At 65.2% G+C, this 55365-nt stretch carries 54 protein-coding genes (1 of these 54 only partly in view); 27 read left to right on the forward strand and 27 right to left on the reverse strand.

All coding sequences use genetic code 11. The features are described from left to right. The 3 genes from H146_RS19405 to rpiB form a co-directional block, all read right to left on the reverse strand. A partial coding sequence (locus tag H146_RS19405; RefSeq protein WP_156826823.1) for an ISAs1 family transposase occupies nt 1-326 on the reverse strand: 326 nt, incomplete at its 3' end. Between the two features lie 50 nt (nt 327-376). Then, nucleotides 377-784, reverse strand: coding sequence for a sugar-binding domain-containing protein (locus H146_RS0113510; RefSeq protein ID WP_019952415.1), 408 nt, complete (start codon nt 782-784; stop codon nt 377-379). 142 nt (nt 785-926) lie between these two features. Beyond that, nucleotides 927-1403 carry a ribose 5-phosphate isomerase B gene (gene rpiB / locus H146_RS0113515; protein ID WP_083920884.1) on the reverse strand — a complete coding sequence of 159 codons (477 nt, stop codon included), beginning with the start codon at nt 1401-1403 and terminating at the stop codon, nt 927-929. A gap of 356 nt (nt 1404-1759) precedes the next feature. Here rpiB and H146_RS0113520 point away from each other — a divergent pair, with 356 nt between their 5' ends. The 3 genes from H146_RS0113520 (at nt 1760) to tkt (ending at nt 6478) form a co-directional block, all read left to right on the forward strand. Further along, nucleotides 1760-3475, forward strand: a complete 1716-nt coding sequence (locus tag H146_RS0113520) for a dihydroxyacetone kinase family protein (RefSeq protein ID WP_019952417.1) — start codon at nt 1760-1762, stop codon at nt 3473-3475. A gap of 63 nt (nt 3476-3538) precedes the next feature. After that, nucleotides 3539-4303 (forward strand): triose-phosphate isomerase family protein, encoded by a 765-nt coding sequence (locus H146_RS19410; protein WP_019952418.1) that lies wholly within the window; start codon nt 3539-3541, stop codon nt 4301-4303. A 180-nt stretch (nt 4304-4483) separates the two neighbouring features. Further along, a complete protein-coding gene (tkt, locus tag H146_RS0113530; protein ID WP_019952419.1) occupies nt 4484-6478 on the forward strand; it encodes a transketolase in 1995 nt (664 codons plus the stop codon). A gap of 100 nt (nt 6479-6578) precedes the next feature. On the opposite strand, the gene H146_RS0113535 is transcribed toward tkt, so the two are convergent. Then, nucleotides 6579-7631 carry a class I fructose-bisphosphate aldolase gene (locus tag H146_RS0113535; protein ID WP_019952420.1) on the reverse strand — a complete coding sequence of 351 codons (1053 nt, stop codon included), beginning with the start codon at nt 7629-7631 and terminating at the stop codon, nt 6579-6581. Nucleotides 7632-7848: 217 nt separating this feature from the next. Between H146_RS0113535 and H146_RS0113540 the strand changes: the two genes are divergently transcribed. Both H146_RS0113540 and H146_RS19415 read left to right on the forward strand, forming a co-directional pair. Next, nucleotides 7849-9018, forward strand: a complete 1170-nt coding sequence (locus tag H146_RS0113540) for a phosphoglycerate kinase (protein WP_019952421.1) — start codon at nt 7849-7851, stop codon at nt 9016-9018. 117 nt (nt 9019-9135) lie between these two features. Beyond that, nucleotides 9136-9582, forward strand: a complete 447-nt coding sequence (locus H146_RS19415; RefSeq protein WP_019952422.1) for a hypothetical protein — start codon at nt 9136-9138, stop codon at nt 9580-9582. 60 nt (nt 9583-9642) lie between these two features. Here the strand turns inward: H146_RS19415 and dld are convergent, their stop codons facing one another. Further along, complete coding sequence (dld, locus tag H146_RS0113550; protein WP_026351987.1) at nt 9643-11385, reverse strand: D-lactate dehydrogenase; 1743 nt, start codon at nt 11383-11385, stop codon at nt 9643-9645. 175 nt (nt 11386-11560) lie between these two features. Further along, on the reverse strand, nt 11561-12409 hold the full coding sequence (locus H146_RS0113560; RefSeq protein ID WP_019952425.1) for a TraX family protein: 849 nt from the start codon (nt 12407-12409) through the stop codon (nt 11561-11563). A 103-nt stretch (nt 12410-12512) separates the two neighbouring features. On the opposite strand from H146_RS0113560, the gene H146_RS0113565 reads away from it, so the two are divergent. Next, a complete protein-coding gene (locus tag H146_RS0113565) occupies nt 12513-13562 on the forward strand; it encodes an oxidoreductase (RefSeq protein WP_019952426.1) in 1050 nt (349 codons plus the stop codon). On the opposite strand, the gene H146_RS0113570 is transcribed toward H146_RS0113565, so the two are convergent. From H146_RS0113570 to H146_RS19420, 6 genes are all read right to left on the reverse strand, one after another. Beyond that, nucleotides 13559-15049: a protein adenylyltransferase SelO gene (locus tag H146_RS0113570; protein ID WP_019952427.1), complete on the reverse strand. Its 1491-nt coding sequence runs from the start codon at nt 15047-15049 to the stop codon at nt 13559-13561. The two genes, H146_RS0113565 and H146_RS0113570, sit on opposite strands and share 4 nt — an antisense overlap. A gap of 97 nt (nt 15050-15146) precedes the next feature. Then, nucleotides 15147-16205 carry a metal ABC transporter substrate-binding protein gene (locus tag H146_RS0113575; protein ID WP_019952428.1) on the reverse strand — a complete coding sequence of 353 codons (1059 nt, stop codon included), beginning with the start codon at nt 16203-16205 and terminating at the stop codon, nt 15147-15149. Nucleotides 16206-16245: 40 nt separating this feature from the next. After that, entirely contained in the window at nt 16246-17121 is an 876-nt protein-coding gene (locus H146_RS0113580) for a metal ABC transporter permease (protein ID WP_019952429.1), read from the reverse strand. Beyond that, complete coding sequence (locus tag H146_RS0113585; RefSeq protein WP_026351988.1) at nt 17121-17915, reverse strand: metal ABC transporter ATP-binding protein; 795 nt, start codon at nt 17913-17915, stop codon at nt 17121-17123. The genes H146_RS0113580 and H146_RS0113585 overlap by 1 nt, the downstream gene beginning before the upstream one ends. Beyond that, nucleotides 17912-18079, reverse strand: a complete 168-nt coding sequence (locus H146_RS21470) for a hypothetical protein (RefSeq protein WP_019952431.1) — start codon at nt 18077-18079, stop codon at nt 17912-17914. The genes H146_RS0113585 and H146_RS21470 overlap by 4 nt, the downstream gene beginning before the upstream one ends. Nucleotides 18080-18174: 95 nt before the next feature. Beyond that, nucleotides 18175-18462: a DUF4235 domain-containing protein gene (locus tag H146_RS19420; RefSeq protein WP_019952432.1), complete on the reverse strand. Its 288-nt coding sequence runs from the start codon at nt 18460-18462 to the stop codon at nt 18175-18177. Nucleotides 18463-18541: 79 nt separating this feature from the next. On the opposite strand from H146_RS19420, the gene H146_RS0113600 reads away from it, so the two are divergent. Next, nucleotides 18542-19216 (forward strand): alpha/beta hydrolase, encoded by a 675-nt coding sequence (locus tag H146_RS0113600; protein ID WP_019952433.1) that lies wholly within the window; start codon nt 18542-18544, stop codon nt 19214-19216. A 184-nt stretch (nt 19217-19400) separates the two neighbouring features. Continuing rightward, a complete protein-coding gene (locus H146_RS0113605) occupies nt 19401-20075 on the forward strand; it encodes an alpha/beta hydrolase (RefSeq protein WP_019952434.1) in 675 nt (224 codons plus the stop codon). A 3-nt stretch (nt 20076-20078) separates the two neighbouring features. On the opposite strand, the gene H146_RS0113610 is transcribed toward H146_RS0113605, so the two are convergent. Continuing rightward, a complete protein-coding gene (locus tag H146_RS0113610) occupies nt 20079-21533 on the reverse strand; it encodes a sodium:solute symporter family protein (RefSeq protein ID WP_019952435.1) in 1455 nt (484 codons plus the stop codon). Continuing rightward, complete coding sequence (locus tag H146_RS0113615; RefSeq protein ID WP_019952436.1) at nt 21526-21729, reverse strand: hypothetical protein; 204 nt, start codon at nt 21727-21729, stop codon at nt 21526-21528. The genes H146_RS0113610 and H146_RS0113615 overlap by 8 nt, the downstream gene beginning before the upstream one ends. 327 nt (nt 21730-22056) lie before the next feature. Here H146_RS0113615 and H146_RS20790 point away from each other — a divergent pair, with 327 nt between their 5' ends. From H146_RS20790 to H146_RS0113625, 3 genes are all read left to right on the forward strand, one after another. Further along, complete coding sequence (locus H146_RS20790; protein WP_245558744.1) at nt 22057-22272, forward strand: type II toxin-antitoxin system RelE/ParE family toxin; 216 nt, start codon at nt 22057-22059, stop codon at nt 22270-22272. Between the two features lie 141 nt (nt 22273-22413). Continuing rightward, entirely contained in the window at nt 22414-22695 is a 282-nt protein-coding gene (locus H146_RS0113620) for a HigA family addiction module antitoxin (RefSeq protein ID WP_281169623.1), read from the forward strand. A 474-nt stretch (nt 22696-23169) separates the two neighbouring features. Continuing rightward, a complete protein-coding gene (locus H146_RS0113625; RefSeq protein ID WP_019952438.1) occupies nt 23170-24633 on the forward strand; it encodes an NAD-dependent succinate-semialdehyde dehydrogenase in 1464 nt (487 codons plus the stop codon). Between the two features lie 37 nt (nt 24634-24670). On the opposite strand, the gene H146_RS0113630 is transcribed toward H146_RS0113625, so the two are convergent. Next, nucleotides 24671-24937 (reverse strand): DksA/TraR family C4-type zinc finger protein, encoded by a 267-nt coding sequence (locus H146_RS0113630; RefSeq protein ID WP_019952439.1) that lies wholly within the window; start codon nt 24935-24937, stop codon nt 24671-24673. 68 nt (nt 24938-25005) lie between these two features. Further along, nucleotides 25006-25908 carry a LysR family transcriptional regulator gene (locus H146_RS0113635; protein WP_245558747.1) on the reverse strand — a complete coding sequence of 301 codons (903 nt, stop codon included), beginning with the start codon at nt 25906-25908 and terminating at the stop codon, nt 25006-25008. Nucleotides 25909-26003: 95 nt separating this feature from the next. Between H146_RS0113635 and H146_RS0113640 the strand changes: the two genes are divergently transcribed. The 3 genes from H146_RS0113640 to H146_RS0113650 are packed head-to-tail and all read left to right on the forward strand — an operon-like array spanning nt 26004 to nt 28533. After that, nucleotides 26004-27206 (forward strand): MFS transporter, encoded by a 1203-nt coding sequence (locus tag H146_RS0113640; protein ID WP_019952441.1) that lies wholly within the window; start codon nt 26004-26006, stop codon nt 27204-27206. 41 nt (nt 27207-27247) lie between these two features. Beyond that, on the forward strand, nt 27248-27748 hold the full coding sequence (locus H146_RS0113645) for a MarR family winged helix-turn-helix transcriptional regulator (RefSeq protein WP_019952442.1): 501 nt from the start codon (nt 27248-27250) through the stop codon (nt 27746-27748). Further along, complete coding sequence (locus tag H146_RS0113650) at nt 27745-28533, forward strand: hypothetical protein (RefSeq protein ID WP_019952443.1); 789 nt, start codon at nt 27745-27747, stop codon at nt 28531-28533. Before H146_RS0113645 ends, H146_RS0113650 begins: the two co-directional genes overlap by 4 nt. Before the next feature lie 94 nt (nt 28534-28627). Here the strand turns inward: H146_RS0113650 and H146_RS0113655 are convergent, their stop codons facing one another. Together H146_RS0113655 and H146_RS0113660 are read right to left on the reverse strand one after the other, a co-directional pair. After that, entirely contained in the window at nt 28628-29602 is a 975-nt protein-coding gene (locus tag H146_RS0113655) for a GlxA family transcriptional regulator (RefSeq protein ID WP_019952444.1), read from the reverse strand. Continuing rightward, on the reverse strand, nt 29599-30165 hold the full coding sequence (locus tag H146_RS0113660) for an isochorismatase family protein (RefSeq protein ID WP_033195741.1): 567 nt from the start codon (nt 30163-30165) through the stop codon (nt 29599-29601). The genes H146_RS0113655 and H146_RS0113660 overlap by 4 nt, the downstream gene beginning before the upstream one ends. 115 nt (nt 30166-30280) lie before the next feature. Between H146_RS0113660 and H146_RS22185 the strand changes: the two genes are divergently transcribed. After that, nucleotides 30281-30823, forward strand: a complete 543-nt coding sequence (locus tag H146_RS22185; protein WP_019952446.1) for a hypothetical protein — start codon at nt 30281-30283, stop codon at nt 30821-30823. Between the two features lie 108 nt (nt 30824-30931). Here H146_RS22185 and H146_RS0113670 read toward each other — a convergent pair whose 3' ends face one another. From H146_RS0113670 to ptsJ, 3 genes are all read right to left on the reverse strand, one after another. Further along, nucleotides 30932-31351, reverse strand: a complete 420-nt coding sequence (locus tag H146_RS0113670) for a hypothetical protein (protein ID WP_019952447.1) — start codon at nt 31349-31351, stop codon at nt 30932-30934. Between the two features lie 74 nt (nt 31352-31425). After that, nucleotides 31426-31653 (reverse strand): hypothetical protein, encoded by a 228-nt coding sequence (locus H146_RS0113675; RefSeq protein WP_156826824.1) that lies wholly within the window; start codon nt 31651-31653, stop codon nt 31426-31428. Nucleotides 31654-31812: 159 nt separating this feature from the next. Then, on the reverse strand, nt 31813-33120 hold the full coding sequence (gene ptsJ, locus H146_RS0113680; protein ID WP_019952449.1) for a MocR-like B6 salvage transcription factor PtsJ: 1308 nt from the start codon (nt 33118-33120) through the stop codon (nt 31813-31815). 81 nt (nt 33121-33201) lie between these two features. Between ptsJ and H146_RS0113685 the strand changes: the two genes are divergently transcribed. Both H146_RS0113685 and H146_RS21900 read left to right on the forward strand, forming a co-directional pair. Next, entirely contained in the window at nt 33202-33747 is a 546-nt protein-coding gene (locus tag H146_RS0113685) for a type III PLP-dependent enzyme domain-containing protein (RefSeq protein ID WP_019952450.1), read from the forward strand. After that, a complete protein-coding gene (locus H146_RS21900) occupies nt 33744-34916 on the forward strand; it encodes a glutamine amidotransferase (RefSeq protein ID WP_019952451.1) in 1173 nt (390 codons plus the stop codon). The genes H146_RS0113685 and H146_RS21900 overlap by 4 nt, the downstream gene beginning before the upstream one ends. Before the next feature lie 4 nt (nt 34917-34920). Here the strand turns inward: H146_RS21900 and pdxR are convergent, their stop codons facing one another. The 3 genes from pdxR to H146_RS0113705 are packed head-to-tail and all read right to left on the reverse strand — an operon-like array spanning nt 34921 to nt 36971. Beyond that, nucleotides 34921-36411, reverse strand: a complete 1491-nt coding sequence (pdxR, locus tag H146_RS0113695) for a MocR-like pyridoxine biosynthesis transcription factor PdxR (protein WP_019952452.1) — start codon at nt 36409-36411, stop codon at nt 34921-34923. Nucleotides 36412-36442: 31 nt separating this feature from the next. Continuing rightward, nucleotides 36443-36733: a helix-turn-helix domain-containing protein gene (locus H146_RS0113700; RefSeq protein ID WP_051091024.1), complete on the reverse strand. Its 291-nt coding sequence runs from the start codon at nt 36731-36733 to the stop codon at nt 36443-36445. Next, complete coding sequence (locus tag H146_RS0113705; protein ID WP_019952454.1) at nt 36693-36971, reverse strand: BrnT family toxin; 279 nt, start codon at nt 36969-36971, stop codon at nt 36693-36695. The genes H146_RS0113700 and H146_RS0113705 overlap by 41 nt, the downstream gene beginning before the upstream one ends. Before the next feature lie 153 nt (nt 36972-37124). Between H146_RS0113705 and H146_RS0113710 the strand changes: the two genes are divergently transcribed. Both H146_RS0113710 and H146_RS0113715 read left to right on the forward strand, forming a co-directional pair. Next, the gene (locus H146_RS0113710) at nt 37125-37568 is read left to right on the forward strand and encodes a GNAT family N-acetyltransferase (protein ID WP_019952455.1); all 444 of its coding nucleotides are present in this window, start codon (nt 37125-37127) and stop codon (nt 37566-37568) included. A 3-nt stretch (nt 37569-37571) separates the two neighbouring features. Further along, the gene (locus H146_RS0113715) at nt 37572-38201 is read left to right on the forward strand and encodes an FMN-binding negative transcriptional regulator (protein WP_019952456.1); all 630 of its coding nucleotides are present in this window, start codon (nt 37572-37574) and stop codon (nt 38199-38201) included. Nucleotides 38202-38287: 86 nt separating this feature from the next. Here H146_RS0113715 and H146_RS0113720 read toward each other — a convergent pair whose 3' ends face one another. Next, nucleotides 38288-40435, reverse strand: a complete 2148-nt coding sequence (locus H146_RS0113720) for a methyl-accepting chemotaxis protein (RefSeq protein WP_019952457.1) — start codon at nt 40433-40435, stop codon at nt 38288-38290. 224 nt (nt 40436-40659) lie between these two features. Here H146_RS0113720 and H146_RS0113725 point away from each other — a divergent pair, with 224 nt between their 5' ends. The 6 genes from H146_RS0113725 to H146_RS0113750 all read left to right on the forward strand — a co-directional run bounded on the left by H146_RS0113725 (nt 40660) and on the right by H146_RS0113750 (nt 47587). Next, nucleotides 40660-41619 carry a GlxA family transcriptional regulator gene (locus tag H146_RS0113725; protein ID WP_019952458.1) on the forward strand — a complete coding sequence of 320 codons (960 nt, stop codon included), beginning with the start codon at nt 40660-40662 and terminating at the stop codon, nt 41617-41619. Next, nucleotides 41616-42809, forward strand: a complete 1194-nt coding sequence (locus H146_RS0113730) for an MFS transporter (RefSeq protein WP_019952459.1) — start codon at nt 41616-41618, stop codon at nt 42807-42809. The genes H146_RS0113725 and H146_RS0113730 overlap by 4 nt, the downstream gene beginning before the upstream one ends. A gap of 139 nt (nt 42810-42948) precedes the next feature. Continuing rightward, on the forward strand, nt 42949-45177 hold the full coding sequence (locus H146_RS0113735; protein WP_019952460.1) for a TonB-dependent receptor: 2229 nt from the start codon (nt 42949-42951) through the stop codon (nt 45175-45177). A gap of 207 nt (nt 45178-45384) precedes the next feature. Continuing rightward, nucleotides 45385-46023 (forward strand): LemA family protein, encoded by a 639-nt coding sequence (locus tag H146_RS0113740; RefSeq protein WP_019952461.1) that lies wholly within the window; start codon nt 45385-45387, stop codon nt 46021-46023. 147 nt (nt 46024-46170) lie between these two features. Then, a complete protein-coding gene (locus H146_RS0113745) occupies nt 46171-46926 on the forward strand; it encodes a TPM domain-containing protein (RefSeq protein ID WP_019952462.1) in 756 nt (251 codons plus the stop codon). Nucleotides 46927-46957: 31 nt separating this feature from the next. Beyond that, nucleotides 46958-47587, forward strand: a complete 630-nt coding sequence (locus H146_RS0113750; RefSeq protein ID WP_019952463.1) for a TPM domain-containing protein — start codon at nt 46958-46960, stop codon at nt 47585-47587. Between the two features lie 5 nt (nt 47588-47592). On the opposite strand, the gene H146_RS0113755 is transcribed toward H146_RS0113750, so the two are convergent. Next, on the reverse strand, nt 47593-48213 hold the full coding sequence (locus tag H146_RS0113755) for a YqaA family protein (protein ID WP_019952464.1): 621 nt from the start codon (nt 48211-48213) through the stop codon (nt 47593-47595). A gap of 211 nt (nt 48214-48424) precedes the next feature. Here H146_RS0113755 and H146_RS0113760 point away from each other — a divergent pair, with 211 nt between their 5' ends. Both H146_RS0113760 and H146_RS0113765 read left to right on the forward strand, forming a co-directional pair. Next, entirely contained in the window at nt 48425-50659 is a 2235-nt protein-coding gene (locus tag H146_RS0113760; RefSeq protein ID WP_019952465.1) for an NADP-dependent isocitrate dehydrogenase, read from the forward strand. A 412-nt stretch (nt 50660-51071) separates the two neighbouring features. After that, on the forward strand, nt 51072-53618 hold the full coding sequence (locus H146_RS0113765) for a membrane-bound PQQ-dependent dehydrogenase, glucose/quinate/shikimate family (protein ID WP_019952466.1): 2547 nt from the start codon (nt 51072-51074) through the stop codon (nt 53616-53618). A 64-nt stretch (nt 53619-53682) separates the two neighbouring features. Here the strand turns inward: H146_RS0113765 and ligB are convergent, their stop codons facing one another. After that, a protein-coding gene (ligB, locus tag H146_RS0113770) for an NAD-dependent DNA ligase LigB (protein ID WP_019952467.1) crosses the window boundary here: on the reverse strand, nt 53683-55365 show its 3' portion. Its footprint extends 18 nt past the window's final position; 1683 of the gene's 1701 nt are visible here — the last part of the coding sequence; the start codon falls outside the window, past its right edge; its stop codon occupies nt 53683-53685.

A 55365-nucleotide genomic window follows, 5' to 3' on the forward strand; every position in this document is an offset into this window, starting at 1 on the left:
GCCACCACCTGGGGTGAGACGCCGGGCAGTACACTGTCAACCCAACGGCGAAAGGCGGCTTCGAACTCTCCGGGGTTCATCAGTCCAAAGAGGCGCGCGAAGGTATCGTGCGAGGGAATTCCGTTGGGCAGGGTAAGGTACTGGCGCAACCATGGCAGCTTCTCCCTGGCCCAGAACTCGATCTCCTCGAACGTGTCAGTGCCGACCAGAATGCCGCAGGCCGCCACGGTCAGCACCTCCGGCAAGGAGTGCTGAACCTTGCTGGACTGGCGGGGATCGGTGACGGCGACGAAAACATCCATGATGGGCTTTGGGGACTGGGGCATGAGGGAACTCCGAACAAATGCCTCAGCTATACCGATTCACACGTGATTCTTCAAATGCGATCGATTATCGACGTGCGATCGCCCTGGGTCCCCACATTGCGCCCCATCCCCACCGCCACGATAGTGCCGTCCTCCAGGGTACGTGTCAGATGGTCGGCCACCAGACTCGATACGGCGTGGCGCTGCACCTCGGCGTCAACATGATCGAGAGCGATCAGCGCGCGGCGAATACCGAAGCGCTGTATCAGCGCCTGCTCGATCTCGGCCGAGACCGCAGGGTGCTGGCGCACCCTGACATCGACGATGCCCTCTGCCTGGGCACGTTTGAGCATCCGCCCGACCTTGATGCGCGACATCCCCAGCCGACCGGCGATCGCCTCCTGGGTTTCGCCCTGCACATAGTAGAGAGTGGCGATCTCGGTCATCATCTCGATGTCGGGGTCGATGCGCTCGTTCATTACTGCCACTCCGCTGGCGAAACATCCAGGGGATGATGCCGAATATCTGTTGAACCGGTATAAAAACGGCGCATCACCCGGATGCGCCGCGGCGCCGCATCGCGCCGGCACGGCTCAACGCGACGTTAATGGCACCAAAGCCCTACCGGCCGGTACCCTGCTCCCGCTCGTACGCCTTGATACGGTCGACCTTGGCCTGCGAACCGCCGCCGCTGAAGTCGCTTTCAAGGAATGACTCGGCGATCTTTTTGGCCAGCTCGATGCCGATCACGCGCGCGCCCATTGTCACGATCTGGGCGTCGTTGCTCTTGCGCGCACGCTCGGCAGAATAAGTGTCGTGCGCCTGAGCGGCGCGAATGCCCGGCACCTTGTTGGCCGAGATCGCCACGCCGATACCGGTACCGCAGATCAGGATGCCGCGATCGAAGCGACCATCATTGATGGCTTGCGCCACGGCGAAGGCAATGTCGGGATAGAGCACCGGCTCGGCATCATGGGTACCGAAATCCTCTACCTCGTAGCCCAGCGAGCGCACATGCTCGACCATTACCTGCTTCATCTCATAGGCCGCTTCATCACAGCCCAGCGCCACGCGCAATGTTTTACCCGCTGCTGTCATGTCTATCTCCCGGTGTGAAACACACCCTGTTGAGTGCTCCGCAACAGGTTACGCCAGCCGGATCATATGAACAAAGACAATTCAAATGAAAGTATCATCGCGCTTTGGCCGAACGGGATGACAATGGAATAAAAAATACAAAACAATCAATACATTACAAAAACATCCTGCTTTATCGCACCAGAGACGCCGCTCCTTTAAACCAAAGTCGCATGCGTCTGTCGCCTGCATAGCGCTAATATGGCCCCATTGGATCTAACAAATGAACAAACCGGGATCATATTATCGTTAACGACCGGCGCACAGCGCGCCAACGACGATATTGCGATCCCGTTGCCATCAGGAGTAAGTCTGCCATGACGCGCCTTTATAATGATCCTGCTGCTTTCGTCGATGAGGCGACCGAGGGCTTCGTCGCCGCCTACCCGCTGCGGGTGCGTCAGGTGCCCGGCGGCGTGATCCGCAGTACGCGCAGCGAACCGGACACGGTGGCGGTGGTGATCGGCGGTGGCTCCGGCCACTATCCGGCCTTCGCCGGCCTGGTCGGCCAGGGGCTGGCCCACGGCGCTGCCATGGGCAATCTGTTCGCCTCGCCCTCCGCTCAGCAGATCTACTCGGTGGCGCGTGCCGCCAACAACGGCGCTGGCGTGCTGCTGAGCTACGGCAACTACGCCGGTGACGTGCTGCACTTCGGCCAGGCGCGCGACCGGCTGATCAACGACGGCATTCCCTGCGAGATGGTCAAGGTCATCGACGACGTCTCCAGCGCCGAGATTGACGAAATCGACAAGCGCCGCGGCATCGCCGGCGACCTCACCGTGTTCAAGATCGCCGCCGCCGCCGCCGAGGCGGGCTACTCGCTTGACGAGGTCGTGCGTGTCGCCGAACACGCCAACCTGCGTACCCGCTCCTTCGGTGTCGCCTTCGACGGCTGCACCCTGCCCGGCGCCGATGACGCCCTCTTCCACGTTCCCGAAGGCAAAATGGCGGTGGGGCTGGGCATCCACGGTGAGCCCGGCATCAGCGAGCAGGCGATCCCCAGCGCCGACGAGCTGGCCGAGCTGCTGGTCGAAAAACTGCTTGGCGAGCTGCCGGAGGGCGTCGACAGAGCCGAGGGCGCACGCGCCTCGGTGCTGCTCAACGGTCTGGGCACCATCAAGTATGAAGAGCTTTTCGTGGTCTATCGCCGCGTCAATCAGCTGATCGAGGAGGCCGGCATCACCATCGTCGAGCCCGAAGTGGGCGAGCTGGTGACCAGCCTCGATATGGCCGGCGCCTCCCTGACCCTGTTCTGGCTCGACGACGAGCTGGAAAAATTCTGGGCCGCACCGGCGGATACTCCCGCTTACCGCAAAGGCAGCGTTACCACCAGCGAGCAGCTCGACGCTACCGAGCTGGACATTCCCGACCCGGACGACCTGCCAAAGGCGAGCAGCGAATCGCGTGAGGCCGCAGAAAAAGTGCTGGCGGCACTGGAAGCCACGGCCAGGGTGGTCGAAGAGAACGCCGAGGAGTTCGGCCGTATCGACGCCGTGGCCGGCGACGGCGATCACGGCATCGGCATGCAGCGCGGCAGTCAGGCCGCGCTGGAGAAAGCGCGCGAGCTGAAGGAGCGCGACGCCGGCGCCGGCAGTCTGCTGCGCATCGCCGGCGACGCCTGGGCCGACCGCGCCGGCGGCACCTCCGGCGCCATCTGGGGCGCGCTGCTGCACTCGCTGGCGATGGCCATGGGCGACGACAAAAAGCCTGATGCCGCCACCATCGCACGCGGCGTCGAGGAGGCACTCGACAACATCATGACCTTCGGCAAGGCGAAAGTCGGTGACAAGACGCTGGTCGATGTGCTCTCGCCCTTCAGCGACACCCTGAGTGAGCGGGTCGAGGCCGGCGACGCCCTGGCACAGGCCTGGCAGAAAGCCGCCGAACGCGCCGACGAAGCCGCGCAGGCGACCGCCGACCTCAGGCCGAAGATCGGTCGCGCCCGGCCGCTGGCGGAGAAGAGCCTGGGCACACCGGATGCCGGTGCCGTATCGCTCGCCATGATCGTCAGGGCGGTGCAGGATGTGCTCTAGCAGCCTGTCGGGTGGCATCATATGCCGCCCGGCATGTTCACTGCGGAAAAGGAGCCTCTGCCCATGAGCCACGAACCGATTCTGATCGGCACCAGCCTCAAGATGTATTTCGGCTATCATCGCACCCTGGAGTGGTGTCGCCGGGTGGCGGATGTCGCCGGCCGCCATCGAGCAGTCACCGAAGGGCATGTCGAACTCTTCGTACTGCCCTCCTTTCCGACGCTGGCGCCGGTACTGGAGATCTTCGCCGCAACGCCGGTGGCGGTGGGCGCCCAGCACGTTGCCGCTCAGGCTTCAGGCGCCTATACCGGTGAGGTCAGCGCGCAGATGCTCGCCGAGATGGGCTGTCGCTACGCCGAAGTGGGCCACGCCGAGCGCCGCCGCCTGTTTCACGAGGATGATGCCGACATCGCCGCCCGCACCGGCGCCGCCCTGGCTCAGGGCCTGACCCCGGTGCTGTGCGTCGGCGAGGCCGAGCGCGGCGACCCCGCGGCAGCGGCCAGTGAATGCATTCGCCAGGTCGATGCGGCGCTTTCGGGCTACGGCCAAAAACCCGACTCACTGGTGGTGGCCTACGAGCCGCACTGGGCGATCGGCGCCGCCGAACCCGCCTCCAGTGCCCACATCAGCGCGGTCTGCGCCGAACTACAGCGCCATCTCGATGCGCACTATGGCGGCGCGGTAATCTATGGCGGCAGCGCCGGTCCCGGGCTTCTGACCCAGCTGGCCGGGGCCACTCGCGGCATGTTCCTGGGCCGCTTCGTTCACGACGCCACCGCCTTCGAGACCATTTTCGACGAGGCGTTGAAACTGCGTGGTGTCCTCTGAACCCAACGTTGTCGGCCCGGAAAGCAGCCGGGGGGCGACATCATCGCCGCATGACGCTACTCTTTTCAGGACACGTCTTTCAGACAACGTAGCGCTGAACCACCGGTCGCCGGGCCGATATGGCATGGCCCGACGACCCTTTCTCGACATCCACCACCAGGGCAGGGAGTCCAACGAAATATGAGCTCGCGTCGCCACCTCGCCAATGCCATTCGCGCCCTCTCGATGGACGCCGTACAGAAGGCCAATTCCGGTCACCCCGGGATGCCGATGGGCATGGCCGACATCGCCGAAGTGCTGTGGAACGACCATCTCAAGCACAATCCGGCCAATCCCGACTGGGCAGATCGTGACCGTTTCATTCTCTCCAACGGCCATGGCTCGATGCTGCACTACTCGCTTTTGCATCTGACCGGCTATGACCTGCCGATGGAGGAGCTCAAGAACTTCCGCCAGGTCGGCTCGAAAACGCCGGGCCACCCGGAGCACGGCCACACCGCCGGTATCGAGACCACTACCGGCCCGCTCGGTCAGGGCCTGGCCAACGGTGTCGGCATGGCGGTCGCCGAACGTACCCTCGCCGCTCAGTTCAACCGCGACGGCTTTGATATCGTCAACCATCGCACCTGGGTATTCGCCGGCGATGGCTGCCTGATGGAGGGCATCAGCCATGAAGCCTGCTCGCTGGCCGGCCACCTGGGACTGGGCAACCTGATCGTCTTCTACGACGACAACGGCATCTCCATCGACGGCGAGGTCAAGGGCTGGTTCTCCGACGACAGCGCCGCCCGCTTCGAGGCCTACCACTGGCACGTGCTGCGCGACGTCGACGGCCATGACGCCGAGCAGATCAACGCCGCCATTCGTGAGGCAAAGGAAGTCACCGACAAACCCACCCTGATCATCTGCAAGACGGTGATCGGCTTTGGCTCGCCCAACAAGGCGGGCAAGGAAGAGAGCCACGGCGCCGCGCTGGGCGAAGACGAAGTCGCGGCCTCGCGCAAGGAACTGGGCTGGGACTACCCCGCCTTCGAGATTCCCGACGACGTTTACAAGGCGTGGGACGCCCGCGACGAAGGCAAAAAGCGCGAAGACGCCTACAAGGAGAAGCTCGCCGCCTATGAGAAGGCGCATCCGGAACTCGCCAGGGAGCTCAAGCGCCGCTACAGCGGCGAGCTGCCGGCCGACTTCGACGGCGACGCCCTGATTCAGCGCGCCCAGGAGAAGATGGAGACCACCGCCTCGCGCAAGGCATCGCTGGGCGTGCTCAACGAGCTGGCCCCCGAACTGCCGGAGCTGTTCGGCGGCAGCGCCGACCTCGCGCCCTCCAACCTGACGCTGTGGGAAGGCGCCCAGGCGGTCAGCAAGGAGAACTTCAAGGGCAACTACCTGCACTACGGCGTGCGCGAGTTCGGCATGGGCGGCATCGCCAACGGCATCGCCACCCATGGCGGCTTCATTCCCTTCGATGCCACCTTCCTGGTGTTCATGGAGTACATGCACAACGCCGTACGCATGTCGGCGCTGTCGCACACGCGCCTTATTCACGTCTTCACCCACGACTCCATCGGCCTGGGCGAGGATGGCCCCACCCACCAGCCGATCGAGCAGATGTCGGATCTGCGCAACCTGCCCGGACTGGCCACCTGGCGCCCCTGCGACGCCACCGAAACGGCCGCCAGCTGGGTCGAGGGCATCAAGCGCGAGCACGGCCCCACCGCGCTGATCTTCTCGCGCCAGAACCTGCCGGCGCAGAAGCGTGACCATGAGCAGGTGAAAAATATTCGCCGCGGCGGCTACATCCTGCGCGACTGCGACGGTCAGCCGGAGCTGATTCTGATCGGCACCGGCTCGGAGGTCGACCTCGCCATGCAGGCCGCCGAGCAGCTCGACGGCAAGGGCCACAGGGTGCGCGTCGTCTCCATGCCGTGCACCAGCCAGTTCGACGAGCAGGACCAGGGCTATCGCGATTCGGTGCTGCCACCCTCGGTGCGCAAGCGCCTGGCGATCGAAGCGGCCATTCCCACAAGCTGGTACAAGTACGTGGGCCTGGACGGCGACGTCTTCGGCATGACCACCTACGGTGAGTCCGGCAAGGGCCCGGATCTCTTCAAGCACTTCGGCTTCACCCCCGAAAAGGTGGTCGAGCGCGCCGTGGAGCTTTTGAAAAGCTGATATCGAAGACGAGCCGCTGTACGTCATTGACGTACAGCGGCCGATAAAAAAAGGGCCCGGCGGTATACCGCCGGGCCCTTTCTTTTGATCCAGAATTCCCTCAGGCGACGCTGACGCTGTCGTCCAGATAGACATCCTGGATGGCGTTGATCAGCTCGACGCCCTCTTTCATCGGCTTCTGGAACGCCTTGCGACCGGCAATCAGCCCCATGCCACCGGCACGCTTGTTGATCACCGCGGTACGGACCGCCTCGCCAAGATCGGAGTGGCCCTTGGAACCGCCGCCGGAGTTGATCAGCCCGGCGCGGCCCATGAAGCAGTTGACCACCTGGTAACGGGTCCAGTCGATCGGATTGTCGGTCAGCAGCTCGTCATAGATGCGGTCATGAGTATGACCGAAACCGATCGCCCGGTAGCCGCCGTTGTTCTCCGGCAGCTTCTGCTTGACGATGTCGGCCTTGATGGTGGCCGCCAGATGGATCGCCTGGCTGGTGAGGTCGGAGGAGACGTGATAGTCGGTGCCGTCCTTCTTGAATTCGGGGTTGCGCAGGTAGGACCACAGCACGGTCACCATGCCCAGCTCGTGGGCACGCTCGAACGCCTCGCTGATCTCCTGGATCTGGCGGCGGCAGTCCGGCGAACCGAAGTAGATCGTCGCGCCCACCGCAATGCAGCCCATATCGAAGGCCTGCTCGACCTGGGCGAACAGCGTCTGATCGTAGATCGGCGGATAGGTCAGCGTCTCGTTGTGGTTGAGCTTGACCATCATGGGGATGCGATGCGCATAGCGCCGCGCCACCGAGGAGAGCACCCCGAGGGTGGAAGCGACGCAGTTACAACCCGCCTCGACGGCCAGCTCGACGATATTTTTGGGATCGAAATACTGCGGATTGGGCGCAAAGGAGGCACCGGCGGAGTGCTCGATCCCCTGGTCGACCGGCAGAATGCTCACGTAGCCCGTGCCACCCAGTCGGCCATGATCGAAAAGCGTCTGCATGTTGCGCAGCACGACCGGCGAGCGATCGCTCTCCGTCATCACCCGATCGATAAAGTCGGGGCCCGGCAGATAGAGATCCTGTTTGGGGAAACCGGCACAGGTATGGCCCAGCAGACTATCCGCTTCCTTGCCCAGCAGGCTGGCGATATCAGTCATTTACATCATCCTCTCTTCAAATATCCCGCGAAAACCCCTTCCACTATAAAGCGCCGGGCGCGGCGACGCATCCATCGCCGTGGCGAGGGCGACACCATCGCGCAGACACCACCAGGGGCTGCCCTGCTATGATGAAAGCCGGTTTTGTCGAGCCACGTAGCGTACGACCCACGGCTCGTTTTTCGTCAAAGGGTGTTTTCATCAAAGGAGAGTTCACATGAACGTGCGCAAGATGTCCGAACTGGAGCTCGGCGGTCAGCGTGTGCTGATTCGTCAGGACCTCAACGTGCCGATCAAGCACGGCCGGGTCACCTCGGATGCCCGCATCCGCGCCAGCCTGCCCACCATCCGCACGGCACTGGAGCACAATGCCCGAGTGATGCTGATGAGCCACCTCGGCCGCCCTACCGAAGGCGAGCCCAACGATGAAGAGTCGCTGGCGCCGGTGGCCCACCATCTCGGCGAACTGCTGGGCATGAAGGTGCGGCTGGTGAGCGACTATCTCGAGCAGGACCCGCAGGTGCAGGAAGGTGAGGTCGTGCTGCTGGAGAACGTGCGCTTCAACGTCGGCGAGAAAAAGGATGACGAGGCGCTGGCGAAGAAGTACGCCAGCCTCTGCGATGTCTACGTGATGGACGCCTTCGGCACCGCCCACCGCGCCCAGGCCTCCACTCATGGCGTGGCGCGCTTCGCGCCTGCCGCCTGCGCCGGACCGCTGCTCTCCTCCGAACTGGAGGCACTGGAGAAGGCGCTGTCGACGCCCAAACGTCCCATGGTCGCGGTGGTCGGCGGCTCCAAGGTGTCGAGCAAACTGGAAGTGCTCAACGCCCTCTCCGAGAAGTGCGATCAGCTGATCGTCGGCGGCGGCATCGCCAATACCTTCATCGCCGCCGCCGGGTACAACGTCGGCAAATCGCTTTATGAAGCCGACCTGGTCGATCAGGCGAAGGCGCTGATGGAGAAGGTCAAGGTGCCGCTGCCGATCGACGTCATCGTCGCCAACGAACTCTCCGAGGAGGCCACCCCGGTGACCCGCCACCTCGACGAGGTGAAAGACGACGAGATGATCCTCGACGTCGGCCCGCAGACCGCACAGAGCTACGGCGCCGCCCTGCGCGAGGCCGGTACTATCCTCTGGAACGGCCCGGTGGGCGTATTCGAGATCGACCAGTTCGGCGGCGGCACCCACGCCATGGCACAGGCCATCGCCGACAGCGACGGCTTCTCGATTGCCGGCGGCGGCGATACCCTGGCGGCGATCGACAAGTACGGCGTGACTGACGACATCTCCTATATCTCCACCGGCGGCGGCGCCTTCCTCGAGTATGTCGAGGGCAAGACGCTGCCCGCGGTCAGCGCCCTGCGTGACGCCGCCAAACACGGCTAGTCGCCTTTTGCAGGCCATTGCATCCGCGCCCGTCGCCCGTGGCGGCGGGCGCGGTAATTTTTGGCGCTGCCGGCTCGCGGCGGGTACACTCGCCGAAACTGCTGACAATGGCCAATAATGAGCCAACCTTCCTTTCGCATTGGCGCCCTGCCCAATACCGCTGCCCTCGTAGAGGGCGCGGTATGGGTCGGCTACGCCTGGAGCGCGCAGTGGACCCTGACTCGCGGCGACAGTCTCGTCTTTCTGATCGCCTCCCTGCTGCTGCTGTGCGGCGCCCTGACATCGCTGATGTGGCGGCCCATGCGGCTGACGCTGGCGCGCTACAGGGCACGCAAGCGACGCACTGAAATGTGGATGCATATCCTCTACCCACCGCTATTGCTGGCACCGCCGCTGTGGTGGCTGCTGGAGCGACTGGTCGGCGACCTGCCCGCCGTCCAGCAGTGGACGCTCGCCTGCCTTTTGATGACCACCGGCTGGATGGTGTTTCTGATCTCGGTGGTGATCAAACAGCTGATCGGCTACTACCGTCGCTCGCTGGACAACTACAGCGCCGAGGAGTAGCGCGGCGCCGCCCGCCAACATCGCTCCGCGGGCGATGCGCGCATGGTGACTGCTGCCCCCTTACCCCTGCACCTCGTTGGCCTCGGCCGAGGCCCAGTGGCGGCACTTGCTGGTATGCCCGATGCCCGGGTTGAGCGCGTTGCAGGGATCCAGCTCGCGATAGAAACGCTTCAACTGCGGCTTGGCGTCATAGAGATGGCCGACATTGTGCTCGGCGGGATACTCCGCACCGCGCTCATCAAGCAGCGCCCACATGCGGTGCTCCAGCGCCTCGACGTCGTTGCCCCGCGCCACGATGTAGTCCTGATGCAGGACATGGCAGAGAAAGTGCCCGTAGTAGAGCTTTTTGACCAGCTTGCTGTCGATCTCCTCGGGCAGTGTCTCCATCCACTCCCGCTCGTCGCGCCGCAGCGCGATATCCAGCGCCAGGATATCCTCGACGCTGTCGCGGTGCATGATGCGGTAACGCACCGCCGCCCCCGCCGCTGCGAAGCGGTGCAGGAAGGCTTTCGCACCGTCCTCGGCACTGCACTGGAAATAGTCGCCCTCATGGCTTTCAAAATGCGACGCCAGCAGCGCGCGCGTCGGCTCGGCGATATCCGCCGAGACCTTGAGCAGCAGATGGTGTTCGAAGCGGTCGCGATAGCCTCTCAGACTGGCCGGCAGATGCGAAGGGAAGAGCTGACTCAGGCGCTGCAGCAGACGGTCGGAGAAGTGATCGGGCAGCAAGCCGACGCGCTCGCAGAGCGCGTCCAGACGGCTCTTGAGGGCGAAAAAGCGCGGCAGACGCGCCGTCCCCAGAAGCCGTACGGCCAGAAAGGTATCCTTGCCGTAGACCTCGGCCACATCGAAGGCCTCGCGGTGCATGTATTCACCGGATATCGGCAGCGTGTCGAGCTCGACCAGCAGGCGTCGCCGCAGCTCGGTCAGCGCCTGAGTGTCGTTGGTACCGATATAAAAGACCTGCGGGTCCCTTTCGCGTTCGAAGGTATCCAGCCGCAGGGCAAAGACCATCAGCCGCCCCGCCGAACCGGACGCCTCATAAAGCCGCCGTTCGTCGGCGTTGAAGCGGGCCGGCGTAGGGGCATCGACGTCACGCACGTGGTGGTCATAGTCGGGGTCGGAGGCGGCGGCCCCGCAGTGCTGGATATCCGCGTCGGTAAAATCACCGCGCTCCAGTCGCCCAAGGATCTCCTCGGGCGAATCGCCCAGCGCGATGCCCAGATGATTGACCAGCCGCAGCTGGCCGTCGGCCTCCAGCCGGGCGTGCACCGAAAGCTCGGTATAGGCCGGACCTCGCTTGACCAGCGCGCCACCGGAATTATTGCACACGCCGCCGAACACCGAGGCGCCGAGACAGGAAGAGCCGATGACCGAGTGCGGTTCACGCCCCAGCGGCGCCAGCGCCTTCTCCAGCTGATCGAGAGTGGCTCCCGGCAGGCAGAGCGCCTGGCGCCCCTCCTCGATCAGCCGGATATGGGCAAGGCGCAGCGTATTGACGATCACGATGTCGCGGTCATAGTCGTCACCATCCGGCGTCGAACCACCGGTCAAGCCGGTATTGGCGGCCTGAGTGATGACGATGCAATCGCCCTCGATACAGGCCTTGAGCACCTGCCACTGCTCAATGAGCGAACCCGGCCGTACCACCGCCAGCACGCTGCCACCGCCAAAGCGGTAGCCGTTTTGAAAGCGCCGCGTACGCGACGCCCCGGTGAGAACGTGATGACTGCCGACGATATGCCCCAGCGTTTCGAGAAGACGCTGCCTGTCAGCAGTTTCCGTGTGTCGAAGATGGTTCATGATGGTGATCCCGCTATAGACCGATATCACAATCCCGAGCGGTACGCTTTCACCGCTCACTCCACCCCATACTGCGCCATCACCAGCTGCGGGTCGATGCGCGTATCGAACCCGTTAGCAGCCCTTGTCACCGGCAGCAGACGCAGAAGGGATACGGGCATGACGGGTTCCTTGTTCATCCGTTGGCCAGCCAGAAGGGCAGATAGACGATCAGCGCGATAATCGCGAGGTGGCCGGGATACCAGCCCAGCCACAGCCAGCGCGGCATTTTCAGCGCCCGCGGCAGGCGTGGCGTCACGCTCGCCAGCCCCGCTGCCAGCAGCAGCACCGCCAGACTGGTGGCGAAAGCGATGCTCTTGCTGACGCTATAGTAGTTGAGCTGGGCGGTAATCCACAGCACCGGCAACCCGGCAAGCCAGGCCCAGATACGCACCACGCCGCTGTCGAAATGGCGATAGCAGGCCATCGCCAGCATGAAGGTGGGCACCATCAGCACACCGAAGAAGCCGTACTCGAGGCGCATGTTGTAGCGCTCCAGCAGCGGCACCAGCAGATAGAGCGCCAGCAGCAGGGCAGACGCACCGGCGGTATGAACAAGGCGACGGCGCAGCTCACCGGCCGGCAGACGGTAGACATGGCAGAACCAGCTTCCCAGCAGCAGACCGAGGGTGAGGGTAAAGCAGACGTTGATCATGATGACGCTGGTAAAGCGCGGCATCATCACATAGGGCAGCTGGGCGATCACGCCGATCACCAGAATACGGCGGGCATAGCGCAGCGGGTTGCGGGTGTCGAACAGGCCGTGCCATGCCACCATGGCAGCAAACAGCGGAAACGCCACCCGGCCGATGGTGCTGCTGGCCCAGCTCAGCTGCCACGACAGCTCGTTGGAGAGCGCATAGCGCACCACATGGTCGGTGGTCATCGAGATCAGCGCCAGCCACTTGCCCCAGTCGGTCCAGTGCGAAGGTGCCCTTGCCATCCTGTTATGGTGCGATGACGTGGCGGTGGCAGTATCGGTCATGGGCTCTCCACTTCGATTGGATCCGGCTGACGTCGGCACTTTACACCATAGGGCGGCGCGACCCGCATCGAAAGCTGCCCGGCCTGAAGAAGAGAGGAAAATCATGGCCTTCCCATCTCCGGTTGATACCATCAATGTCCTGCTGGTCGGCTACGGCATGATCGGCCGGCTGATGCATGCCCCGCTGATCGACAGCGTCGCCGGCCTTGAACTCCACGCCGTGGTATCGAGCCGGCCACAGGCGGTACACGCCGACCACCCGCAGTTGCGAGTATTCCAGACCCTCGACGAGGCGCTGCGTGACGCCGATATCGCGCTGGTGGTGATCGCCACCCCCAACGACAGCCACGCGCCGCTGGCGCACAGGGCGCTGGCCGCGGGGTGTCATGTCATCGTCGACAAGCCCGCCACTCTGGATGCCGATGAGGCACGGGCGCTGGCCACGGCCGCCGCATCACGCGGGCTGATGTTCAGCGTCTTCCACAACCGCCGCTGGGACGCCGACTTTCTTACCCTCAAGCGGCTGATCGCCGACGATGCGCTGGGCGAGATCGGCCGCTGCCATATGCACTACGACCGCTTCCGACCCGAAGTGCAGGACCGCTGGCGCGAACGTCCCGGTCCGGGCAGCGGCAGCTGGTACGACCTCGGCTCACACCTGGTGGATCAGACGCTGGTCCTGTTCGGCCGGCCGCAGGCGGTGTGGGCCGAGCTGGCGGCGCTGCGCCCGGGCGGCGACACGGTAGACTTCTTTCACGTCGTGCTGCACTACCCGCGCCACCGGGTAGTGCTCGAAAGCCATGCGATGAGCGCCAGTAATGCCCTGCGCTACGCCGTCGACGGCCGCCGTGCCAGCTACCGCAAAAGCGGACTCGACAGCCAGGAGCAGAGCATGCGCGACGGCGGCTACCCCGGTCAGCCGCAGTGGGGCCTGGACCGCGAGCGCGGCACGCTGACCCACGGCGACGGCACTATCGAGTCGGTGGAAAACGCAACCGGCGACTACCGCTGCTTCTACGCCAACGTCGCCGCTCACCTGCGTCACGGCGAGGCGCTGGCGGTTACGCCGGCCCAGGTGATCGACGTCATGCGCGTCATCGACGCCGCCATCGAGAGCAGCCGCAAGCGGCGCGAGGTGGTGCTGAGCGGTTAGGTCCCACAGAAGGTCCGAAACACCCTCTCATCCGGCGCTGCCGGAAGCGTCCAGGCCTCGCGCCCGGGCTGCGCCTCGAAGGGCCGGGCAAGCACTTCGCGCAGCGTCTCGAAGGGGCCGAAGTCACCGTCGACGGCCGCCGACAGCGCCCGCTCGACCTGATGATTGCGCGCAATATAGAGCGGATTGACGGCCTGCATGCCCGCCGCGATCGTTTCACTGTCGCCCGCTTCACGCGCCAGCCGCGCCCGCCAGTCGTCAAGCCACGCCTCGATACCGCTGCCGGCATCGAACAGCGAGAGCAGCTCGCGCTCCGCCGCGCGGTCGCGGGCCACCTCACCGAGCTGGCGAAAGGTGAGCGTAAAGTCGGCGCGGCCGGCCTTCATCGCCGCCAGCAGGGCGTCGACGAGATCATGATCGCCCTCTTCTTCAGGGCCCGTCAGCCCCAGTTTGGCGCGCATCAACACCAGCCACTCGTCGGCGTAGATCGCGCTGAAGTCCTGTACCACCTCGGTGGCCCGTTCGATGGCGCGCTCTTCGGAGTCATCGATCAGCGGCAGCAGCGTCTCCGCCAGCCGCGCCATGTTCCACTGAATGAGAGTCGGCTGATTGCCATAGGCATAGCGGCCGCGCTCGTCGATGGAGCTGAACACCGTGGCCGGGTCGTAGCGCTCCATGAAGGCACAGGGGCCGTAGTCGATGGTCTCGCCGGAAAGCGTGGTGTTGTCGGTATTCATCACCCCATGAATGAAGCCCAGACTCATCCAGCGCGCCACCAGCGCCGCCTGACGCCGCTGTATCGCTTCGAGCAGCGCAAGATAGCGCTCGCCCTCGGGCCGTTCGGCGGCTTCCGGCAGCAGTTCGGGATAGTGACGCTCGATAACGTGATCGGCCAGCAGCCGGATCGCCTCGGCGTCGTGGCGAGCGCCGAAGTATTGAAAGGTGCCCACGCGAATGTGGCTGGCCGCCACCCGGGTCAGCACTGCCCCCGGCTCCAGCGTGCGGCGCATCATCCGCTCGCCGCTGGTCACCGCCGCCAGCGAGCGGGTAGTGGGCACGCCAAGGGCGTGCATCGCCTCGCTGACGAGGTATTCACGCAGCACCGGCCCCAGCGGGGCGCGACCGTCGCCACCGCGCGAGAAGGGAGTCCGCCCGGCGCCCTTGAGCTGAATGTCACGCAGCCGCCCGTGGCGGTCGGTGACCTCGCCCAGCAGCACCGCGCGGCCATCGCCAAGACGCGGCACAAAATTGCCGAACTGGTGGCCGGCGTAGGCCTGCGCAATCGGCTCGGCTCCCTCGGGCAGCTCATTGCCGGCCAGCAGTGCAGCCAGCCGCTCATCATCCAGACCGCTGCGGTCGATGCCCAGCTCCTCGGCCAGCGCGTCGTTGAAGGCGATCAGCCCGGGAGCCGCCACCGGGTCGGGGCGGAAGGGTTCGAAAAAGCGCGCCGGCAGGCGAGCGTAATGAAGGGTGAAATCGGCAAACATGGTGAGCACTCCGCGGGCTGCTGCCCCTGTACGAAACATCTACCCGCAGAGTAGTTCAGACCCCGCCCGGCGGACCAGGCGGGGCACGCGACGATCTTCAGTCGTCGCCTTTCATGCCACTGACCAGCTGCTCGATGTTGTAGTGAAACATCTGCAGATAGGTCGGCGCCGGGCCATCCGGCTCGGAGAGCGCGCCGGCATAGAGCGTACCGCCGGGACGCACACCGGTGGCACTGGCGATCTGCTCGACCAGCCGCGGGCTGGTGGCATTTTCGAAAAAGTAGCTGTGTACGTTATCGGTGCGAATCTGCTCGATGATACGCGCAACATCCTGCGCCGAGGCCTCGCTGGCAGTGGTAATGCCCTGCGGCGCGAGAAACTCGATGCCGTAGCGCGCGCCGAGATAGCCAAAGGCGTCATGGGAGGTGAGCACCTTGCGCTGGTCCGCCGGCACGCTGTCGACCTGTCCGCGCGCCCACTGATCGGCCTGTTCAAGCTCTTCACGATAGGCCTCGCCGTTGGCGCGATAGGTGTCAGCGCCGGCAGGGTCGACCTGCGACAGCGCCGCCACGATATTGTCGACCCACACCTCGACGTTGACCGGATCGTTCCAGACATGAGGATCGGCACCATCATGGTGATGGTGGCCCTCATCGCCGCCGTGGTCGTGACCCTCGTGCGCATGGCCTTCATCGCCATGGCCGTGATCGTGACCCTCGCCGCCGTGGTCGTGGCCCTCGTGCGCCTGACCTTCATCGCCGTGATCATGGCCTTGAGCTTCACTGCCATGGTCGTGGTCATGGCCACCCGCCATCTCGCGGGGCTCGATGCCCTCGGAGACTACTACCGGCTCGCCGTCGTAGCCAGAGGCCGCGATCATGCGATCCATCCAGCCCTCCAGCCCCAGGCCGCTCATGAACACGATATCCGCGCTGCGCAGCGCCTGCACATCCTGCGGCGTGGGTTCGAAAACATGGGGGTCGCCGTTGGGACCCACCAGGCTGGTCACCTCGACACGCTCACCGCCGACCTCCTTCACCACATCGGCCAGCACCGTAAAGGTGGCCACCGCCTTCACCTCGGCGGCCTGCGCCACCGCCGCCGCCAGCGGCGTCATCGCCAGTACCGCGCCCAGGCTCCATGCTTTGATGTTCATCGCCACTCTCCTTATTCAAGGTTGAAAGAAACCGCACCGCTCAGCCGGCCAGATGAGGGCGCAGACGCCGCTGGCGCAGCACCCCCAAACGACCGAACAGAAACGACAGCAGATAGATACCGCTGGCCGACAGCACGATCGCCGGCCCCGAGGCCACCCCCAGGTGGAAGGAGACGATCAGACCGATCAGACCGGCGACGAAGGCGACCAGCATGGCGGTCAGCATCATGCCCGGCAGGCTGACCGCCCAGAAGCGCGCGGCGATCGCCGGCAGCATCATCAGCCCCACCGCCATCAGGGTGCCCAGCGACTGAAAACCGGCCACCAGATTGAGCACCACCAGCAGCAGAAACAGCACATGGTAGAGATAACCGCGACCGCCCACCGCGCGCAGATAGCCGGGGTCGAAGCACTCCATCACCAGCGGCCGGTAGATCAGCGCCAGCAGCACCAGGGTGAGCGAAGCGATGCCGGCGATCAGATAAAGCGCACTCGGATCGATCGCCAGAATGGTGCCGAACAGCACGTGCAGCAGATCGACACTGGAACCCCTGAGCGACACCAGCAGCACGCCGGCCGCCAGCGAAGTGAGATAGAAACCGGCGAAGCTGGCGTCCTCGCGCACCAGGGTGGTACGGCTGACCAACCCCGACAGCAGCGCCACCGCCAGCCCTACCACCAGTCCGCCCAGCCCCATCGCCGGCAGCGACAGGCCGGCGACCAGAAAGCCGACCGCCGCGCCCGGCAGCACCGCGTGGCTCATGGCGTCGCCCACCAGACTCATGCGCCGCAGCATCAGCAGCACGCCCACCGGCCCGGCGCCCAGACCCAGCGCCAGACAGGCCACCAGCGCGCGGCGCATGAAGCCGAAGTCGACAAAGGGTGCCAGCAGCCAGGTGTAAAGCGTCTCCAGCATCAAATCGGCTCCTGTGCAGCCAGGGCGGCACAGGAGGGGGCGTTCTCCTGCCAGTGCTCGGTCATCATATTGGCGCGCGACAGCGCGTCATCGTCGATCACCCACGCGGTCTCTCCCCAGGCGATCGGCTCGCGCGCCAGCAGCAGCGTCTGCGGAAAGTGGCGGCGCACCTGGCGCAGATCGTGGAGCACCGCAATCAGGGTGCGCCCCTGGCCATGCCAGCGCTGAATCAGTTGCAGCAGGTCCTGGGTGGTACGTTCGTCGATGGCGTTGAAGGGTTCATCGAGCAGGATCACCGGCGCGTCCTGCAGCATCAGGCGGGCAAACAGCACGCGCTGGAACTGGCCGGCGGAGAGTTCACTGATACGCCGCTGCTCGAAGCCGGCCAATCCCACGTCATCCAGCGCCGCCAGTACACGCGCCACGTCGCCTTTTTTCATGCCGCCGAACAGACCCAGCCGGTGCCAGTCGCCCATCGCCACGGTGTCGAACACGCTGAGCGGAAAGCTGCGGTCCACCTCGGCAGCCTGCGGCAGATAGCCGTAGTGGCGCGGTGACAGACCGCCACGATCGATATGGCCCTCGCCGACCACCATGCTGCCGGCCAGCGCCTTGATCAGGGTCGACTTGCCGGCACCGTTGGGGCCAATGACGGCCGTCAGGCTGCCCGGCTCGAAGCAGCCGGAGAGATGATGCACCGCCGGGTGGCGCTGATAGGTGAGGGTGACGTTATCCAGCCGGATGGGCGCCGGAGCGCTGTTGCCCCGCACGGACCGGGTAGGGTGATGGCTCATGGGGTTGCCACCGCCCAGCCCACCGCCAGCCACAGCAGGGCGATACCCGCCAGCGCCAGCAGCAGACGCCACCACACCGGCGCTGTCAGCAGCGAACGGCGGCAGCGCTTCAGGCGCAGATCGGAAGAGGCGGGAGGCGGGTTATCGCGGGAAGAAACAGGCATGGCAGAGGCGTCATCGATAAAGTGTTATACAATATCATTTCACGAACGCCGTGAGTTGTAAATTGCCCGTATGGCCTCTCCCCGCGACGCCGCGATCAATCCTCGATGCGCGCCAGCAGCCGCTGCCCGCGTCGCGTACGACGCACGCGGCGCATACCGCTGGAGGCCGCCTTCCAGCCCAGAATACGCGCCATGCCCACCGTCACCCCCGAGGCAGCGCCCCACAGCAGTGCATCGCGCCAGCGCACACCGGGCTCGTCGGGATTGACCGGCGGGGCGAGCAGGTGGCGGCGCGAGGTGCGCTTGAGCAGCTGACGGGTCGCCACGCCGGTGACGATCGCCGTAGAGGTGCCGACCAGCGTCCAGAGCGTTTCGGGTTTCATCTTTGCACTCCTCGGGGTTATGTTCTCCCCAGCATGGTCGAAGGCGGGCCATACCACCAGTTATTGCCAGGGGCGCCCCATGACCGATCAGCCACCCATTGTCATCGAACCCGCCGGCACGCCCAGCGCCGTGGTCATCATGCTGCACGGCCTGGGCGCCGGCGGCAGCGACTTCGAACCGCTGGTGCCGGCGCTCGACCTGCCCGATGCATCGGGGGTGCGCTTTATTCTCCCCCACGCGCCGGTACTGCCGGTAACCCTCAACGGCGGCATGACCATGCCGGCCTGGTACGATATCAGGCGTGCCGACCTGGACCGCGAGATCGACGAGGCGCAACTGAGGGACTCGGCGCGCTACGTGCAGCGCCTGATCGACGAGCAGATCGCCGCCGGCATCGACAGCGAGCAGATCGTCGTCGCCGGTTTCTCGCAGGGCGGCGCGGTCGCCTACGAGGCGGCGCTCTCCTGTCCCGAACCGCTGGCCGGAGTACTGGCACTGTCGACCTACTTCGCCACCGCCGACTCGATTACCCTCAGCGACGCCAACCGCGGCCTGCCGATCGCTATTCACCACGGCAGCCAGGACCCCATCGTCGATGAGCGCCTCGGCCAGCGCGCCGCCGAGCGGCTGGAGGCACTGGGCTACAGCGTCGAGTACCACAGCTGGCCAATGGCGCACACCCTGATCCCCGACCAGCTCCCGGTACTGCGCGAATGGCTGCTGAAACGGCTGGGCGACGGGCGGGCGCGGTAGTGCCACCGGCGAGGGACCACAGTATGAGACGTGCCAGGCCGGCAGAGGGATAACCGGGCGAACACGAACGTCGCCAGCAGCTTAAAACGCTAGACCAAAGAGCGCATTTTCACTATTGCGTACTGGAAAGTCCTGGGCGCTGCGTCATGCTGAGGGTATTCGTCCATCTCATGAGGCGACTGCCATGTCTCTTGCCCGCTCCTCGGTCATTGAACCTGCCGGTGCCGCCGACGCCTGCGTTATCTTCCTGCACGGCCAGGGCAGCAGCGGCTACGGCTTCGAGCCGCTGATCCACGCGCTGGCCCTGCCACCGGGTAGTCAGGTGCGCTTCGTACTGCCCGGCGCGCCGATTCGACCGCTCGACTGCCGCGGCGGCGAAGCCGCTGCCGCCTGGTACGACGCCAGTGTCGGCGAGACTGTCGGCAGCATCGCCGCGGCGCAGATCGATGCCGCCGTTGCCGAGGTCCAGGCACTGATCGGTGAGGCGCTCGAAGCCGGCATCGATGCCGGGCGCATTATCGTCGGCGGCTTCGGTCAGGGGGCGGATATCGCCGCCCGCGCGGCACTGGCCTACCGCAAGGGGCTGGGCGGACTGATGCTGCTGTCGCCGGAGCTCTCCTGCCCGCTCGGTGAATGTCACAGCGCCAACCGCTATCTGCAGATCACCCTGCACCATGGCCGGCGCGACCGCCTGATGGCAGAGGCCAGCGTGCGTCGCTACGCCGACCGGCTCGGCCGGCTTGGCTACAACGTCGACTACACCGCTCACGACATGGGCAATCAGTTCTGCGCCGAAGAGCTTAAGCACCTGCGCGCCTGGCTGATCGCAAGACTGGTGCGCACCCGGCTGGTGGCCTGATCCCTATCGCCCGGGGCGACGGCCGGCGATGCGAATGAAGGTTTCGGCCTCGGCGGGCGCGCGCCCCGCCAGGCTGACCGCCACGAACAGTAACACCGCCAGCGGCAGCCCCCAGATGCCCGCCGGCAGCCCCAGCGGCCGGTAACCGCTGACAAAGCTCAACACCACCAGCGCCCCGGCGCCGATCACGCTGACCAGCACGCCGGCCGCCGTGCCACGGCGCCAGAAGAAAGCGCCGACGATTGCCGGCACGATCACCACCAGCCCGGCTGACGAGGCCACCGACAGCACCGCGATCAGATCGAGGCGCAGCTCGGCAAAGGCCAGCGCCAGCAGTGCAATCAGCGGCATCACCCACTTGCCGGCGGCCAGTTGGCGCTGTTCGCTGCGCTCACCGCCACCCTGCACGTCGCGCGCCACCATTGAGGCGAGCGTCAGCATGATGGAGTCGATGGTCGACACCGCCGCCGCCAGAATGCCCACCATTACGATCACCCCCAGCAGCGGCGGTACATAGTCAGAGGCCAAAAGCGTCGGCGTGGCGCGATCAGCGGCGGTCAGGTCAGGAAAGGCGACCAGCGCCGAGAAGCCCCACAGCACCGACACCAGGGTGTAGATAAAGCCGAATATCAGAAAGCCCAGCAGCATGCGGCGCATGGCACCGAGGCTTTTGGGCATGAACAGACGCTGGCTCACCTGAGGGTTGGAGAGGCTGAAAAAGAACCAGGGAATGGTCAGCGACAGAAAGGTCACCAGACTGAAGGTGTCACTGCCGGGCACCGCAAGCGACTGCGGATGCTCGGCGGCCAGCCGCGCGAAGAGCCCACCGAAACCGCCCAGTTCAATCACCACCAGCAGCGCCACCAGCGTCGAGGCAACGATCATGAAAAGCGCCTGCAGGGCGTCGGTCCACATCACCGAGCGAATACCGGCGATCCCGACGAACACCAGCGCCAGCACGGTCGCCACCAGTACCCCGGTGGTGAAGGAGATGGCGCCACCGCTCATACCGGAGAGCAGATAGCCCACCCCGGCCAGCTGTACCGAGGCGTAGGGGATCAGAAACAGGCAGCTGGCGAGCGTTACCGCGACGGCCACCGGCCGACTCGCGTAGCGCCTGCCCAGCATCTCGCCGGGCGAGACAAAGCCGTAGTGGCGCCCCACCGCCCAGAAGCGCGGGCCGAACACCGCTACCAGCGACACCCCGGCGAAGTAGATGATCTCGAAGCCCAGCGCGCCCACCCCGCCGGCGTAGGTCAACCCCGCCAACCCGACCATCATGAAGGCGCTGTAGGTGGTCGCGCTGTAGCTCAGCGCCGACACCACGCCTCCCACCCGCCGACCGCCGAGAAAGAACTCCGTCATGCTGGTGGCGCGCCCGGCGCGGGAAGCCCAGGCAACCGCCAGTGCCGCGACCAGATAGAGCGCCACCGCACTCCAGATCAGCGTCTCACTCATGATCGCTCTCCCGCTCGTCGGCATCGACGAAGCGCCGAGTGATCAGCACATTGGCGACGATGACCAGCACGCCCATCAGCGTCCACAGCAGAAAGCTGCCATACCAGGCCTGCACGCCGGAGAGCGGCCCGAAGGGCAGCACCACCCCCAGCAGCACCAGCACCCATACCGACCAGATCCAGCGACTCGTTGTCATCCGTTGCGTGCCTCGGAGCGTCTATTGAAAAGAGGCACAGCATAGCGCGATGGGGTTATGTTCGAAACAAGCAAAAGAAGGTGAGCACCATTCGCCTCGGCCGGCGGCGCGTGTCGCTCCTGCTTTTGATAGAGAGGCTGCCCCGCGCCCGCGGGGATCGACTGCGGCGGTTTTTTTGTGCCTCGCCATCCCTGGCGAGCACCCTTCGGGCCGCCTGCGGCGTCAACAATCACTCCCGGCGGTTTTTTGCGCCCAACCCTTATTTTGACACCTGTAACTTTACACTATACAATAAAGGAAAAATAACAACGCAAGAGGTAGAAATGGATGATCGTTAATTTCAAACACAAGGGGTTGAAAGATTTATACAAAAAGGGGACGACAAAGGGAGTACAGCAAAGCCACATAAAGAAGCTTCGGCGCATATTGGCAAATCTGGATGAGGCAAAAGCACCGCCCGACATGGATTTTCCGAGCTACAAACTCCATGAACTGGAAGGAAAAAGAAAAGGAATCTGGTCAGTTTGGGTCAATGGAAATTAGCGAGTGACGTGGAAGTTTTCAGGCAGCGACGTGGATATTGTCAATTATGAGGACTACCACGGGAAGAAAAAGTAAAGGTAGTCCCGAAAGGGGCCGATCTGGCCGACATCATGAATTGTGAGAGGTAATTTAGTCATGGCCATGTTTAATCCGCCGCATCCTGGTGAGATATTGCGCGAAGATGTACTCGAAGCGCTGGATCTGAGTGTCAGCGAAGCCGCCAGGCATCTCGGTATGACTCGCGTCCAGCTCTCCCGGGTCGTCAATGAACACGCCGGCATCAGCCCCGATCTGGCAGTGCGTCTTGAACGTGCAGGTATCAGTACCGCAAGGCAGTGGATGGCGCTGCAGTCGGCCTACGAGCTGTGGCAGGCCGATCACCGCGAACAGCCTGAAATAGGGAAGCTCGCCGCTACGGCTTGATCAACAGTCATTCCTCGCCGTATCTACTCCACCGCCAACGGCGGTGGGCTTTTTTGTGCCCTGCCATCCCTGGCGGGCACCCTTCGGGCCGCCTGCGGCGTCAAAAACCGCTCCCGGCGGTTTTTTGTGCCCTGCCATCCCTGGCGGGCACCCTTCGGGCCGCCTGCGGCGTCAAAAATCACTCCCGGTGATTTTTTGTGCCCTGCCATCCCTGGCGGGCACCCTTCGGGCCGCCTGCGGCGTCAAAAACCGCTCCCGGCGGTTTTTTGTGCCCTGCCATCCCTGGCGGGCACCCTTCGGGCCGCCTGCGGCGTCAAAAACCGCTCCCGGCGGTTTTTTTGTGTTTCCGCGTCAATCGAGCGCCATTAACCAATGACCGACCATGATAAGCACGATAGTCACGACAACAGGCGCAGGCGCAGGCGCAGGCGCAGGAGGTTATAATAGCAGCAGTTCATCCACAGGAAGCTTCCTATGTCCCGCGAAACAGTGTCCCGCGAAATGGCCTCCTATGCCGACGTCAGGCTTTTCATCGACGGTGAGTGGCGCGATGGCCGCGACGGTCACCATATCAAGGTAATCGAGCCGGCGACCGGCAACATCCTCGGCCGAGTGGCGCACGCCACGTGCGCCGATCTCGACGATGCGCTGGCAGCTACCGAGCGCGGCTTTAATATCTGGCGCACAACCCCGGCGTTCGAACGCTATAAAATCATGCGCCGGGCGGCGGAACTGCTGCGCGAGCGTGCCGACAACATCGCCCGTCTGATGACTCTGGAACAGGGCAAGCCGCTGGCCGAAGCGCGCGGCGAAACCCTGGCGGCCGCCGATACCATCGACTGGCTGGCCGAAGAGGGTCGGCGTACCTATGGACGCATCGTGCCGTCCCGCGCCGCCGGCGTCGAGCAGCGCGTGGTGCGTCAACCGGTGGGCCCGGTGGCCGCCTTCACACCGTGGAACTTCCCGATCAACCAGGTCGTGCGCAAGCTCTCCTCGGCGCTGGCCACCGGCTGTTCGATTATCGTCAAGGCGCCGGAAGAGACTCCCGCCTCCCCCGCCGAGTTGATTCGCGCTTTCGCCGATGCCGGCGTGCCAGCCGGTGTCATCGGTCTGGTCTACGGCATTCCGGCGGAGATCTCCGCATATCTGATTCCTCATCCCACCATCCGCAAGGTGACCTTCACCGGCTCTACCGCCGTCGGTAAACAGTTGGCGGCGCTGGCCGGGGAGCACATGAAACTCGCCACCATGGAGCTCGGCGGACATGCACCGGCACTGGTCTTCGACGATGCCGATGTCGAGCAGGCCGCTCGTCTGCTCGCCGGATCGAAATTTCGTAACGCCGGTCAGGTCTGTGTGTCACCAACCCGCTTTCTCATTCAACGCAGCGTGTTCGACACCTTCCGCCAGCACTTCGTCGCTCAGGCCCGCGAGATCAGAGTCGGCAACGGGCTCGATCCCGCAACCACCATGGGGCCACTGGCCAACGAACGTCGCCGCCCGGCGCTGGAGGCACTGATCGAAGATGCCTGCCGTCAGGGCGCGACCCTCGAGCTCGGCGGCAAGGGCATCGAGGGGCCGGGTTACTTCTTCGAGCCAACCGTACTGAGTGGATTGACGCCGGCGATGAAAGTCATGAACGAGGAACCCTTCGGGCCGCTGGCGCTGCTGATTCCCTTCGATGAACTCGATGACGCTCTGAACGAGGCCAACCGCCTGCCCTACGGGTTGGCCGCCTACGCCTTCACCGCCTCCTCGAAGACCGCTCAGGCGCTCAGCGACCGACTGCAGGCCGGCATGCTGACCATCAATCACCTGGGCATCGCGTTGCCCGAACTGCCGTTCGGCGGCATCAAGGATTCCGGTTACGGCTCCGAAGGGGGCAGCGAAGCGCTGGAAGCCTATCTCACCACCAAACTGGTGACTCATCTGGGATAAGCCGAGTCCGCGAGGAAAGCGCTCGCCACTCAACGCCTCAACGCAGTTGACTGTCCTTGCTGGCGCGGCGATTGACGCCCGAGCCTTTCGCCGCACGCCGGTCCTCCTCTTGCTGACACTGCACGCACAGCCGTACGCCGGGCAGCGCCTCGCGGCGGCGCTCGGGAATCGGCGCCTCGCACTCCTCGCAGAACTCGAGGCTCTCGCCGCTGACGAGCCGGCTGCGCGCCCGCGCCACGCCCTCCTCCACGGTGTCGTCGATCTGCTCCTGTACCGCGCCGTCTCTTGCCCAACCGTTGGCCATGAGAAACCTCCAGAAGTCTCGGATATGACATAGCATGGCACCGTATCAGTCGTTTGCGAAGCCGATGATCATGCGCCCTGCTCACCGTCGGGCTGCCCCCTGGACGCTGCCTGCAACAGCGCCACAAAGGCGCTGGCGGCGGGCGACGCCAGCTTCGGCCAGACCGCATGAAGCACCCGCACCGGGGCATCCTCTATGCCGATCGCCACGACCCCCGGCTGCGCATCCGCCATGGATTCAGGCACCAGGCCGACCGCCATCCCGGATGCGACGAACTGCACGATCAACGCCAGGTGATTGACCTCGAAGCGAATTCGGTAGTCGATATCGGCGGCGGCAAAGGCCTTGTCGGTCTGCAGGCGTGCGCTGCTGCCACGCGGGTAGCCCACCAGCGGCAGCGCGGCCAGTTGCGCCAATGTCAGCCGCCGGCAGCCCGCCAACGGATGCCCTACCGGCAGCAGTGCCACCAGCCGCTCACGCGCTATCGGCAGGTGCGGCAGGGTCTCGATGCGCGCTCCCGGCCACAGCCCCACCAGCGCAACGTCCAGCCGGTCCTGATGCAGCCATGCCAGCAGTTCGTCGCTGCCACTCTGGTGCAGATGCACCTCGACCTGCGGATGGCGCTCATGAAAGGCCGCGATCAGTGCCACGATATCGACACTGCCGGGGGCACTGATGGCACCGATCGACAGCTGGCCGCGCACCTCCCCGATCGCCGCGGCCACCGCCTGCGGAATGCGGCGCACCGCTTCCAGCGCCGTATAGGCCTGACGTACGAAGGCCTCACCCGCCGATGTCAGGCACACGCGCCGCGAGGTGCGCGCGAACAGAGGCGTACCCAGTTCCTCTTCCAGCCGCGCCACCTGATGGCTCAGCGCCGACTGCACCGTATGGCAACGGCGCGCGGCGCCTGTAAAGCTGCGCTCCTCGGCCACCGCCAGCGCGAACTCGATCTGTTTGAGGTTCATCATGTATCTCGTTTCGAGATGAATCGAATGACAACAATACATTGGCGATATGAATAGACAAGCATGACACTTGGGCCACATCCACGGAGCCTTGCACCATGACAACCGTCTCCTCGACAGACGCGACCTACCGCCTCTCCACACCGCTGCTGGGGCTAATGGCCACCGCCACCGGCCTTGCCGTCGCCAGCAATTACTATGCGCAGCCACTACTGGCCACCATTGCCACACAGCTCGATATCTCCTCGGCGGCGGCGGCGAGTCTCATCACCGTGGCCCAGCTCAGCTACGGCGCGGGGCTGCTGTTGCTGGTGCCCGTCGCCGATCTGTGCGAGCGCAAGCGGCTGATCATTATCCTCATGCTGCTGGCCAGCGCGGGTCTGGCGCTCAGCGCGGCAGCCCCCGGACTCCCCCTGCTGCTGGTCGGCACCGCCCTCACCGGCGTGTGCTCGGCGGTGGCCCAGGTGCTGGTCCCGTTCGCCGCGACCCTGGCAGCGCCGCAACATCGCGGCCGCGCGGTGGGTGCCGTCATGAGCGGACTGCTGCTGGGGATCCTGCTGGCGCGCAGCGTCGCAGGTGGGCTCTCGTCGCTGCTGACGTGGCGGGCGATCTATGCGCTGGCGGCCATCGCCATGGTGCTCTGCACGCTGGCGCTAGCACGCGCCCTGCCCCGTTATCGGGAGGATGTCGGCATGCGCTATACGGCGCTGCTGACCTCGGTAGTACGGCTATTTGTCGATGAGCCGGTGCTGCGCGTGCGCGCCCTGCTGGGCATGATCTCGTTTGCCCTGTTCAGCCTGTTCTGGACACCGCTGGCCTTTCTGCTCTCGGCACCGCCCTACGGCTACGCGGATGCGCAAATCGGCCTGTTCGGGCTGGCCGGTGCCGCCGGCGCGCTGGCGGCCAACGGCGCGGGGCGGCTGGCCGACCGTGGCAAGGGGATCGCCGCGACACGACTGGGGCTTGCGGTGCTACTGCTGTGCTGGCTGCCTCTGGGCTTCGCCCCGACCTCTCTGGTGGCACTGCTGGCCGGCGTGCTGCTGCTCGATCTGGCCGTACAGCTGGTACACGTCAGCAACCAGAACGCTATCTATGCGCTGCGCCCGCAGGCGCGCAACCGCCTCAATGCCGGCTACATGACCTGCTACTTTCTGGGTGGTGCGCTGGGGTCGTGGCTGGCTGCCTGGCTCTACCCATTCGCGGGGTGGTCAGGCATCGTCGCGATGGCAGTCGCCCTCGCCGGGCTGGGCCTCGTCGTCGGCGCGGTGGGCCTGAAAAACCACAGTTGCACCATATCGTAAGCCGCCATACTATATGGCGACATCACGACAAGGCGGCGACGATGCAACTCGAACAGAAATATCTGGCGCTGATTCAGGAGGCGCAGCAGCGGGGCATGACGGAGGCTGAGGTGGAGAACATCCGCCTGTGTTTTCAGACGCTCTCGCTGGCGGCCGCGATCGACCGCGATTGCGCTGCCCTGCTGGCCCCTCATGGTCTCTCCGAAGGGCGCTTCGTCATGCTGTTTCTGCTCGACGCCACCGCTGACGGGCTGGCCCCCAACGAACTCGCCGAGCGCGCCGGCGTCACTCGCGCCACGGTGACGGGGCTGCTCGATGGGCTGGAGCGCGCGAGGCTGATCGAGCGTCATGCTGCGGCCGGCGACCGCCGCGCCCAGCGCATCCGGTTGACGCCAGAGGGCAGCGAGGTGGCGAAACGGGTCTTCGAGGCGCATGGCCGCTGGATCGCAGGCCTGTTCGGCACGCTCGCGCCGGAGGAACAACGCCAGTTCGCGGCCTTGTTGCGCAAGGTGGCACGCAATACCGGCGGGCGCCCATCATGACCGCCGCAACCTCTCACCAACCGCCACGCAAGGGCGCGTCCCGCGCCGCCGACATTCCCGCCGAAGTGTTGCAGGCCCTGTCCCGCGGCGAGCTGGAGAGCGCCACCCTGACGGAGGGCCTGGCACTCGACCAGGCACTGCTGCTGCGCGCCACCTTCCCCGAACTGTCGCCGGCGGCGCTGAAGGCCGCCGAGAGCGCCTGCCAGCTCGGTATCCTCAAGCGCATGAGCGCCATCGGCGCGCTTATGCTCGACGAAAGAGGTACCGCCGCTATCGAACAGTGCCGCAGCCACGGCGCGGACACGGTACGCGGCTGGGCCTGCTTCATGATCGGCGCGCAGACTGAGTTGACCCTGGCGGCACGGCTGGCGGCGATCCGGCCGCTGGCCGCAGATCCCCACTTCGCCGTGCGCGAATGGGCCTGGCTGGCGGTGCGTCCCCAGTTGGTGCAGGAGCTGGAGGCAGCCATCAACCAGTTGGCCGTCTGGACGACGGCGCCCTGCGAATCGCTGCGCCGCTTCGCCAGCGAGGCGCTACGCCCCCGCGGCGTCTGGTGTCGCCATATCGACGCACTCAAGCGCCACCCGGAGCGGGGGTTGCCCCTCCTCTCTCCACTGCGCGCCGACCCTTCCCGATACGTGCAGGACTCGGTGGCCAACTGGCTCAACGATGCTGCCAAAGATCATCCCGACTGGGTGAATGAGCTCTGCATCCAATGGTTACAACACGACCCCTGCCCCGCCACCCGGCGCATCTGTCAACGCGCACGGCGCAATCTCAAATAATGGAGGTACTTGATGGCACACTATCTCGTCGAACTCTATACGCCCAACATCGCCTGGCGAGCGCTGCTCGTCGAGCGTCGCCGCAGCAGTGTGCTCACCGGCACTCCCGCGAACGCCGCCAGGCAGCTGGCGTGCCGCGCTCGAAACGTTGCCACACCCGCCTGAGCTGGCGGTCGTCGCCAAGGCCGCAGTGCTCGGCGATGCGCGCCAGCGGCCAGTCGCTTTCGCGCATCAGCTGGCGCGCCAGCTGAAGCCTGAGGCGGGCCAGGTAGTCGGGCAGCGATAGCCCGGTTAGGGCGGTGAAGCGTCGCCGCAGCTGACGCTCGCTCATTGCTGCCCGGCGTGCCATGTTGGCCAGCGTCCAGGGATGGGATGGGTCGGCGGCAAGCGCATCCTGCAGGCGGTGAATGCGCTCGTCGACGTGATTACGACCCTCCAGCCAGATGCCCAACTGTGGCTCCAGACCGCTGCGCCGCCAGTAGAGCACCAACTCCCGCGCGACCTGCTGGGCCAAGCGCTGTCCCTGGGTCCGCGCCAGCCAGTGCAGCATGGTATCGATACCGGTGGAGATGCCGGCGCTGGTGAGATAGTGGCCATCCTCGACGAAGATACAGTCGCCGCGCACCCGGGCGTTCGGTGCAAGGGCGCATAGTTCATCGAGCAGAGCGTGGTGGGTGGTGCAGCGTCGTCCGTCAAGCAGACCCGCCTGGCCCAGCAACAGCGCTCCGGAGCAGACCGCCATCAGGGTGTGGCTGGCCGGCGCCTGGCGCTGTAGCCAGGCGATAGCCTGCTGCTGAGCGTCGAGGTTGGTTCGAGCGCGATACTGCCCCGGCACCAGCAGCAGTTCGAGCGGCAGCGGTGCTGCGGGCAGCGGCTCGATGCCGGAGAGGCTCAGGGGCCCCAGCCAGGCAAGCGTTGTCTGCGGGCCGAAAAAGCGCAGTTCGAGCGGCGCGCCCAGTTGCACGGCGCTGGTCAACACCTGCAGCGGTCCGGCCAGGTCCAGCGGCACCTGACCGGGCAGCATCAGCACGCCGATCCGCTGTGGCGCCCGTGTCGAACTCTCGATCAAGCCGCCTCACTCCCCGCGTGCCACTCTCGCGCCAGGGTATCGATGGTGACGATGCGCGCGAAGCGGTCTTCCAGCACCAGCTCGGTACGAGCGCGGATCTCCTCGGCGCTCCAGGTGCGCCCGGCGCGGGTCATGGCAAAGGTCAACGTCGCCTCGCTGACGAAGTCGATGGCGAAGCCCAGATCCGAGCCGACCCGCGCGGTAGTTTCACAGCACTGTTCGGTACGGATGCCGCTGATCGCCAGCCGTTCGATGTGGTTGAGCCGCAGCCAGCGCTCCAGCCCGGTATCGCTGAAAGCGTTATGGGCAGTCTTGTGAAAGGTGACGGCGGCGTCATCCTCGAAACCCACCAGCGGACGAATCAGGCCGTTGGCGGGGTCGAAGGGAGTATGGCTGCCCGGCGCCTCGTGCAGGATACGCACCACCGGCACATCGGTATCGCGGGCCAGATCGAGCAGGCGGCGCTGACGGGGGCGCCATGAACTCGCCAGGTTTTCATCCCAGTAGTCGCGGGCCGGAAAAGAGGCCTGAACGTCGATCAGCAGCAGGGCGGTAGCGGACATGGTGAACATCTCGAGTGGCAGGAGAGGTTTCAGCGTATACTCCCCCCGAGCGTCTCACGAGGGCGGGGGGGGGCAAAAAGCGGACGATTTCGGCCATCATTTCCTGAGGAAGAAAATGTCACCACTCGATGACTATCTGCCGGTCTATCAGTTCAGTGAACGACACTCCTGCCGCGTGGCGGCGGATGCGGCGACCATTCTCGACGCCGTGATGGTCTGGCGCATGGAGAGCGATGCCCTTGTGCGTGCGATGATCGCACTACGCGAAGGGCCGATGCGTCTGTGGCAGCGTCACGAGCCGGCGCCCGCGCCATTTGGGCTACACCGTTTTACGCTGCTCGAGCGTACCGATCATGCCGTGATCTATGCGCTGGCCGGTCGATTCTGGCAGATGGATTACGGGCTGCAACCGCTGCCCGATGCACAGGCATTCAGAGCGCTGCCGTCAGAGGGCATCGCCAGGCTGGTACTCGGTTTTCAGGTGGCGGGGACGGAAAACGGAGCCCGTCGGTTGACGACCGAGACGCGGGTTTTCTGCCCGGATCGCGCCTCGCGGCGGCAGTTCACGCCTTACTGGTGGTTGATTCGCCCCGTCAGCGGCCTGCTGCGTCGGCGCATGCTGTCATCGATAAAAGCGCACAGCGAAGGGCGCGAATGAGATGTTCCCACCATCAGGAGAGCTGGCACATTAATTGCCAGGAACGGTGTAAAGCCATCCGCGGGCGGCCTGTTCGATCAGGCCAGTTTCACATGAAGTGCGAAGGACCTATAAAAACTGCCCCGCTGCAATCACCAGCCCACCGACGGTAGTAATAAAACCGATCAGCCACAGAAAATGGCGGTCGTGGCGACGCGTCATTTCATCGAAACGCCTGTCGACCTGTTCGAAGCGGGCCAGCATGTCCTGGCGCTGCTCTTCGAAGCGTTTGTCGACCTGCTCGAAGCGTTTGTCGACCTGCTCGGAGCGCGCCAGCATGTCCTGGCGCTGCTCTTCGAAGCGCCGGTCCATCTGCGCAAAGCCTTCACGCATCAGTTCGCGCTGGTGCCTGAGTTCCTCCTCGACACGTACCATGCGCTCGCGCAGCTCAATCTCGTAGACAGCCGGCGGCTTGCCCAGACTCTGCTCGGCCAGCCACTCGCCAAGATGGGCCTTGAGGTAGGCGATGTCCTCTTCGGTCAGGGTCATGGGCAAATTCCTGATCAGCGGGTCGAGAGCAGTCTAACACAGCGGACGAGTTCGGCCCCGGATGGCGCTACCCGTCAGCGGCGTAAATCGAGCACCCTCGCTTCGCGCCACATCCACTCGAAGTCGTAGCCGGCCATGGGGTCGTCATGGCGCAAACGCCCGGCGCTCTCATTGTCGAGATACCTGAACCGCTCGGCTACCTTTTCTCGCGTCCGCCGGACGATGCGGTAGCGCAGGCAGATCGGACACCCGTCGCGGGAGATGAATTTCATCAGCCCCTTGAGTTCATGGGCATTGGCCATGGACACTCCCTGGCCGGTAAAAAAATGGGCAGCCGCAATCATGGCAGTGAAATCATGACATGGGGCTGTCGCCACGTAGTTCAGGCGAAATATCGACTGGCATGTTCCCATTTTTGGTGCCCTGCGCTGCCATGGCCAGCAGATGCACGCCAACCTGCCTCATGCCCGCTGCAGGCAGCCGCGCAACTGCGCTGCGAAGCGCACCGCATCCGCCGGTTCGAGCGTCGACGCCGTGATCCGCAGGGCGGACCGGGTCGACGCAATCGCAAAGGGCTCGCCGCTGCGTACGCTCCAGCCCAGTTGTGCCAGGGCATGCACGATGCCAGTCGCGTCGCTGCCCGGCGGTAGCGGTACCCAGACATTGAAGCCATCGCAGGGCTGCTGCGCCTCGATGCCTTCGCCATGCAGCGCCCACAGTAGCGCCCCGCGCCGCGCCGCGTAGGCATCACCGGCAGCACGCAGGTGCGCCATGACGCTCTGCGCGCCGAGCAATTCGCGCACTGCGGCCTGCAACAGGTGGCTGACCCAGCAGGTGCCCGGCGCCAGCCGCATGGCAAGCCGCCTGGCAGTGCCCGCATCGCAGGCGATAAAGGCCAGCCGCAGGTCCGGGCCGAGACCCTTGGAAACCGAGCGGACCAGCGCCCGCCGCGTGGTGGTGACCGCCGCGATGGAGAAATAGGGCGTTCGGGCCAGCAGCGCAAAGTGGTCATCCTCGATCAACAGCACATGCGGATAACGGGCCAGCACGCCGCGCAGTTCGGTCGCACGCCGTTCATCGAAGCCACAACCGGTCGGGTTGTGCGCCCGCGGCGTACACAGCAGCGCCTGAGCACCCTCGGCCAGCACTGTCTCCAGCGCCTCCGGGCGCATGCCTTGCGCATCCATCGCCACCGGCGCCGGCGTCAACCCGGCGCTGCGCAGGGTATTGAGGCTACCGAGAAAACAGGGGTCCTCCACCGCCACTTTGTCGCCGGCCACCAGATAGGCGACAAGCAGGCGTTCGATGGCATCCACCGCGCCGTGAGCCAGCACCAGACCGTCGTTCTCGCGGCAATCCGACCCGAACCAGCGACGCGCCAGCGCCTCCAACACCGGGTCGAACACCGGCTCCCCATAGAGTGTCGGCTGATAGCCACTACGGGACAGCACCGCCAGTGGGTCGGGCAGCCAGCAGGGGTCCGGGTTGCCGCCAGCCAGATCCGCCAGCACCGCGTCGGGTGACTGTCCCTCCTGCTCCCCCGCGCATGCCGGCTCGCGCATCACCGTGCCGTTGCGGCCCCGCGTCTCGGCAATACCGGCCGCGACCAGCTTCCTGTAGGCGGCAGCGACAGTGTTGCGATTGACATTGAGCTGTCCGGCCAGTTCACGCACCGGAGGGAGCGCCTGACCGGCAACCAGCCGCCCCGACTGCGCCTCGCGACGAATGCTCTCGAAGATTCCCGCCGCGGTGTTGGCACTGATTTCCATGTTTAATACTTTCCATTTTGTCATAGGACAATATATATTCTGTCCTGTGACTAAATATAGCTGCTCGGAGAGAAGCCGTCGATGTCCCTGCCCACACCTTGCTGGCCGACTGCCTATAGCGTCGAGAATTTCCGCCACAACCTGGCGGCGGTACACGCGCGCATCGCCGCTGCCTGCGCTCGCGCGGGGCGCGATCCAGCCGAAGTGCGCCTGCTGCCGGTGAGCAAGACCGTCCCCGAGGCGCACATTCGCCTGGCCTATGCCGCCGGCTGTAGAGAACTGGGCGAGAATCGATTGCAGGAAGCACAGCGCAAGGCCGCAGCGATGGCGGACCTCGACGATCTGCGTTGGTCGGTGATCGGCCACCTGCAGACCAACAAGGCGCGGGCCGTGGCGCGGTTCGCCAGCGAGTTCCAGGCGCTGGACAGCCTGCGCCAACAGGCGCCGGCCGGCATCACCCTGCAAGCACTGTCGATGGGCATGTCCGGCGATTTCGAGCTGGCCATCGAGGAGGGCGCCACCATCGTGCGCGTCGGCCAGGCGATTTTCGGCGCCCGCGCCACCCCCAACAGCGTTTACTGGCCCGACGGCGACCCAACTGACAATCCATCGGAGCATACCGCATGAAGACTGCGCTGGCCCTGCGCCACGTTCACTTCGAAGACCTCGGCACGCTGGAGCCGCTGCTGCACCAGCGCGGCTTCGAGGTGCGCTATCTCGACCCCGCCGTGGAAGAGCTGTCGGAAATAGAGGCGACCGCCTGCGATCTGCTCATCGTACTGGGCGGGCCGATCGGTGCCCTTGATGAGGCGATCTATCCCTTTTTGAGCGATGAACTTCGCCTGCTCGAACGGCGCCTGGCCAGCGGTCGCCCGCTGCTCGGCATCTGCCTGGGGGCGCAGTTGATCGCCCGCCTGCTGGGCGCGGCGGTAGTGCCCATGGGGTTCAAGGAGATCGGCTTCAGCGCACTGATACTGACCGACGAGGGCGACCACTCAGTACTGGCCCCGCTGGCCGGCGTGCCGGTGCTACACTGGCATGGCGACCGTTTCGAGCAGCCTGCGGGCAGCCGCCTGCTGGCCGGCACGGATCGCTGTGCGCAGCAGGCCTTCGCCGCCGGCGATGCCGTATCGGGATTGCAGTTCCACCTGGAAGCCGACGCCGATCGCATTGAACGCTGGCTGGTCGGCCACTGCTGCGAACTGGCCCGGGCCGGCATCGATCCGCGCACGCTGCGCGCCGATGCGCAACGCCATGGCGCCGCTCTGAGGGAGGCGGCGCACCAGGTCATCGGGGCGTGGCTGGACCAGCAGCCATCATCGAGCGAGGAACAGATGGAAACACGAGCAGCCTCGATAGACGACGCCGAAGCAATGAGCCTGGTGCTCCGGGAGATCATTGCGCACACCAAGCGGCAACGCGCCAGCGATGTGGCTTTTGTCATTGACCGCTATATCGCCGATCCGGCGGGCATCGCCTGCACCCTTGCCGTCGATGCCACAGGGAGGGTCGTTGGCTTCCAGTCGCTGAAAAGAGCCGTCGCCGACAATCCGTACAATGCCCCTCAAGGCTGGGGCATTATCGGCACGCATATCAGCCCGCGCGCCCAGCGGCAGGGCGTCGGCAAACGGCTGTTTGCCTGCAGTACCGCAGCCGCGCGACAAGCCGGGCTGGAAAAAATTGACGCCTGCATTGGCGCGGACAACCCCTCCGGCCTGCAATATTATGAGGCGATGGGCTTTCGCACCTATCGAACGCTGAATGACACCGTTCAAAAGGTATATGACCTGTCATAACGGCTCATCCTGACCGCAACCACGCCTTCGCCAGCCACTCACCGGCGCGTGCGATCTCCGCCTCGGGGCTGCCGGCATAGCCCAGTACCAGCCCGGGCTCGGCCGCGCCGCCGAGAAAATAGTGCGACAGCGGCGACAGTTCGATACCCGCCTCCCGCGCCGATTCGACCAGCGCGCGCTCCTGTTCGATACCTGCCAGTCCGGCCAGCAGATGCATGCCGGCGTGCCCCTCGGAGAGCGCAAGCCCTTTGGCGGTGGCCGGTGCCAGCGCCTCGCGCAGCGCCGTCTGTCGCGCGCGGTAGGCGCGGCGCATGCGCGCCACGTGACGGGAGAAGTGGCCGGCGTCGATAAACTCGGCCAGTGCCGACTGCACCACGTACTGCCCCTCGCGATGCAGCCGCGCGTTGGCGCGCCGAAAGGGATCGACCAGCCCCTCGGGCAGCACCAGATAGCCCAGCCGCAACCCCGGATAGAGCACCTTGCTGAAGGTGCCCACGTAAATCACCCGCGCCTCCTCGCTCAGCCCCTGCAGCGCGGCCAGCGGCGGCGAGGCGTAGCGAAATTCGCTGTCGTAGTCGTCTTCGATGATCCAGCCGCCGCTGCGCTCAACGGTCTCGATCAGCGCCAGTCGCCGCGTCATGGAGAGCGTCACCCCGCACGGATACTGGTGCGACGGAGTGACATAGACCAGCTGCGGCGACGCGCCCGACGGCGCCCGCTGCGGGTCGATGCCCTCGCCATCGACCGGTACCGGCGCCAGTGTCAGGCCGGCGGCCGCCAGTGCTGCCCGGGCACCGCCATAGCCGGGCTCCTCGATCCAGGCACAGTCGCCGGGATCGGCCAACAGACGGGCGATCAGCTCGAAGCCCTGCTGCGCCCCCTGGGTGATCAGAATCTGCGCCGGCGTGCAGCGCACCGAACGCGACAGGCGCAGATAGTCGCAAAGCGCCGCCTTCAGAGCCGCCACACCGCCCTCGCTGCGATAGGCCAGCCACTGCTCGGGGGCGCGCTGACGATGCCGGCGCAGCAACCGCTGCCACTGCTCGCGGGGAAAGAGATCGAGCGCCGGCACGCCGGGTGCGAAGGCGCGATGGGTGATATTCAGGGTAGTGCAGTCATCGAGCAGCGCCGAACCGCGCTGCGACAGCGCCGTCGCCCCGCGCTCGGCCGAGAGCGGGGTATCAGCTGCCGGCATCGACAGCTCGACAACGAACAGCCCCGCGCCCGATCTGGCATGCACAAAGCCCTCGGCGACCAACCGGTCGAGCGCCGCCAGGGCGGTATTGCGCCCCACCCGCAGCGCCCGCGCCAGCCGCCGCGACGAAGGCAGCGCACTGCCGGGGGCCAGCTCGCCGCTCTGAATCAGCTCGCGCAGGGCACCGTAAAGTGTCCTGCTCAGCGTTGACCCCTTGCGTTGTGCCAGGCGCATCGCCAGCGCCTCGATAATCCAGTCGCTGCGTTTATGCCGGTTCACCGGCCGCTGCGACTTTGCCATCGCCGATGCCGATAAGCAGCACTCGTTTCGATCAGCTGGCGTCATGCAGAGCGTCGATCACTGCATCGGGAGCGCGGGCGATAACACGCATATAACTTAGCACCGCAGCTTCGGGGGTACGGCGCCCCTGCTCCCAGTCACGCAGTGAGCCGAGGGGGATACCGAACCGCTCGGCAAAGACGCGCTGCGACAATCCGGTGGCGGCTCGGGCGCGACGCGCCAGGAGGGCGCTACGCCCCCGTTCGAACTCCTCATCGGTGAGCGGTGTATCAACATCCGCTTCAGCGCCGGGCGTTATGATAGCGCCGTGTTTCACGTTCATTGGCTTTCCTCACGCTGATGATGCGATGAATCTGCTCTCGCATGGTAAATACGCAGACCCATACCCGTTCACCGACTTTCCCATAGGCAATCAAGCGCTCCTCGATATGGGTAAAACGGATATCGAGCATCTCCAGCCGTTCCGGATCGGCAAGCACCGCAGCGCCTTTGGTGAGAGAGACGCCATGCTTGTCACGATTGTTACCGTCCTTGACCGGATCAAAGTCAATCTTCATCATCCTAAAGTACGGCAATCCCGCACTCTCAGCAAGATTTACCCTGACCGCTACTGCTGATTCACCGGCTCCCCCGTTTTGATTGAAACCGGCCCTTACAGGCGAACCGGCGCCTGGCCATGATAGTGACACATGAGCCACTCGCGGGAGCCCCTGATGACCGATATTCGCACTGCCACCCTTGATGATCTGGACGCCCTGGTACCGCTGCTCGACGGCTATCGGGTCTTCTACGGTCAGAACAGCCATCAGGCCGCCGCACGTGAGTTCCTGCATCAGCGGCTGACACAAGGCGATTCACATCTTTTGGTACACGACAGCGGTGCCGGGCCGGATGGCTTCGTGCAGCTCTACCCGCTGCTCTCCACCGTCAGTCTTGCCCCGCGCTGGCTGCTCAACGATCTGTTTGTCGACCCCGAAGCGCGCGGGCGAGGCACCGGCCGCGCGCTGATGAACGCCGCCGCCGAACTGGCCAACGCGCACGGCGTACCGGGACTGATGCTGCGCACCCAGACCCACAACCACACCGCGAAGGCGCTCTACGCCTCGCTGGGCTGGCAGTGCGACAGGGCATTCGAAAACTGGACGCTAAAGGTCTGAGTCATGTATCTACCCCGTCACTTCCGGCTCGACGAGCCCGAAGCGCAGCGCTCGCTGATGCGGCGCTACCCTTTCGCCACTCTAGTGACCGTCACCGGCGAGGGCCGCCCGGAGGCCAACCCGTTGCCGCTGCTGCTGCATGCCGAAGAGGGTGCAAAGGGCGTGCTGCGCGGCCATATTGCCCGCGCCAATCCGCTCTGCCGGCAGTCACCGGCGCACGCCATGGCGCTCTTCCACGGACCCAACGCCTACATCACACCGAGCTGGTATCCGGCCAGGGGCGAGCACGGCAAAGTGGTGCCCACCTGGCACTATCTGGCGCTCGAGGCCCACGGCCGGCTGCGCCTGATAGATGACGCCCACTGGCTGCGGGCGCACGTCGCGGCGCTGACGACACGCTTCGAACACGACCGCGCAGCGCCCTGGTCGATCGACGACGCCCCGGCGGATTACATCGACGGCATGTGCCGCGCCATCGTCGGTATCGAACTGACCATCGAACGGCTGGTGGGCAAGCAGAAGGCGGCGCAGCACAAGGACAGCGCCACCCAGCGCAGCGTCAGGGACGGACTGATGGCAGAGGGCATGGCGCAACAGAGCGCCGGCTGGCTGAGCGGCGCCATTTTTGAATAATCCCGACCAAACGGCGCCGCCGGCGCATTATCCGCATAGCGCAGCGCGAGCGGGTTATCCTTCAAAAGGCCCGCGCAACGACCTCATCACGCCCGGGTCAGCTGACGACGCGTATCGAGCGCCTGCAATCTCACTGGCTGGCGGCTGGCCTGTTCATCAGACGGCGTCTCGCCATCCTGCGACGTCAACGCCCGGTACCCGCCGGCCTTTTCCGCGCTACTACCGGGCAGGCGGAACACGGCGATCGACTGAGTCAGATGTTCGACGCTGGCGCGCAGGTCGCCAGCGGAGTCGGCGGTTGTCTGCACCTGTTCGGCGTTGTGGCGGGTCACTTCATCGATCTGTGCCACCGCCTGGCTGATCTGCTCGATACCGCTGGTCTGCTCGCCGGAAGCGGCAGATATCTCCCTGATGATGTCGTTGACCCGGGTGACCGCATCGACCACCTCGCCGATCGAAACCTCGGCGCGGTGCACCAGCTCGGCACCCTGTGATACCTGCTGACCGGAGCCATCGATCAGCTCGCGAATTTCCCGCGCGGCCTCCGCACTGCGGCCGGCCAGGTTGCGCACCTCACCGGCCACCACGGCAAAACCACGCCCCTGCTCGCCGGCGCGTGCCGCCTCGACCGAGGCGTTGAGCGCCAGCAGGTTGGTCTGGAAAGCGATCGAGTCGATCACCCCGACGATATCTGCCATGCGCTTCGAGCCCTCGGTGATGTTGTGCATGGTATCGACCACCTGGTTCATCACCTCGCCGCTGCGACGCACCGACGCGGTCGCGCCGTCGGCGAGTTCGCTGGCCTGCCGGGCGTTGTCGGCGTTCTGCTTCACCGTTGCGGTCATCTCCTCCATGCTGCTCGCCGTCTGCGCCAGCGAATTCGACTGCTGCTCGGTGCGTCGCGAGATATCGCCATTGCCGCTGGCGATGTCATGGGTCGCCGGCCTGACGACCGCAACGTTGCCGTTCACGTCTTCGACGATAGTCACCAGGCTGCGCTTCATGCGATCGAGAGCGCCGATGAGGCGGCCCACATCATCGTTACGGCGCTGCTGTAGATTGGCAGCGAGGTTGCCGCTGGCGATCTGCAGCGTGAAGTCGAGCGCTTCGCGCAGGGGTTTCAGCACCGCGCGTATCGTCATCAGGCCCAGTAAAAGCAGTACGGCCAGTCCGGCAGTGAAAAGTCCCGCCAGGAGAACGAACGCCGTCTGCTGGCGCTGTGACGCCTGCGTCGCCAGCTCGATGGCACTGTCACGCTGCTGCTGTACGAGCGCGTTGAGATGCTGGCTGATCTCATCCCGGTGGCCGACCAGCACATCGTTATAGGTCATCAGCGCGTCGTAGTAGTCATCATTGCCAAGTGCGGTCACCACCGCTTCAATTCCGTTATCGAGATAATTGGCGATGTCGGCGTTGAGAATCCCGGCGGCCGGCGTGCGGTTGGCCTGGCGATCATGGTAGCCCTGCCAGGCAGTGCGTATCTCATTGGCCAACTGCTCGGCCTGCGCCTCGATCGGTGCCATCTCGGTGCCCACCGGGTTATTCACCGGGTCACCGAGCAGGTTGACGCCACGCCCCATCAACTGATCGATCTGCTGCAGGCGCGCTATATCCTCGACGCCATTTTGGCTCAGCTGCTGCAGGCTCTGCTGGCTGCCCTGCTGCATGGACAGAGAGAGGCCGCCGCCCAGCGCCACTACCGCCAGCGCTACCGCCACCAGGGTGATCAGCCTTCCCTTGAGCGAGCGCAGCGAAAGCCGCTGCAGCCAGCCGATGGTGCCGCGCCGGCGCAGCTCGCCGTGATCCAGCCGGTAACGGCTTTTCTGGCCGGCCCGCATCTGCGGATAGACGCGCTCGGCCAGTCGTCGCGCCTGATCCGATGGCCTGACCCGCACCGAGGTGTAGCCGACCACTCGGCCCGCTTCAAAAATCGGCGTCACGGTGGACTGCACCCAGTAAAAGCCGCCATCCTTGCGACGATTCTTGATGATGCCGCTCCAGGCCTCGCCCTTTTTGAGCGTTTTCCAGAGGTTCTCGAAGGCTGCCGCCGGCATGTCGGGATGACGCACCAGATTATGAGGTGCTCCGATCAACTCTTCGCGAGGAAAACCGCTGGCTTTCACAAAAGCCGGGTTGGCGTAGGCAATCTGTCCACTGGCGTCGGTTCTCGAGATCAGATAGTCGTCGTCAGTAAGAACAAACTCCTGATTATAAACGGGCTGGTTATTTCGCATGATGTTATCCCGGTGCCGCTGTTAAACCAGTGGTGGCTTTTTGTGCAACAAAAGCTGACGAATATCTTCAGTACCATTTAATCGGCGGCAATGGATCACAGCTTGAGTTGACGCAATGTCGCACCGCACCAGGAAATGTCCGAATCGGTGGGGCACAGGTCGTTGTCGACGCATCGAAAGTCGCCGCAGACTGCGTCTATCACCTTCTGCGGAGTCAGCCGCCCATGCACCGCCTCGACCTGCTGATCTACCCCGACTGTCAGATGCTCGATGTCAGCGGCCCCTGGCAGGTATTTGCCACCGCCAATGTCCTCAACGAAACGCCGCTCTACAGCCTTCGGCTACTGGCCCCGAGGGCCGGTACAGTAGCGACCAACGGCGGCCTGGTGCTGCACGCCCCCCATGCACTGGCGGACACGCCGCCCGGCGACACCCTGCTGATCGCGGGGGGCTCGGGGGTTCACGGCCTGGACGACGCTCTGATCGCCGCCATCGCTCGTCGCGCCGCAAGGACGCCGCGCGTCGGTTCGGTCTGTACCGGCGCCTTTGCACTGGCTCGCGCCGGGCTGCTCGACGGCCGCCACGCCACCACCCACTGGCGCCACGCCGAAGCGCTGGCGCGGGCTTTCCCGGCAGTGCATGTGGACGCCGATGCCCTCTACTGCGAAAGCGGCGGCATCCATACCAGTGCCGGCATTACCGCCGGTATCGACCTGGCCCTGTCGCTGCTGGCCAGCGATCACGGATCGGCGCTGGCCGGCCGGGTAGCGCGCGAACTGGTGATGTTTCTGCACCGCCCCGGTAACCAGGCGCAGTTCAGCGAAGCGCTGCGCTGCCAGCTCGGCAGCCGCGGCCGGCTGCGCCAGTTGGTCGATCGCGTTACCGCCGACCCGCTCGGCGACTGGACGCTGGAGACCATGGCAGCGTCGATGGCGGTCTCGCCCCGCCATCTGACCCGGCTGTTTCAACGTGAACTGCAGCTCTCGCCGGCGGCGCTGGTCAGCCGCCTGCGGCTGGAGCACGCCCGCCGTCTGCTGCTGGAGAGCGATGTACCGCTGAGCCGGATCGCCACCCACTGCCGGCTCGGCGGCGCCGAACAGCTGCGGCGCCTTTTTCAGCGCCGCTTCGGCCTGCCGCCGTCACTCTATCGTCAACGCTTTGGTCCATCGGGAGCCACCCCATGAACACGCCCTCCACAACCGCCAGTCAGCGACTGCCCGCTACCGTATGGGGGCTGGCACTGTGCCAGGCACTGCTGGTCAGCGGCAACATTTTACTGATCACCATCAACCCGCTGATCGGTGCCCGGCTGGCGCCGGGCGCGGCGCTGAGCACGCTGCCGGTGGCCGCCCAGATGCTGGGCGTCACGCTCGCCACCCTGCCCGCCGGCGGGTTGACGGCACGACTGGGGCGGCGACGCACCTTCATCGTCGCCAATCTGGTGGGGCTTGCGGGCATTGCCGTGGCGCTGGCGGCGCTGCTGGCGGAGAGCTTCATCGGCTTCAACCTGGGCACCCTGGCCATTGGGGCCAGCGTCGGCGCCGGCATGCTCTACCGTTTTGCCGCCGTCGATGCCGCCCCGGACAAGCGCGATCGAGCACTGTCGCTGGTGATGGCCGGCGGCGTACTGGCCGCGCTGTTCGGCCCCTGGCTGGCAACCGCGACCCGGGATCTGCTGGCAGTGCCCTTCGCCGGCAGCCTGCTGGGTTTGGGAGTGCTCTATCTTGTCGCGCTGGCGCTGGTCAGCCGGCTGGCGCTGCGCAACCCGGTCACACCGGGGCAGGCGCGGCGCACGCCCACCATGGCACTGCTGCGGCGGCCGGTGCTGATCGCGGCAGTCGCCGCGGCGGCGCTCGGCTATACGGTGATGAACCTGGCGATGACCGCCACGCCGCTGGCCATGGCACATCAGGGACACAGCTTCGAGGCCACTTCGGGAGTCATCAGCGCCCATGTGCTGGCGATGTTCGCACCCTCCTTTATTACCGGCCACCTGACCCGACGCTTCGGCCATGTGGCGATGATTGTCACGGGAGCCGCCCTGCTGGCGCTGAGCGCGCTGTGCGCGCTGCTGACGCCTTCCCTCTACGCCTTCGGCGTCGGTCTGGTACTGCTGGGGCTGGGCTGGAACTTCACCTTCCTGCCCGCCAGCGGCTGGCTGACCACCGCCCATCGGCCCGAGGAAGCGCCCGGCGTTCAGGCACTCAACGACTGCCTGGTGTTCGGCCTGGTGACCCTCTCGGCACTGCTGGCGGGGCCGCTCAACGCCTGGCTGGGGTGGTCACGGCTCAATCTGTGGCTGCTGCTGCCGGTGGTCGTGCTGACCGCGCTGGTGCTGCGCGGCGCGGCACAGAGCACCAGGCGTTGTGGCTGACGCCATCCTTGCGGTACTCCTTCGCCGCTGGCGTTGCGTCTTGTTCATCGTGACGCGGGCAGGTACTGTGCCGGAATGACAAAAAGAAACATTCTCATTTCGGCCATCTCCCGCGAAGGGATCCCAGGGAACAGACATCATGAGCCCATACAACTTCTCACGCGGCTTCGGGCTGACGCTGGGCGCCGGCGTGCTGCTGAGCGCCGCACCGCTGCAGGCCGCCGAAGAGCGTCCGTCCGACGCATCGCTCGCAGCCACTGCACCACCCGCAGCAACCTCGACGACGACCACGGCCGCCAATACCGCCGCGGCGCAGGAAGACATGGTGGTCGTCGGCTCACGCACCCCGGCCTCGCCGGACCGCATTCCCGGCGCGGTATGGATCGTCGATGCCGAGCAGATCGAGAGCCGCACCCAGGCTGGCGAGGATCTCAAGACAGCGCTGGGCAAGCTGATTCCGGGAATGGACTTCGCCCCCGAGGGGCGCACCGAATACGGTCAGAACCTGCGCGGTCGCAGTCCGCAGATCCTGATCGACGGCGTACCGATGACCAGTTCGCGTGGCCTGTCGCGCCAGTTCGACTCGATCGACCCGTTCAATGTCGAGCGTGTCGAGGTGCTCTCCGGTGCCAACAGCCTCTACGGCGGCAACGCTACCGGCGGCACCATCAACATCGTCACCAAAGCGCCGCAGGCGGGTGGCCCCCACTTCGAGACGCAGGTGAGCACCACCTCGGGTTTTGATAACCATCGCGACTTCGACCGCCGGGTGGCGCAGTCGGTCAGCGGCGGCAACGAACGCCTGCGCGGTCGGCTGGGGGTGGCCTACGCCGAGAACGGGCGCTTCTACGATGGCCATAACGAGGAGATCTTCCCCGACCTGGCGCAGACCGACCTGCAGGACAACCGCTCGGTGGATCTGCTCAGCACGATGGAGATCGATCTCGCCGAGCAGCAGCGTCTCGAACTGCTGGCGCAGTATTACGACTCCGGCTTCGAGGGCGAGCGCGGCGTCTATTTCCCCGAGCTCGAGCAGGGCAGTCTGGGCAACGCCGGGATTCGCGGCGGCTATGCCTCGGACCGCGACCCCGGCACCGAACGCCAGCTCTATAATGCCAACTATCACCACGCCGATCTGCTGGGGCAGGATTTCTACCTGCAGGGCTACTATCGCGAAGAGACCAGCACCTTCTCGCCCTTCCCCTACTACGTGGACGACCGCGCTGCCGTCGAGTTTCGCGCCTCCGAGCAGCGCACCGATCTGGGCGGCGCCCGGGCGCTGTTCGTGGCGCCGCTGCGCGACGACCTGGAACTAACCTATGGCGTGGATTACTACCACGAGCGCTTCGGCTCCGATCAGGCCTACTTCGACCGCGCCACCTCCGATGCCAGCGGCGGCCTCGAGCTGGATATCGACCGCATCGGGCCGCGCTATCCCGGCTACTCGGTGGACGGCTTCGCCGGCTACGCCCAGTTGGAGTGGCAGGCCACCGAGCGGCTGAGCGTGCAGGGCGGGGTGCGTCAGGAGCACGCCGATGTCGATGTCGACGCCTTCAGCGTAGGCAGCGCCACCAATCCCGGCGGCCGCAACGACTACGACACCACGCTGTTCAACCTCGGCGTGGTGCAGGAGTACGACAGCGGCCACCGCTTCTGGTCGAGCTACAGCCAGGGCTTCGAGCTGCCCAACGTCGCCAGCGTCTACAGCGGCGCGCAGTTCGATATCGGCCGCAACCCGGTCGACGGCATCCAGACCGACCAGGTCGAACTGGGCTGGGGATATCGCAGCCAGGCCTGGGACAGCCAGCTGGCGCTCTATTATTCATGGTCCGACCGGGCGCTGGAAAACGACCGCCAGCTGGGCACCGAAATCGTCGATGACAAGCGCCGCGACTACGGCATCGAGGCCGCCACCTCGCGCTATATCGGCCGCCACTGGGAAGTGGGCGGCACCGCCCATCTGACCCGCTCCGAACAGCTGGCCGACGACGGCGAATGGTACCGCCGCGATGCCCGTTACGCCTCGCTCTCCAGCGCCACCGCCTTCGTCGAATGGGACGATAACCAGCGCTCGCTGCGCCTGCAGGGCAACCACGCCTTCGACCTGTCCGACGACGCCAGTGAGCTGGGTTCGGCCAGCGACAACGAAATCGACGGCTTCACCACCTTCGATCTGATCGGCCGCCAGCGCACCGCGGATTACGGCACCTTCACACTGGGTATCGAAAACCTGCTGGATAAACGCTACGCCACCGTCTGGGGACAGCGCGCAGCAGTGTTCTATGCACCGACCTACGGCCCCGAGGCGCTCTACCGCTTCCAAGGGCGCGGACGCACCTTCTCGCTGGGCTGGAACATGAACTGGTAGTCGCGAGCATTATAAAAGCCGGGAGGCAGCGCGGCGGCTCGTCGTGGGCCGCCACGCTGCCTGCGTGCATCGAAAACGCGCTGCCTGCGTGCATCGAAAAATAGTGCCGGGCGTTTCACACAGGGCATTAAAATGGTAGTGGTAATAGCCACATTGCCACTGAACCGAAGACTGAATTCTCAAGTCTGCCGTGCGAGACACGCTGTGATGCCGACACACCTCGATCAAGATTTTTGCTCCCGCCGCACCACTTTACGGCAGCGCTACTGGCAGTGGCTGGTACTGCTGTGTCTCTGCGTCCTGCTTTCCGGCTGCGGTATCAACAACATCCCGACGCTGGATGAAAGAGTGAAATCGGCCTGGGCGCAGGTTCAGAATCAATACCAGCGCCGCGCCGACCTGATCCCCAACCTGGTCGAGACCGTGAAGGGCTTCGCCACCCAGGAGCGCGAGACGCTAACGGCGGTGGTCGAGGCGCGCGCCCGGGCGAGTTCGATTCAGGTCGATGCGCAGACGCTCAACAACCCCGAGCGACTACAGCAGTTCCAGCAGGCGCAGAGCCAGCTGGGCAGCGCCCTGAGCCGCCTGATGGCGGTCTCCGAACGCTACCCCGAGCTGCGCTCCAATCAGAACTTTCTGGCCCTGCAGTCCCAGCTCGAGGGCACGGAGAACCGTATTGCCGTCGCTCGACGCGACTTCATCCAGGCGGTCGAGGCCTACAACACCGAAATCCGCACCTTCCCGGGCACGATCTGGCACAGCCTGCTGTACAGCGATATGCCGCTGCGCGAGAACTTCGAGGCGACGGCGTCGAATGCCGACCAGCCGCCGCAGGTGAATTTCTGATCTCCCTGGACCTTTGCGACCACAGGTGAACTCGTCATGCGCTTGAGAGGGTGTTTATAAAACAGGCGAGCGAAGGCAAGACAGGGCAAAATTGACCGAAAACGCGGAGTTTACATGGGGATAAATGAGCATTTGAGGTCAATTTTAATGCCGTATTGTCGAGCGCAGCCCTTTTGTCAACACCCTCTGAGCCGCTCGCTCATTATCGGCCTCTGGCTTTTGCTGTGCGCCACCGCCGTCCAGGCCGCAGCCGATTTTCCCGAGCTGACCGGGCGTGTGGTGGACAACGCCAACCTGCTCGACAGCACCGCCGAAAGGCAGCTCACCGAGAGCCTGGCCGCGCACGAACAGGCGACCGGTGAGCAGATCGTGGTGGTCACGCTACCCGACCTGCAGGGCGACACCATCGAGCAGTATGGCTATCAACTCGGTCGCCACTGGGGCATCGGCCAGGCCGAGGAGAACAACGGCGCCCTGCTGATCGTTGCCCGCGACGAGCGCCGGGTACGCATCGAGGTGGGCTATGGGCTGGAGGGGCGCCTGACCGATGCCCAATCCTCGATCATCATCAACCAGCGCATCCTCCCCGCCTTTCGCGAAGGCGACTTCTCCCGCGGCATCGTCGCCGGCAGCGAAGCGATGATCGAAGTACTCGGCGGCGACCCGCTGGCACAGCCCGAGCAGCGCAATCAGCGCGACGCCGCCCCTGTCGGCCGTGCCGGCATCTGGTTTTTCATTCTCCTCGCCATCGTCATGATCATCGTCCGCAGCGGGGGCGGCGGCGGCGGCGGCGGCTTCGGCGGCGGTTTCATGGGCGGCAGCAGCGGGGGTGGCTTCGGTGGCGGCGGTTTTGGCGGTGGCGGCGGCGGTTTTGGCGGCGGCGGTGCCTCAGGCGGCTGGTAATCAGGCAGGCGATGAACAAGGATCGAACGTCATGTCCCTATTGAGCGAAAGCGAACAGCGCGAGGTCGGCGAGGCCATTGCGCGTATCGAGCGGGAGACCGATGCAGAGATCGTTACGGTGCTGGCGGCACAGGCGGACGACTATGCCTACATTCCGCTGCTCTGGGCGGGGCTCCTGGCGCTGATCGCGCCCGGCGCGCTGGCGGTTATCGCCAGCTGGATCGGTCTTGTCGTGGGCCCCTGGAGCGTGCTGCTGGTGCAGTGGGTCTGCTTTGTGGTACTGGCCCTGCTGTTTCGCACCCCGCGAGTGACCACGCGCCTGATCCCGCGCCATGTGCGCTTCTGGCGCGCCTCCAACCTCGCTCGACGGCAGTTTCTGGAGCAGAACCTGCACCACACCGAAGCCGGTACCGGGGTGCTGATCTTCGTCTCGCAGGCGGAGCGCTACGTCGAGATCCTGGTCGACCGGGGCATCTCCGCACGGCTGGATGACGCGGCGTGGGCCTCCATCGTTGCCGATTTCACCCACAAGGTAGGCGCAGGGCACACTCGGCAGGGCTTTCTCGACTGCATCGAGGCCTGCGGCGAGCTCCTGAAAACGCACTTCCCCGCCACGCACGAGCGTAACGAGCTGCCCGATCGGCTGGTGGTGCTCGACTAGCTGGCTCACGCCGAGCCGCCGCCCAGCCAGCCGATGGCCTTGTAGATCAGATAGCCGGCCACCGCCACGATCAGCAGCTTCGTCATGGCGCGCTCGTTGCGCTTCCAAAGCCTGAGCGCCCGGTCGCCGACAAAGTGCACCAGCAGCGCCAACCCGAAGTAGCGCGCGCCGCGTGCCAGCACCGCGGCCAGCATAAAGAGCGGGAAGGGATAGCCGGTGCTGCCCGCCACCAGCATGGCGATCTGAAAGGGAATGGGAATAACGCCGATCGACAGTACTGCCACAAAACCGTTGTCGGCAAAGCGCTGATCGAAGGCGTCGAAGGCCTGCTGGCCGCCGAACAGCGCGATCAGCTGGTCACCGAAGTGGCCCATTGCCCAGACTCCCAGCCCGTAACCAATGGCCGCCGCCAGCAGGTTGCCGGCCAGCGCTACCGTGGCCAGCCACCAGCGCTTTTGCGGGCGCAGCACCATCCAGGGAATCAGAATCGTCTCGATGGGGATGGGCACGATCAGGGTTTCCAGCATCGAGGCGAAAAACAGCAGCCACACCGCGCGACGGTGATCCATCAGCTCGGAGAGCCTCGCACCGATGCGCTGCCTGTAGTGCGCCGGATACCACGCCATATCGCCTCCCCAGTGTTCCGCGCCCGATTGCCGGGCAGGCCTTGAACAGCCGCATAGCCTAGCAGGCTCCCCGTCGCGCTGCGTTACCGGCGCCTTAATCAGCACGCCCTCTGCCGTCGGGCCGGCGGCTCATGCGCACCCCGGGGCGCGCTGTTATACTCGCGGGTCACCACGTTCGGATCAGAACCGCTGCCAGGAGGTCTCACACCGCATGTCCAATACGCCGAAGATCATCTACACCCTCACTGACGAAGCCCCTGCGCTGGCCACCCACTCGCTGCTGCCCATCATCGACGCCTTTACCGACTCCGCCGGCATTACCGTCGAGACCCGAGACATCTCGCTGGCCGGTCGTATCCTTGCGCAGTTTGCCGACCGCCTGAGCAGTGATCAGCAGATTGGTGACCATCTCGCCGAACTGGGCGAGCTGGCCGCAACGCCCGAGGCCAACATCATCAAGCTGCCCAACATCAGCGCCTCGGTGCCGCAGCTCAAGGCGGCGATCCGCGAACTGCAGAAGCAGGGCTTTGACCTCCCCGACTATCCGGAAGAACCCGCCAGCGACGCCGAGAAGGACGCCCGCGCCCGCTATGATCGGGTCAAGGGCAGCGCGGTCAATCCGGTGCTGCGCGAGGGCAACTCCGACCGGCGCGCGCCGCAGTCGGTCAAGAACTACGCGAAGAAGTACCCGCACCGCATGGGCCAGTGGTCGAGCGACTCGAAATCCCACGTGGCGCACATGAGCGAGGGCGACTTCTATGGCACCGAAAAATCCGCGGTAATCGACAGGGCCGGCAAGGTGAAGATCGAGCTGTTGCAGAAGGACGGTAGCCAGACCCTGCTCAAGGAGGTCGCGGTCACCGAGGGCGAGGTGATCGACGGCGCCTGCATGAGCAGCCGCCACCTGCGCCGCTTCATCGACGCAGAGATCAAGGACGCCCAAAAACAGGGCGTGCTCTTCTCGCTGCACCTCAAGGCGACCATGATGAAGGTCTCCGACCCGATCATCTTCGGCATGGTGGTCAGTGAGTTCTACAGGGAGGTGCTGGACAAGCACGCCGAGGTGCTGAAAAGCGCCGGCTTCAGCCCCAACAGCGGTATCGGCGATCTCTACGCCTCGATCGCCTCGCTGCCCACCGACAAGCAGGACGAAATCAAGGCCGATATCGACGCCCTCTACAAGGCACGCCCGTCGCTGGCGATGGTCGACTCGCACAAGGGCATCACCAACCTGCACGTGCCCAGCGATGTGATCATCGACGCCTCGATGCCGGCGATGATTCGCGACTCCGGCAAGATGTGGGGGGCCGATGACGACCGCCACGACGCCAAGGCGGTAATCCCCGACCGCTGCTACGCCGGTATCTATCAGGCCACCATCGAGGAGTGCCGCCAAAACGGCGCCTTCGACCCGACCACCATGGGCAGCGTGCCCAACGTCGGCTTGATGGCGCAGAAGGCGGAAGAGTACGGCTCTCACGACAAGACCTTCCAGATTCCCGCCGACGGCAGCGTGCGGGTCAGCGATGACAGCGGCCATGTGCTGTTCGAGCACGAGGTAGAGCGCGAGGACATCTGGCGCATGTGCCAGACAAAGGACGCACCGATCCGCGACTGGGTCAAGCTGGCGGTCAACCGTGCCCGCGACAGCCACACGCCGGCGATTTTCTGGCTGGACGCCGAGCGCGCCCACGATGCGACGCTGATCCAAAAGGTCGAAGCCTATCTCAAGGAGCACGACACCGACGGGCTGGATATCTCGATCATGGCACCGGTGGCGGCGATGGAGAAAACGCTGGCGCGTACCCGCCGCGGCGAGGACACCATCTCGGTTACCGGCAACGTGCTGCGTGACTACCTCACCGACCTGTTCCCGATCATGGAGCTGGGCACCAGCGCCAAGATGCTCTCCATCGTGCCGCTGATGAACGGCGGTGGCCTGTTCGAGACCGGCGCCGGCGGCTCGGCGCCCAAACATGTGCAGCAGCTTGTGGAGGAGAACCACCTGCGCTGGGATTCGCTGGGCGAATTCCTCGCCCTGGCGGCGTCACTCGAACACCTCGGCAAGACGTTCGACAACCAGCGCGCCCTCGTGCTGGCCAGCGCGCTGGATCGCGCCAACGGCGAGTTCCTCGACAGCGACAAGTCGCCCAAACGCAAGACCGGCGAGCTGGATAACCGCGGCAGCCACTTCTACCTGGCGCTCTACTGGGCGAAGGCGCTGGCCGAGCAGGACGACGACGCCGAGCTGAAAAAGCTGTTCGGCGAGCTGTACAAGACCCTCGCCGAGCGCGAACAGGAGATCGTTGGCGAGCTCAACGGCGTGCAGGGCAAGCCGGTCGAACTGGGCGGTTACTACCACCCCGATCACGACAAAGCGAGCCAGGCGATGCGCCCCAGCACCCTCCTCAACGAGGCGCTGGCAACGCTGTCCCGAAAGAGCTGATTCCGCAACACACGACACGTTGCGGTAACAGCGAAACCGGCGCCACAGGGGCGCCGGTTTTTTTGCCCTGCCTTCTCTGGTGGGCACCCTGCGAGCCGCCTGCGGCATCAAAAAATCGCTCCCGGCGATTTTTTATGTCTCAACGACGCTTTAAGGCGGCCCTATAGCGACGAGGAAAATAGCGTCACCGCCAGCGCGCGGGCTGCGAGCCAGATCAGCGCAAGATTAAACCGGATCATGAAAAAATAGTCTTGCAGAACTTGATTTTTGCGCCGAGCCCTTCGATAACTTTAAACGTAACTTAAAAAAATCCGGGCAGTCTCCTGCAAGGAGACCCCCTTTTGCGCAACACGCCACCTGAAGACGCATGTGCTCAAAGCCTGCAGGGTTGCGCTCGCCAACGGAGAGCTTAATGAGCGTATCGAACAAACGAAGCACTGGCACCCTCCTTGCCCTGATCGTCGGTATTCTTGTCGCCCTGAGCGGCATCGCCATTGCCGGCGGTGGACTCTATCTGGTGATCCTCGGCGGCTCCTGGTACTACCTGATCGCCGGTGTCGCCATGCTGATCGCCGCTATCCAGCTGATGCGCGGCCGCATGTCGGGGGCCTGGATCTTTGCACTGGTGCTGATCGGCACCTTTTTGTGGACCGCCTGGGAGTCCGGGCTCAACTACTGGCGCTGGATTCCAAGGTTGGACCTGGTGCTGATTCTCGCCATTTTGGTGGCGCTGGTAACACCGGCGCTGCGTGACGGCCCCTCGCAGCGCGCCGGTTTCAGCGCTGCGGGTGTCCTGTTTCTGGGCCTTGTGGTCGCCGGCGCGCTGGCCTTCGTGCCGGGTCGCGGCTACGACAAGCCCGGCAACCTGCCCGCCGTGGCCGATAACAGCTACGCCACCGACGTAGGCAGCGCGCAACCCGCCGATGTGCCAGAGCGCGGCGACTGGAGCGCCTACGGTCAGGACTCGGCCGCCACACGCTACTCATCGCTGGATCAGATCACGGCGCAGAACGTGGGCAATCTGCAGGTCGCCTGGCAGTATCAGACCGGCGATGTCGTCCAGAAGGGCTGGGGTACCGAAAACACCCCGCTCAAGGTCGGCGATGACGTTTTTGTCTGCACCGGGCACGATATTCTGATCTCGCTCGATGCCGCCAGCGGTAAGGAGAACTGGCGCTACGACCCGGGCGTCAGCGACAAGTCGATTCCCTATACCGCCGCCTGCCGCGGCCTCGTCTACTACCGGGTGCCCGACGACAACGCGAATAACGCAGCCTCGCAGAGCGCATCAGGTGACGGCGCGTCAAACGCTGCGGCGGACCAGAGCGGCGGCAATACCTCCTCTTCAAACGCCGCTGGCGCGCAGACTGTCGCCGACGACAACAGCATGTGTCGCGACCGCATCATCGTCGGCACCCTGGATGCGCGCCTGATCGAGGTCGACGCCCACAGTGGTGAGCCCTGCAGCGGCTTCGGCAACAATGGCCAGGTGAGCATCACCGATCACATGGGCGAGGTGCCACAGGGCTACGTGTCCATCTCCGGTGTGCCGGTGGTGGTGCGTAACGTGCTGATCACCGGCCATGAGGTCATTGACGGCCAGAGCAACCATGAGCCTTCGGGGGTGATCAAGGGCTTCGATGTGGTCACCGGCAAGGAACTGTGGGCCTGGGATGCCGCCAACCCCGACCACAGCGAGCCATTGACCGGCGACGCCACCTACCCCCGCGCCTCGCCCAATATGTGGACCACCGCAGTGGGCGACAGCAAACTGGGCATGGTCTATCTGCCTATGGGTAACGCCCTGCCCGACTACTGGAGCAGCAGCCGTACCGAGGCCGAAAAGACCTACTCCAGCGGACTGGTGGCGCTTAACGTGGAAACCGGCCTGCCTGCCTGGCACTTCCAGACGGCGCATAACGACGTATGGGATTACGACGAGGGTGCGCAGCCAACCCTGATCAACTTCCCCACCGGCAACGGTGAGCGGGTTCCCGCCTTGATTCTGCCCACCAAACAGGCGGAAATCTATGTCCTCGATCGGCGCACCGGCAAGCCTCTGGGCGGCGGCGCCGAAGAGCGCAAGGTGCCACAGGGCGGCGCCGAGCCCGACCAGCGCGCAGCAACCCAGCCCTTCTCACTGTATGCCAATCTGCGCTTTCCCGATCTGACCGCGCGCGACACCTGGGGCATGACGCCGTTCGACCAGCTCTACTGCCGCATTCAGTTCGAGCGCGCTCGCTACGACGGCCCCTACACACCGCCGATGGCCGACCAGCCCTACATCGAGTATCCCAGCTACAACGGCGGTTCCGACTGGGGGAGCGTTGCGGTCGACCCGCAGCGCGGCGTGATCATCGCCAACTACAACAACATGGCGATGTACGATCAATTGATCTCGCGGGGAGAAGTGAACCAACTGGGCTGGAAAACCCGCGCCGAGCTGAATCAGGGCGCTACCCCCATCGAGGGCGCAGGTGCGCCCCAGGTGGGGGCCCCCTACGGCGTCGAGATCAACGCCGGCTGGCGTAACCCCTACACCGGCCTGCTCTGCACCCAGCCGCCCTACGGCGGTATCCGCGCCATCGACCTGGCCAGCGGCAAAACCCTCTGGGATCGTCCGCTGGGTACCGCCCGCGCCAACGGCCCGTGGGGCATCGAGTCCGGCCTGCCGATCAATATCGGCACGCCCAATAACGGCGGTTCGGTGGTCACCGCCGGCGGCCTGATCTTCATCGCCGCCGCCACCGACAATCTCTTCCGCGCGATCGACATGGAGACCGGCAAGACGGTGTGGAGCGTGCCCCTGCCCGCCGGTGGCCAGGCCAGTCCCATCGTCTATGAAGCCAACGGACGTGAATACGTGATGATTCGTGCCGCCGGCCACCACTTCATGCACACGCCAAAAGGGGACTATGTGATCGCCTATGCCCTGCCGCAGTCCGGCTCGGGCGCCTGAGCGATCCATCGTTCACACGCCATATCGCCCCGGTCAGTTGGCCGGGGCGTTTTTTATGGTGTGTTCAGAGCACGCCGGCCGCCATATCCGTGTCATCGAGCGCTTCGATCAGCCGCCGGATCTCCGCATTGTCAAAAAACGCCGTCAGCTGTTCGGCGCGGACCTCCCCGATACCGTCAAAGCGCTGCCAGCGCGCGCTGTCGCGCCCGACCAACTCGGCCAGCGGCGCCTTCAGCGCCTCATCGCGTATTGCCTCGGGAATCGGCGGCAATCCCAGCGCCACCAGCCAGCGGGCCATCGGCTGCTGCTCGGCAGCGTCGAAGGCCGTCCGCCAGTTGGCCGCGCGCGTCTCGCCGACGCCGGGCAGAGCTGTCAGCTGCTCGATCTCCAGCTCACGCCAGTCAAGCAGTCCCTCGACCAGGCCGGCATCGACCAGCGCGCTCCAGCGGGCTTCGCCCAGACCGGCGATATCCAGCCCGTCGTCACTGCCCAGCCATACCAGCCGCGCCACGAACTGCTCGCGACAGCCCGGTGCAGGGCGCAGGCAGGAGAGCGCGTGGTAGCGCTCGGGGTCGGGAAGCACCAGCCGTGTCCGCGGCTCGGCGGCGACCGCCACCTGCTCGATTTGCGGGATGGTGGCGCCGGCCAGCGCCACGATAACTTCATCGCCGGGGCGCACATCCAGTTCGCGCCAGTGCGCAATGGAGCCCAGACTGGCAGCGCTCACCTCGCGGTCATCCAGCATCACTGGCGCCAACACGGCTACCGGGGTCAACCGCCCGCTGCGCCCCACCGTCACCTCAATGGCCTCGACCCGCGTCAGCGCCCGCACGGCGGGATACTTCCACGCCAGCGCCGCCGCCGACGCAGGCTGGCCCGCGGCGCGGTCGGCACGCTTGATGACGATGCCGTCACTGGCAAAGGGCAACGCCGCGCCATACCAGCGCTGTCGCCAGTCGGCCACGGCATCGATATCCTCGACCCGGCGGGTATAGTCGGCCGTCGCGGTAAAACCCAGCGCGCTCAGGCGCTCAAGGCGCGCCCGCCCCTCGATGGGTCCATCGGGCCAGGCCCAGGCGAAAAAGCCGATGCGCGCCGCCGCCTCGTCACTCAGTACGTCGCGCGCCATCAGACCGATCACCTCGGCGCGCGCGCCGGCACCGCCGTCACGACGCTGCACATGGGCGTCGAGCCGCCGATAGAGTTCACCCTGTAGCGTAATACTCACCTCTTCGGGCAGTTGCCGCGGCACCGCCGGCAGCGCAGCGACAGTGCGGGTCCAATCCTGGCCACGCTCGCCGTCGCCGCGGCTGATGGCGGCCACCAATTCGCCATGGCGGTAGCGCAGCGTCACCGCCACACCGTCGACCTTGGGCTGCACCCACAGCGGCCGTTCACCCTGCGCGCTCAGCCAGTCGATCACCGCGGCGCGGTCGGCGGCCTTCTCCAGCCCGCTCTGCGCTACCGGATGAGGCAGGCTGTTGCCCTCTGGCGCTGCGGCCGAGACGGCGCGAGACGGCTCACCGAGGCAGTCACGCCAGCGCGCGGCGCGGGCCCTGGCGCTGTCATACACGTCGTCGCCGACCAGCCGCTGGCCCTCTTCATAATAAGCCCGCTCCCAGACCGCGAGCTGGCGCTCCAGCAGCGTCAGAGCGCGACGCTGGTCGGCTTCGTTACCGGCCGGGCAGTCCTCGGCGGCGGCGACCGACAGGGTTGACGCCACCATCAGCAGCAGCAAAAGGGCGAT

This window comes from Kushneria aurantia DSM 21353 (assembly GCF_000382245.1).
Lineage (GTDB): Bacteria > Pseudomonadota > Gammaproteobacteria > Pseudomonadales > Halomonadaceae > Kushneria > Kushneria aurantia.

Excerpts from the sequence above, each read along its gene's own strand:
- H146_RS0113750 (WP_019952463.1), top strand. The coding sequence starts at position 46,958 with ATGTCCCTATTGAGCGAAAGCGAACAGCGCGAGGTCGGCGAGGCCATT.
- H146_RS19415 (WP_019952422.1), top strand. The coding sequence starts at position 9,136 with ATGAGCCAACCTTCCTTTCGCATTGGCGCCCTGCCCAATACCGCTGCC.
- H146_RS0113725 (WP_019952458.1), top strand. The coding sequence starts at position 40,660 with ATGCACCGCCTCGACCTGCTGATCTACCCCGACTGTCAGATGCTCGAT.
- H146_RS0113710 (WP_019952455.1), top strand. The coding sequence starts at position 37,125 with ATGACCGATATTCGCACTGCCACCCTTGATGATCTGGACGCCCTGGTA.
- H146_RS0113575 (WP_019952428.1), bottom strand. The coding sequence starts at position 16,205 with ATGAACATCAAAGCATGGAGCCTGGGCGCGGTACTGGCGATGACGCCG.
- H146_RS0113610 (WP_019952435.1), bottom strand. The coding sequence starts at position 21,533 with ATGAGTGAGACGCTGATCTGGAGTGCGGTGGCGCTCTATCTGGTCGCG.
- H146_RS0113650 (WP_019952443.1), top strand. The coding sequence starts at position 27,745 with ATGACCGCCGCAACCTCTCACCAACCGCCACGCAAGGGCGCGTCCCGC.
- H146_RS0113540 (WP_019952421.1), top strand. The coding sequence starts at position 7,849 with ATGAACGTGCGCAAGATGTCCGAACTGGAGCTCGGCGGTCAGCGTGTG.
- H146_RS0113745 (WP_019952462.1), top strand. The coding sequence starts at position 46,171 with ATGCCGTATTGTCGAGCGCAGCCCTTTTGTCAACACCCTCTGAGCCGC.
- H146_RS0113565 (WP_019952426.1), top strand. The coding sequence starts at position 12,513 with ATGGCCTTCCCATCTCCGGTTGATACCATCAATGTCCTGCTGGTCGGC.
- H146_RS0113520 (WP_019952417.1), top strand. The coding sequence starts at position 1,760 with ATGACGCGCCTTTATAATGATCCTGCTGCTTTCGTCGATGAGGCGACC.
- H146_RS0113620 (WP_281169623.1), top strand. The coding sequence starts at position 22,414 with ATGTTTAATCCGCCGCATCCTGGTGAGATATTGCGCGAAGATGTACTC.
- H146_RS21900 (WP_019952451.1), top strand. The coding sequence starts at position 33,744 with ATGAAGACTGCGCTGGCCCTGCGCCACGTTCACTTCGAAGACCTCGGC.
- H146_RS0113645 (WP_019952442.1), top strand. The coding sequence starts at position 27,248 with ATGCAACTCGAACAGAAATATCTGGCGCTGATTCAGGAGGCGCAGCAG.
- H146_RS21470 (WP_019952431.1), bottom strand. The coding sequence starts at position 18,079 with ATGCCTGTTTCTTCCCGCGATAACCCGCCTCCCGCCTCTTCCGATCTG.
- tkt (WP_019952419.1), top strand. The coding sequence starts at position 4,484 with ATGAGCTCGCGTCGCCACCTCGCCAATGCCATTCGCGCCCTCTCGATG.
- H146_RS0113635 (WP_245558747.1), bottom strand. The coding sequence starts at position 25,908 with ATGATGAACCTCAAACAGATCGAGTTCGCGCTGGCGGTGGCCGAGGAG.
- H146_RS20790 (WP_245558744.1), top strand. The coding sequence starts at position 22,057 with ATGATCGTTAATTTCAAACACAAGGGGTTGAAAGATTTATACAAAAAG.
- H146_RS0113510 (WP_019952415.1), bottom strand. The coding sequence starts at position 784 with ATGAACGAGCGCATCGACCCCGACATCGAGATGATGACCGAGATCGCC.
- pdxR (WP_019952452.1), bottom strand. The coding sequence starts at position 36,411 with ATGGCAAAGTCGCAGCGGCCGGTGAACCGGCATAAACGCAGCGACTGG.
- H146_RS19420 (WP_019952432.1), bottom strand. The coding sequence starts at position 18,462 with ATGAAACCCGAAACGCTCTGGACGCTGGTCGGCACCTCTACGGCGATC.
- H146_RS0113755 (WP_019952464.1), bottom strand. The coding sequence starts at position 48,213 with ATGGCGTGGTATCCGGCGCACTACAGGCAGCGCATCGGTGCGAGGCTC.
- H146_RS0113700 (WP_051091024.1), bottom strand. The coding sequence starts at position 36,733 with ATGAACGTGAAACACGGCGCTATCATAACGCCCGGCGCTGAAGCGGAT.
- H146_RS0113625 (WP_019952438.1), top strand. The coding sequence starts at position 23,170 with ATGTCCCGCGAAACAGTGTCCCGCGAAATGGCCTCCTATGCCGACGTC.
- H146_RS0113740 (WP_019952461.1), top strand. The coding sequence starts at position 45,385 with ATGCCGACACACCTCGATCAAGATTTTTGCTCCCGCCGCACCACTTTA.
- H146_RS0113720 (WP_019952457.1), bottom strand. The coding sequence starts at position 40,435 with ATGCGAAATAACCAGCCCGTTTATAATCAGGAGTTTGTTCTTACTGAC.
- H146_RS0113640 (WP_019952441.1), top strand. The coding sequence starts at position 26,004 with ATGACAACCGTCTCCTCGACAGACGCGACCTACCGCCTCTCCACACCG.
- H146_RS0113570 (WP_019952427.1), bottom strand. The coding sequence starts at position 15,049 with ATGTTTGCCGATTTCACCCTTCATTACGCTCGCCTGCCGGCGCGCTTT.
- H146_RS0113675 (WP_156826824.1), bottom strand. The coding sequence starts at position 31,653 with ATGGCCAATGCCCATGAACTCAAGGGGCTGATGAAATTCATCTCCCGC.
- H146_RS19410 (WP_019952418.1), top strand. The coding sequence starts at position 3,539 with ATGAGCCACGAACCGATTCTGATCGGCACCAGCCTCAAGATGTATTTC.
- H146_RS0113585 (WP_026351988.1), bottom strand. The coding sequence starts at position 17,915 with ATGAGCCATCACCCTACCCGGTCCGTGCGGGGCAACAGCGCTCCGGCG.
- H146_RS0113685 (WP_019952450.1), top strand. The coding sequence starts at position 33,202 with ATGTCCCTGCCCACACCTTGCTGGCCGACTGCCTATAGCGTCGAGAAT.
- H146_RS0113670 (WP_019952447.1), bottom strand. The coding sequence starts at position 31,351 with ATGACCCTGACCGAAGAGGACATCGCCTACCTCAAGGCCCATCTTGGC.
- H146_RS0113715 (WP_019952456.1), top strand. The coding sequence starts at position 37,572 with ATGTATCTACCCCGTCACTTCCGGCTCGACGAGCCCGAAGCGCAGCGC.
- H146_RS0113600 (WP_019952433.1), top strand. The coding sequence starts at position 18,542 with ATGACCGATCAGCCACCCATTGTCATCGAACCCGCCGGCACGCCCAGC.
- H146_RS0113735 (WP_019952460.1), top strand. The coding sequence starts at position 42,949 with ATGAGCCCATACAACTTCTCACGCGGCTTCGGGCTGACGCTGGGCGCC.
- H146_RS0113765 (WP_019952466.1), top strand. The coding sequence starts at position 51,072 with ATGAGCGTATCGAACAAACGAAGCACTGGCACCCTCCTTGCCCTGATC.
- H146_RS0113535 (WP_019952420.1), bottom strand. The coding sequence starts at position 7,631 with ATGACTGATATCGCCAGCCTGCTGGGCAAGGAAGCGGATAGTCTGCTG.
- H146_RS0113705 (WP_019952454.1), bottom strand. The coding sequence starts at position 36,971 with ATGATGAAGATTGACTTTGATCCGGTCAAGGACGGTAACAATCGTGAC.
- rpiB (WP_083920884.1), bottom strand. The coding sequence starts at position 1,403 with ATGACAGCAGCGGGTAAAACATTGCGCGTGGCGCTGGGCTGTGATGAA.
- dld (WP_026351987.1), bottom strand. The coding sequence starts at position 11,385 with ATGAACCATCTTCGACACACGGAAACTGCTGACAGGCAGCGTCTTCTC.
- H146_RS0113760 (WP_019952465.1), top strand. The coding sequence starts at position 48,425 with ATGTCCAATACGCCGAAGATCATCTACACCCTCACTGACGAAGCCCCT.
- H146_RS0113660 (WP_033195741.1), bottom strand. The coding sequence starts at position 30,165 with ATGTCCGCTACCGCCCTGCTGCTGATCGACGTTCAGGCCTCTTTTCCG.
- H146_RS0113605 (WP_019952434.1), top strand. The coding sequence starts at position 19,401 with ATGTCTCTTGCCCGCTCCTCGGTCATTGAACCTGCCGGTGCCGCCGAC.
- H146_RS0113560 (WP_019952425.1), bottom strand. The coding sequence starts at position 12,409 with ATGACCGATACTGCCACCGCCACGTCATCGCACCATAACAGGATGGCA.
- H146_RS0113580 (WP_019952429.1), bottom strand. The coding sequence starts at position 17,121 with ATGCTGGAGACGCTTTACACCTGGCTGCTGGCACCCTTTGTCGACTTC.
- H146_RS22185 (WP_019952446.1), top strand. The coding sequence starts at position 30,281 with ATGTCACCACTCGATGACTATCTGCCGGTCTATCAGTTCAGTGAACGA.
- H146_RS0113630 (WP_019952439.1), bottom strand. The coding sequence starts at position 24,937 with ATGGCCAACGGTTGGGCAAGAGACGGCGCGGTACAGGAGCAGATCGAC.
- H146_RS0113615 (WP_019952436.1), bottom strand. The coding sequence starts at position 21,729 with ATGACAACGAGTCGCTGGATCTGGTCGGTATGGGTGCTGGTGCTGCTG.
- ptsJ (WP_019952449.1), bottom strand. The coding sequence starts at position 33,120 with ATGGAAATCAGTGCCAACACCGCGGCGGGAATCTTCGAGAGCATTCGT.
- H146_RS0113730 (WP_019952459.1), top strand. The coding sequence starts at position 41,616 with ATGAACACGCCCTCCACAACCGCCAGTCAGCGACTGCCCGCTACCGTA.